This window comes from Niveispirillum sp. FG156, from assembly GCF_057809555.1.
Genome location: NZ_JBMDKE010000007.1, coordinates 112658 through 168497, shown reverse-complemented (window position 1 = coordinate 168497; position 55840 = coordinate 112658). Strand labels below are relative to the sequence as shown.

54 protein-coding genes (2 of these 54 cut by a window edge) are annotated in these 55840 nt (G+C 66.4%); 33 read left to right on the top strand and 21 right to left on the bottom strand.

Annotated elements, in window-relative coordinates; all coding sequences use genetic code 11:
* The 17 genes from ggt to ACODSP_RS06410 form a co-directional block, all read left to right on the top strand.
* On the top strand, positions 1-835 hold the end of the coding sequence (gene ggt, locus ACODSP_RS06490; RefSeq protein WP_488964802.1) for a gamma-glutamyltransferase. Its footprint begins 947 nt before the window's first position; only the last 835 of its 1782 coding nucleotides appear in the window; the start codon falls outside the window, past its left edge; its stop codon occupies positions 833-835.
* Positions 836-1022: 187 nt separating this feature from the next.
* The gene (dapE, locus tag ACODSP_RS06485; RefSeq protein ID WP_488964801.1) at positions 1023-2177 is read left to right on the top strand and encodes a succinyl-diaminopimelate desuccinylase; all 1155 of its coding nucleotides are present in this window, start codon (positions 1023-1025) and stop codon (positions 2175-2177) included.
* A complete protein-coding gene (locus ACODSP_RS06480; RefSeq protein WP_488964800.1) occupies positions 2174-2722 on the top strand; it encodes a hypothetical protein in 549 nt (182 codons plus the stop codon). Before dapE ends, ACODSP_RS06480 begins: the two co-directional genes overlap by 4 nt.
* A gap of 137 nt (positions 2723-2859) precedes the next feature.
* The gene (locus ACODSP_RS06475; RefSeq protein ID WP_488964799.1) at positions 2860-4023 is read left to right on the top strand and encodes an ATP phosphoribosyltransferase regulatory subunit; all 1164 of its coding nucleotides are present in this window, start codon (positions 2860-2862) and stop codon (positions 4021-4023) included.
* 79 nt (positions 4024-4102) lie between these two features.
* Positions 4103-5395, top strand: coding sequence for an adenylosuccinate synthase (locus ACODSP_RS06470; protein ID WP_488964798.1), 1293 nt, complete (start codon positions 4103-4105; stop codon positions 5393-5395).
* 153 nt (positions 5396-5548) lie between these two features.
* On the top strand, positions 5549-5749 hold the full coding sequence (gene rpmI, locus ACODSP_RS06465) for a 50S ribosomal protein L35 (protein WP_488964797.1): 201 nt from the start codon (positions 5549-5551) through the stop codon (positions 5747-5749).
* Between the two features lie 12 nt (positions 5750-5761).
* Positions 5762-6124 carry a 50S ribosomal protein L20 gene (gene rplT, locus ACODSP_RS06460; RefSeq protein WP_054167896.1) on the top strand — a complete coding sequence of 121 codons (363 nt, stop codon included), beginning with the start codon at positions 5762-5764 and terminating at the stop codon, positions 6122-6124.
* A gap of 141 nt (positions 6125-6265) precedes the next feature.
* Positions 6266-6514 (top strand): FitA-like ribbon-helix-helix domain-containing protein, encoded by a 249-nt coding sequence (locus ACODSP_RS06455; protein ID WP_488964796.1) that lies wholly within the window; start codon positions 6266-6268, stop codon positions 6512-6514.
* Positions 6511-6963: a type II toxin-antitoxin system VapC family toxin gene (locus ACODSP_RS06450; RefSeq protein WP_488964795.1), complete on the top strand. Its 453-nt coding sequence runs from the start codon at positions 6511-6513 to the stop codon at positions 6961-6963. The genes ACODSP_RS06455 and ACODSP_RS06450 overlap by 4 nt, the downstream gene beginning before the upstream one ends.
* A gap of 12 nt (positions 6964-6975) precedes the next feature.
* A complete protein-coding gene (pheS, locus tag ACODSP_RS06445) occupies positions 6976-8052 on the top strand; it encodes a phenylalanine--tRNA ligase subunit alpha (protein WP_488964794.1) in 1077 nt (358 codons plus the stop codon).
* Positions 8053-8119: 67 nt separating this feature from the next.
* Positions 8120-8389, top strand: a complete 270-nt coding sequence (locus ACODSP_RS06440) for a type II toxin-antitoxin system Phd/YefM family antitoxin (RefSeq protein ID WP_488964793.1) — start codon at positions 8120-8122, stop codon at positions 8387-8389.
* Between the two features lie 2 nt (positions 8390-8391).
* Positions 8392-8847 carry a PIN domain-containing protein gene (locus tag ACODSP_RS06435; RefSeq protein ID WP_488964792.1) on the top strand — a complete coding sequence of 152 codons (456 nt, stop codon included), beginning with the start codon at positions 8392-8394 and terminating at the stop codon, positions 8845-8847.
* A gap of 86 nt (positions 8848-8933) precedes the next feature.
* Complete coding sequence (locus tag ACODSP_RS06430) at positions 8934-9311, top strand: spore germination protein GerW family protein (protein WP_488964791.1); 378 nt, start codon at positions 8934-8936, stop codon at positions 9309-9311.
* Positions 9312-9435: 124 nt separating this feature from the next.
* Positions 9436-10440, top strand: coding sequence for a cupin-like domain-containing protein (locus ACODSP_RS06425; RefSeq protein WP_488964790.1), 1005 nt, complete (start codon positions 9436-9438; stop codon positions 10438-10440).
* 182 nt (positions 10441-10622) lie between these two features.
* Complete coding sequence (gene pheT / locus ACODSP_RS06420; RefSeq protein ID WP_488964789.1) at positions 10623-13016, top strand: phenylalanine--tRNA ligase subunit beta; 2394 nt, start codon at positions 10623-10625, stop codon at positions 13014-13016.
* 501 nt (positions 13017-13517) lie between these two features.
* Positions 13518-15203, top strand: a complete 1686-nt coding sequence (locus ACODSP_RS06415) for a methyl-accepting chemotaxis protein (RefSeq protein WP_488964788.1) — start codon at positions 13518-13520, stop codon at positions 15201-15203.
* A gap of 266 nt (positions 15204-15469) precedes the next feature.
* Positions 15470-16024 (top strand): YceI family protein, encoded by a 555-nt coding sequence (locus ACODSP_RS06410; RefSeq protein WP_488964787.1) that lies wholly within the window; start codon positions 15470-15472, stop codon positions 16022-16024.
* 6 nt (positions 16025-16030) lie between these two features.
* On the opposite strand, the gene mltA is transcribed toward ACODSP_RS06410, so the two are convergent.
* Both mltA and ACODSP_RS06400 read right to left on the bottom strand, forming a co-directional pair.
* On the bottom strand, positions 16031-17242 hold the full coding sequence (gene mltA / locus ACODSP_RS06405) for a murein transglycosylase A (protein WP_488964786.1): 1212 nt from the start codon (positions 17240-17242) through the stop codon (positions 16031-16033).
* 74 nt (positions 17243-17316) lie between these two features.
* Positions 17317-18027 (bottom strand): Tim44/TimA family putative adaptor protein, encoded by a 711-nt coding sequence (locus ACODSP_RS06400; protein WP_488964785.1) that lies wholly within the window; start codon positions 18025-18027, stop codon positions 17317-17319.
* Positions 18028-18164: 137 nt separating this feature from the next.
* Between ACODSP_RS06400 and ACODSP_RS06395 the strand changes: the two genes are divergently transcribed.
* On the top strand, positions 18165-18671 hold the full coding sequence (locus ACODSP_RS06395) for an FxsA family protein (protein ID WP_488964784.1): 507 nt from the start codon (positions 18165-18167) through the stop codon (positions 18669-18671).
* Here ACODSP_RS06395 and ACODSP_RS06390 read toward each other — a convergent pair.
* On the bottom strand, positions 18611-19627 hold the full coding sequence (locus ACODSP_RS06390) for an NAD-dependent epimerase/dehydratase family protein (protein WP_488964783.1): 1017 nt from the start codon (positions 19625-19627) through the stop codon (positions 18611-18613). The two genes, ACODSP_RS06395 and ACODSP_RS06390, sit on opposite strands and share 61 nt — an antisense overlap.
* Positions 19628-19718: 91 nt before the next feature.
* Between ACODSP_RS06390 and ACODSP_RS06385 the strand changes: the two genes are divergently transcribed.
* A complete protein-coding gene (locus tag ACODSP_RS06385) occupies positions 19719-20621 on the top strand; it encodes a LysR family transcriptional regulator (RefSeq protein WP_488964782.1) in 903 nt (300 codons plus the stop codon).
* On the opposite strand, the gene upp is transcribed toward ACODSP_RS06385, so the two are convergent.
* Positions 20622-21266: a uracil phosphoribosyltransferase gene (upp, locus tag ACODSP_RS06380; RefSeq protein ID WP_488964781.1), complete on the bottom strand. Its 645-nt coding sequence runs from the start codon at positions 21264-21266 to the stop codon at positions 20622-20624. It lies immediately after the preceding gene.
* Between the two features lie 150 nt (positions 21267-21416).
* Between upp and ACODSP_RS06375 the strand changes: the two genes are divergently transcribed.
* Complete coding sequence (locus ACODSP_RS06375; RefSeq protein WP_488964780.1) at positions 21417-23249, top strand: ABCB family ABC transporter ATP-binding protein/permease; 1833 nt, start codon at positions 21417-21419, stop codon at positions 23247-23249.
* On the opposite strand, the gene ACODSP_RS06370 is transcribed toward ACODSP_RS06375, so the two are convergent.
* Positions 23246-23623, bottom strand: a complete 378-nt coding sequence (locus tag ACODSP_RS06370; protein ID WP_488964779.1) for a hypothetical protein — start codon at positions 23621-23623, stop codon at positions 23246-23248. The two genes, ACODSP_RS06375 and ACODSP_RS06370, sit on opposite strands and share 4 nt — an antisense overlap.
* Before the next feature lie 239 nt (positions 23624-23862).
* On the opposite strand from ACODSP_RS06370, the gene meaB reads away from it, so the two are divergent.
* From meaB to ACODSP_RS06350, 4 genes are all read left to right on the top strand, one after another.
* Positions 23863-24849, top strand: a complete 987-nt coding sequence (meaB, locus tag ACODSP_RS06365; RefSeq protein WP_488964778.1) for a methylmalonyl Co-A mutase-associated GTPase MeaB — start codon at positions 23863-23865, stop codon at positions 24847-24849.
* Between the two features lie 45 nt (positions 24850-24894).
* Positions 24895-25662, top strand: coding sequence for a CDP-alcohol phosphatidyltransferase family protein (locus ACODSP_RS06360; RefSeq protein ID WP_488964777.1), 768 nt, complete (start codon positions 24895-24897; stop codon positions 25660-25662).
* Between the two features lies 1 nt (position 25663).
* Positions 25664-26809 (top strand): GTP cyclohydrolase II, encoded by a 1146-nt coding sequence (gene ribA / locus ACODSP_RS06355; protein WP_488964813.1) that lies wholly within the window; start codon positions 25664-25666, stop codon positions 26807-26809.
* Between the two features lie 214 nt (positions 26810-27023).
* Positions 27024-28319 carry a hypothetical protein gene (locus ACODSP_RS06350; RefSeq protein WP_488964776.1) on the top strand — a complete coding sequence of 432 codons (1296 nt, stop codon included), beginning with the start codon at positions 27024-27026 and terminating at the stop codon, positions 28317-28319.
* A gap of 73 nt (positions 28320-28392) precedes the next feature.
* Here the strand turns inward: ACODSP_RS06350 and ACODSP_RS06345 are convergent, their stop codons facing one another.
* Complete coding sequence (locus ACODSP_RS06345; protein ID WP_488964775.1) at positions 28393-28737, bottom strand: hypothetical protein; 345 nt, start codon at positions 28735-28737, stop codon at positions 28393-28395.
* A 5-nt stretch (positions 28738-28742) separates the two neighbouring features.
* Entirely contained in the window at positions 28743-29090 is a 348-nt protein-coding gene (locus tag ACODSP_RS06340) for a hypothetical protein (RefSeq protein ID WP_488964774.1), read from the bottom strand.
* Between the two features lie 143 nt (positions 29091-29233).
* Between ACODSP_RS06340 and ACODSP_RS06335 the strand changes: the two genes are divergently transcribed.
* On the top strand, positions 29234-29722 hold the full coding sequence (locus ACODSP_RS06335) for an Lrp/AsnC family transcriptional regulator (RefSeq protein WP_488964773.1): 489 nt from the start codon (positions 29234-29236) through the stop codon (positions 29720-29722).
* A 260-nt stretch (positions 29723-29982) separates the two neighbouring features.
* Here the strand turns inward: ACODSP_RS06335 and ACODSP_RS06330 are convergent, their stop codons facing one another.
* From ACODSP_RS06330 to ACODSP_RS06300, 7 genes are all read right to left on the bottom strand, one after another.
* Complete coding sequence (locus ACODSP_RS06330) at positions 29983-30189, bottom strand: hypothetical protein (protein ID WP_488964772.1); 207 nt, start codon at positions 30187-30189, stop codon at positions 29983-29985.
* Between the two features lie 337 nt (positions 30190-30526).
* A complete protein-coding gene (locus ACODSP_RS06325; protein ID WP_488964771.1) occupies positions 30527-32107 on the bottom strand; it encodes a lysine--tRNA ligase in 1581 nt (526 codons plus the stop codon).
* 99 nt (positions 32108-32206) lie between these two features.
* Entirely contained in the window at positions 32207-33061 is an 855-nt protein-coding gene (locus ACODSP_RS06320; protein ID WP_488964770.1) for a sterol desaturase family protein, read from the bottom strand.
* A gap of 183 nt (positions 33062-33244) precedes the next feature.
* A complete protein-coding gene (locus ACODSP_RS06315) occupies positions 33245-33658 on the bottom strand; it encodes a DUF4167 domain-containing protein (RefSeq protein ID WP_488964769.1) in 414 nt (137 codons plus the stop codon).
* Positions 33659-34039: 381 nt separating this feature from the next.
* Positions 34040-34423, bottom strand: coding sequence for a VOC family protein (locus ACODSP_RS06310; protein ID WP_488964768.1), 384 nt, complete (start codon positions 34421-34423; stop codon positions 34040-34042).
* Positions 34424-34508: 85 nt separating this feature from the next.
* Entirely contained in the window at positions 34509-35366 is an 858-nt protein-coding gene (gene prmC, locus ACODSP_RS06305) for a peptide chain release factor N(5)-glutamine methyltransferase (protein WP_488964767.1), read from the bottom strand.
* Positions 35363-37969, bottom strand: a complete 2607-nt coding sequence (locus tag ACODSP_RS06300; RefSeq protein ID WP_488964766.1) for a helicase-related protein — start codon at positions 37967-37969, stop codon at positions 35363-35365. Before ACODSP_RS06300 ends, prmC begins: the two co-directional genes overlap by 4 nt.
* 81 nt (positions 37970-38050) lie before the next feature.
* On the opposite strand from ACODSP_RS06300, the gene ACODSP_RS06295 reads away from it, so the two are divergent.
* From ACODSP_RS06295 to nadC, 5 genes are all read left to right on the top strand, one after another.
* Positions 38051-39400, top strand: a complete 1350-nt coding sequence (locus ACODSP_RS06295; RefSeq protein ID WP_488964765.1) for a hypothetical protein — start codon at positions 38051-38053, stop codon at positions 39398-39400.
* A 278-nt stretch (positions 39401-39678) separates the two neighbouring features.
* Positions 39679-40761 carry a hypothetical protein gene (locus ACODSP_RS06290; RefSeq protein ID WP_488964764.1) on the top strand — a complete coding sequence of 361 codons (1083 nt, stop codon included), beginning with the start codon at positions 39679-39681 and terminating at the stop codon, positions 40759-40761.
* A gap of 373 nt (positions 40762-41134) precedes the next feature.
* Positions 41135-42148 carry a quinolinate synthase NadA gene (nadA, locus tag ACODSP_RS06285; protein ID WP_054167955.1) on the top strand — a complete coding sequence of 338 codons (1014 nt, stop codon included), beginning with the start codon at positions 41135-41137 and terminating at the stop codon, positions 42146-42148.
* A gap of 147 nt (positions 42149-42295) precedes the next feature.
* Positions 42296-43906 (top strand): L-aspartate oxidase, encoded by a 1611-nt coding sequence (locus ACODSP_RS06280; RefSeq protein WP_488964763.1) that lies wholly within the window; start codon positions 42296-42298, stop codon positions 43904-43906.
* Positions 43906-44757, top strand: a complete 852-nt coding sequence (gene nadC / locus ACODSP_RS06275) for a carboxylating nicotinate-nucleotide diphosphorylase (protein WP_488964762.1) — start codon at positions 43906-43908, stop codon at positions 44755-44757. Before ACODSP_RS06280 ends, nadC begins: the two co-directional genes overlap by 1 nt.
* A gap of 160 nt (positions 44758-44917) precedes the next feature.
* Here nadC and ACODSP_RS06270 read toward each other — a convergent pair whose 3' ends face one another.
* Positions 44918-45976, bottom strand: coding sequence for a lysine-2,3-aminomutase-like protein (locus ACODSP_RS06270; RefSeq protein ID WP_488964761.1), 1059 nt, complete (start codon positions 45974-45976; stop codon positions 44918-44920).
* A 234-nt stretch (positions 45977-46210) separates the two neighbouring features.
* Between ACODSP_RS06270 and ACODSP_RS06265 the strand changes: the two genes are divergently transcribed.
* Positions 46211-46561, top strand: a complete 351-nt coding sequence (locus tag ACODSP_RS06265) for an iron chaperone (protein WP_488964760.1) — start codon at positions 46211-46213, stop codon at positions 46559-46561.
* 144 nt (positions 46562-46705) lie between these two features.
* Here the strand turns inward: ACODSP_RS06265 and ACODSP_RS06260 are convergent, their stop codons facing one another.
* From ACODSP_RS06260 to ACODSP_RS06250, 3 genes are all read right to left on the bottom strand, one after another.
* Positions 46706-47203: a methylated-DNA--[protein]-cysteine S-methyltransferase gene (locus ACODSP_RS06260; protein ID WP_488964759.1), complete on the bottom strand. Its 498-nt coding sequence runs from the start codon at positions 47201-47203 to the stop codon at positions 46706-46708.
* Positions 47204-47362: 159 nt separating this feature from the next.
* On the bottom strand, positions 47363-49180 hold the full coding sequence (locus ACODSP_RS06255) for a DUF885 domain-containing protein (RefSeq protein ID WP_488964758.1): 1818 nt from the start codon (positions 49178-49180) through the stop codon (positions 47363-47365).
* 126 nt (positions 49181-49306) lie between these two features.
* On the bottom strand, positions 49307-51118 hold the full coding sequence (locus tag ACODSP_RS06250; RefSeq protein WP_082372318.1) for a potassium/proton antiporter: 1812 nt from the start codon (positions 51116-51118) through the stop codon (positions 49307-49309).
* Between the two features lie 467 nt (positions 51119-51585).
* Here ACODSP_RS06250 and ACODSP_RS06245 point away from each other — a divergent pair, with 467 nt between their 5' ends.
* On the top strand, positions 51586-52056 hold the full coding sequence (locus tag ACODSP_RS06245; protein WP_488964757.1) for an Hsp20 family protein: 471 nt from the start codon (positions 51586-51588) through the stop codon (positions 52054-52056).
* A 271-nt stretch (positions 52057-52327) separates the two neighbouring features.
* A complete protein-coding gene (locus ACODSP_RS06240) occupies positions 52328-52546 on the top strand; it encodes a DUF1150 family protein (RefSeq protein ID WP_054167962.1) in 219 nt (72 codons plus the stop codon).
* A 159-nt stretch (positions 52547-52705) separates the two neighbouring features.
* Here the strand turns inward: ACODSP_RS06240 and rfaE1 are convergent, their stop codons facing one another.
* The 3 genes from rfaE1 to ACODSP_RS06225 form a co-directional block, all read right to left on the bottom strand.
* Positions 52706-54157 (bottom strand): D-glycero-beta-D-manno-heptose-7-phosphate kinase, encoded by a 1452-nt coding sequence (gene rfaE1, locus ACODSP_RS06235; RefSeq protein WP_488964756.1) that lies wholly within the window; start codon positions 54155-54157, stop codon positions 52706-52708.
* A gap of 81 nt (positions 54158-54238) precedes the next feature.
* Positions 54239-54820: an ActR/PrrA/RegA family redox response regulator transcription factor gene (locus tag ACODSP_RS06230; protein WP_082372285.1), complete on the bottom strand. Its 582-nt coding sequence runs from the start codon at positions 54818-54820 to the stop codon at positions 54239-54241.
* A 51-nt stretch (positions 54821-54871) separates the two neighbouring features.
* Positions 54872-55840, bottom strand: partial view of an ActS/PrrB/RegB family redox-sensitive histidine kinase gene (locus tag ACODSP_RS06225; protein ID WP_488964755.1) — the 3' portion only. It continues 372 nt past the right edge of the window; the window shows 969 of its 1341 coding nt (coding positions 373-1341); the start codon falls outside the window, past its right edge; its stop codon occupies positions 54872-54874.

The following is a 55840-nucleotide window of genomic DNA, read 5'->3' as shown; positions in this document are numbered from 1 at the left end:
GCTCCAGATGCTGAACATCCTGGAAGGTTACGATCTCAAGGCCATGGGCCATAACAGCGCCGATTTCATCCATGTCTCGGTGGAGGCTAAGAAGCTGGCCTTTGCCGACCGCTCGCGCTGGTATGCTGATCAGGAGTTCGTGAAGCTGCCGATCAGCACCCTGATCTCCAAGGACTATGCCGCCAAGCGCCGCGCGCAGATCGACATGAAGAAGGCCGGCACGCCCGAAACCGGCATCATGCCGGAAAGCCATGACACGATCTTCCTGTCCACCGCCGACAAGGATGGGCTGATGGTTGCACTGATCCAGTCCAACTATCGCGGCATGGGTTCCGGTCTGGTGCCCGACGGTCTGGGCTTCATGTTGCAGGACCGCGGCGAACAATTCGCCCTCGATCCTAAGCACCCCAATGTCTATGCGCCGGGCAAGCGCCCCTTCCACACCATCATCCCCGGCTTCGTGACCAAGGATAACCAGCCCTTCGCCGCCTATGGCGTAATGGGTGGCGGCATGCAGCCGCAGGGCCATACCCAGGTCCTGGTCAACATGATCGATTTCGGCATGAATGTGCAGGAAGCCGGCGACGCCGCCCGCTGGCAGCATGAAGGCTCGCCTGAACCCACCGGTGAGGCCGGTGACGGTGTGGGCATCGTCTATGTCGAACAGGGCGTGTCGCCGGCGGTGATCGAGGAGTTGCGCAAACGCGGCCACAAGGTGGAGGTGAAGCCCGGCCTGCATTATGGCAGCTATGAAGCCATCGTCCGCGACCATGTGAACGGCGTCTACCGCGCCGGCACCGAAATGCGCGTCGACGGCCACGCGGCGGGGTATTGATCCTGCCCCACCTGTCGTCATCCCGGCGAAAGCCGGGACCCAGGAGCCAAGCGCCCGACCTTCCCGCAGCGCCACTCCGCGTAGCGTCAAGGTTCTATCCCGTGGCCCCTGGGTCCCGGCTTTCGCCGGGATGACGACAGGTGCTTTCTGTTAGACCTAATCATCTTTCCTGCCAGAGCCCGTCCCCATGACCATCGACCCCGTCGCCCTGACCCAGGACCTGATCCGGTGCCCCAGCGTCACCCCAGCCGATGCCGGCGCGCTGGGTGTGTTGCAGCGGCTGCTGGAGGGCATGGGCTTTGCTTGCAAACGGCTGGTGTTTGAAGAGGCGGGAACCGACCCGGTCGATAATCTCTATGCCCGCCTGGGCACTGGCAGCCCCAATTTCTGCTTCGCCGGACACACGGATGTGGTGCCGGCGGGTGATGCCGCCGCCTGGACCGTTGATCCTTTCGGTGCCGAAATCATCAACGGCAAACTTTACGGTCGCGGTACGTCCGACATGAAGGGCGCCATCGCCGCCTTCACATCCGCCGTAAAGTCGTTTCTGGACCGGAATGGTACGCCTGACGGCTCCATCTCCCTGCTGATCACGGGGGATGAGGAAGGGCCCAGCATCAATGGCACCCGCAAGGTGCTGGACTGGATGCAGGCGAACGGAGAGGTGATCGACGCCTGTCTGGTGGGCGAGCCCACCAACCCCCGCGCTATGGGTGACATGATGAAGATCGGGCGGCGCGGGTCGGTGACGGCCACGCTGACCGCCTATGGTGCGCAGGGCCATGTCGCCTATCCGCATCTGGCCGACAATCCCCTGCCGCGCCTGACCAAGGCCCTGTCCATGCTGGCCGACAGCCCGCTGGACGAAGGCACCCCGCATTTCCAGCCCAGCACGCTGGCCATCACCACCATCGATGTCGGCAACCCAGCCAGCAACGTGATCCCGGCCAAGGGCACGGCCAAGTTCAACATCCGCTTCAACGACCTGCACACGCCCAAAAGCCTGGAGGCCCATATCAGGGACGTGTTGGAGGAAGTGGGTGGGGCCTGGGACCTGAAGATGGCGGTATCGGGGGAGGCGTTCCTGACCCCGCCCGGCGCCCTGGTCGCCACCGTCGCCGGGGCCGTTACCGCCGTGACGGGCAAGACGCCGGAACTGTCCACGTCGGGCGGCACGTCCGATGCCCGCTTCATCAAGAATTTCTGCCCCGTGGTGGAATTCGGGCTGGTCGGCCAGACCATGCACAAGGTCGATGAACATGTGGATGTCGCCGATATCCGCACCCTGGCCGCCATCTATGACCGTGTCCTGGCCGATTTCTTCGGCAAGGCGGCGGCATGATCCCCCTGGTCGGGGCCATCCGGCTGGCCGCGCTTGATGGGCGCGGCATCGGCTTTTTCGATCCGTCACCGGCGGCGGCCTGGCGCAATCTGGTGCTGCTGGTGCCGCTGCTGCTGGCACAGGGCGTGTCCGACCTGATGGCACTGCCCGATGGGGTGGAGGTCACGACATATCTGCTGCTGTCGGCGTCGGTGTCGGCGGCGCAGATGACGGGCTATATGCTGGCCGTGTCGCAGATCCTGGCCGGCACGGGGCGCGGCGACCGCTTCCCCCTGTTCGTCTCCACCTACCTCTGGTGCAGCATCGTCAGTACGGCGGCGGGTCTGCTGGCCCTGGCCGTGGCCCTGGAATCCACCCTGCCCGTCGCCAATGGCATCGGCATCGGTCTGGTCCTGTGGAGCCTGGCCTATAGCTGGTTCAGCGTTCGGGCAGCCGTCGGCTGCCCCGGTGCCGTCGCCGCCGGTCTGGTCGTGCTGGAAATCCTGACCGTGCTGGCCACCAACAGCCTGCCGCTGCAACTGGCACAGGCGGCGGCGAAGGGTTGATGTGCCACGCAAGGCTGCCCGCCCGCCCGTGCGGGGTGTTTGCATTTGCGTGAAACCGGTCCCTGGGCTAAGACCGGTTACCGGTGTTGGGGTTCCTCCCTTCGCTTGACGGCACTCACCATCGGTAAGCTCAAGACATGACCGATACGCCCACCAAGGCCCTGGCGGCCAAGGCGCTGCTGCCCACCGGACTGCGCGACCTGCTTCCCCCGGATGCAGAGCATGAGGCGCAGGTCACAGGCCGTCTGCTGAAGGAATTCCATCGCCACGGCTATGAGCGGGTGAAGCCGCCGCTGGTGGAGTTCGAGGAAGGGCTGCTGTCCGGCTCCGCCGCCGGCCTTGCCAACCAGACATTCCGCATCATGGACCCCGTGTCGCAGCGGATGATGGGCGTGCGTTCCGACATGACGCCGCAGGTTGCCCGCATCGCCACCACCCGCCTGCGCAAGGCACCGCGCCCGCTGCGCCTGTCCTATGCAGGGCAGGTTCTGCGCGTGAAGGGCAGCAGCCTGCGCCAGGAACGGCAGTTCGGGCAGGTCGGTGTGGAACTGATCGGCCCCGACCGGGCCGAGGCGGATGCAGAGATCATCCTGCTGGCGGCCAGCGCCCTGTCATCGGTGGGTGCCAAGGGCATTTCCATCGACCTGACGGTGCCGACGCTGGTGCCGGCTGTGGCCCGCGCCCTGTCCCTGTCGGACGATGATTATGCCCGCCTGCGCGCGGCCCTGGACCATCGTGACGCCGCCGTTGTCGCCGATGCCGCCGGCCCGCATGCCCCCCTGTTCCTGTCCATCCTGAATGCCAGCGGCCCGGCGCCTGCGGCGGTGGAACGGCTGTCGGCGGTGGACCTGCCCGATGTGGCCAAGGCCGCACGTCAGGAACTGGCTGATGTCGTGCGCCTGATCGCGGCGGCGGCACCGGGCCTGTCCGTCACCATCGATCCCGTGGAAATGCGCGGGTTTGAGTATCAGACGGGCGTCAGCTTCACGATCTTCGCGCGCGGTGTGCGGGGCGAACTGGGCCGCGGTGGCCGGTATCGCACCGGCGGGGCCGACCCGGTGGGCGAACCCGCCACGGGCTTCACGCTCTATACCGACACCGTCCTGCGCGCCCTGCCCGGCCCCACGCCGGTCAAACGGGTTCTGCTGCCGCTGGGCACCGATTATGCCGAGGCGCAGGCCCTGCGCGCCCAGGGCTGGCACACGGTTGCCGGCATGGAGGCGACTACCGATCTGGTCGCGGAGGCCAAACGCCTGTCCTGTTCACATCTTCTGACAGCGGACGGGCCCACGCCCGTCTGACCCTTTGACCGAAACCAACCAAGGGTACGGGCCCAACCGGGCCACGGAACCCGGACGTCTCACGCAAGCGAGGAATATCATGGCCAATGTGGCGGTCGTCGGGTCCCAATGGGGCGACGAAGGCAAGGGCAAGATCGTCGACTGGCTGTCCAGCCGGGCCGATGTCGTGGTCCGCTTCCAGGGCGGTCACAATGCCGGCCATACGCTGGTGATCAACGGCGTCGTCTATAAGCTGTCGCTGCTGCCCAGCGGCGTGGTCCGCCCCGGCAAGCTGTCGGTGATCGGCAATGGCGTCGTCGTCGACCCCTGGGCCCTGCTGAAGGAAATTGCCGCCATTCAGGAAAAGGGCGTGACGATCACACCCGAAACCCTGCTGGTCGCCGAAAACTGCGCCCTGATCCTGCCGCTGCACAGCGCCGTGGACAAGGCGCGTGAGGAAGCGCGCGGCGTCAACAAGATCGGCACCACGGGCCGCGGCATTGGCCCGGCTTACGAGGACAAGGTCGCCCGCCGCGCCATCCGCGTTTGCGATCTGGCCGACGAGGCGGTGCTGGAGCACAAGGTCGAACAGCTGCTGTTCCACCACAATGCCCTGCTGCGCGGCCTGGGCGCGGAAGAACTGAGCAAGGATGAAGTCCTGGGTCAGCTCCGTGAGGTGGCGCCCAAGCTGCTGCCCTACAGCGCCGTTGTCTGGAAGCGCCTGGACGAGGCCCGCCGCCAGGGCAAGCGTATCCTGTTCGAAGGCGCCCAGGGCGCCATGCTGGACGTGGATCACGGCACCTACCCGTTCGTGACCTCGTCCAACACAGTGGCCGGCAATGCCGCCGCCGGGTCGGGCATGGGGCCGGGTGCGGTCGGCCATGTGCTGGGCATCACCAAGGCCTATACGACGCGCGTCGGCTCCGGCCCCTTCCCCACCGAACTGCATGATGAGATTGGCGACAAGATCGGCCAGCGCGGGCATGAGTTCGGTACCGTCACGGGCCGCAAGCGCCGCTGCGGCTGGTTTGATGCCGTCATGGTGCGTCAGGCCATCAAGACTGGCGGCATCACCGGCATCGCCCTGACCAAGCTGGACGTGCTGGACGGGTTTGACGAGCTGAAGGTCTGCACAGGCTACAAGCTGAACGGCGAAGTGATCCAGCATCTGCCCGCCGGCCAGACGGCCCAGGCGCAGGTGGAGCCGATCTACGAAGTGTTCGAAGGCTGGAGCGAAAGCACCCAGGGTGCCCGCTCCTGGGCCCAGCTTCCCGCCGCCGCCATCAAATATGTGCGCCGGATCGAGGAACTGATCGAGGCGCCGGTGACCCTGCTCTCCACCAGCCCGGAGCGCGACGACACCATCCTGATGCGCGATCCGTTTGAGGATTGAGGAGGATTCGCCGGGTGCCTATGTGGACTCCGCTTACCTTGGCACCTTGCCAAGTTCCGGCACCTCCTCTATAAGCACCCGCTCCATCGGACGGTGCGGCCGGGCGAGAAGCCCGGGGCATGCCCACCGTCCACATGTGAAGAAGGACCGAAAATGCCCAAGTTGAAGAACCATTCGGGCGCCAAGAAGCGGTTTAAGTTCACCGCTTCGGGCAAGGTGAAGGCCCAGGCCGCCGGCAAGCGCCACGGCATGAGCAAGCGCACCCTGAAGATGAAGCGTAACGCACGTGGTACGTTCGTTATGTTCAAGGCCGACGGCGAGAAGATCGCCGAGAATTTCCTGCGGGTTAAGTGAGAGGACTGACCTATGGCACGCGTTAAGCGGGGCGTCACCACTCACGCCCGTCACAAGAAGATCCTGAAGCTCGCCAAGGGCTATCGTGGTCGCGGTTCCAAGTGCTATCGCGTTGCGATTGAAAAGGTCGAAAAGGCGCTTCGTTACGCCTATCGCGACCGTCGCAACAAGAAGCGCGATTTCCGCGGCCTGTGGATTCAGCGTATCAACGCCGGTGCGCGTCTGCACGGGCTGAAGTACAGCACCCTGATCCACGGCCTGAAGCGCGCTGGCATCGAACTGGACCGTAAGGTTCTGTCCGACATCGCCGCCCGCGAGCCGGAGAGCTTTAAGAGCCTGTGCGCACAGGCTGAGGCTGCTCTCAAGGCCGCCTGATTTCCGGTAACGGATCTCAGAACGGTTGCAAGTTGAAAGGGGGAGCAGGCCCGGCGGGCCCGCTCCCCCTTTTGCTTGTGCGCGGCAGGCAAACGGTTTTTTGTGCTAATCTCATCCGGTCATGCGTGACGGGAGGTTTCCATGGGTTCACTGATGATCCGCAACCTTGATGACAGCTTGATCAAGGGACTGGAGGACCAAGCGCTACGGTCGGGACGAACCCTGGACCAGGAGGTCGCGCTCATCCTGAAGGGCGCGATTCGGCCCGCTCCCGTTGATCGCGCCGAGCTGTTTGCGCGCATGGATGCCTTCCGGGCATTGACCGCTGGCAGGTGCACTGTCCCGTCGGAGGTCTTGCTGCGCGAAGATCGCGACCGCGACGACAGATGAGCTACGTAGTGGACGCCAGTGTTGCGATCAAACTGGTGATCGACGAACCAGGATCGGAACAGGCTTTACCCCTGCGTGATCATGATCTTTTCGCACCCGACCTGATGTTTGCGGAGATTACCAATATCCTTTGGAAAAAGGTCCGGCGCGGCGATCTGACAGCCGAGATGCTGGCAACGGCGACAGCCTTGTTCCAGCAGGCACCGATCAAGTCGATCCCTTGTCAGAGCTTGGCTGATGAAGCGCTTGATCTGGCATTGAGTCTGGATCACCCAGCCTACGATATGTTCTATGTTGCGCTGGCCCGCCTTTTGGGCGTGCCCTTGATTACAGCCGACATGAAACTGGTGCAGCGATTGCGGTCCGGTACACGGGATCGAGATCCCGCGTGCCGCGTCGTCAGTCTCACCGAATTCCAACCGGGCGCTTCCGCCCCCTCCCTTTCCTGATCCGGACCCCTCATGGACACGCTCGATACGCTCAAGGCCGAAACCCTGGCCACCATCGCCTCTGCCAATGACAGCGCCGCCCTGGAAGAGGTGCGGGTTGCCGTCATGGGCAAGAAGGGTTCCATCACGGCCCTGATGGGCGACATGCGGTCCCTGACCCCGGAGGAGCGCAAGGCAAGGGGTGCGGCACTGAACGCCGTCAAGACTGCCGTGGAGGCCGCGATCGAGGGCCGCCGGGGCGAGCTAAAGGGTATCGAGTTGGAGCGCCGTCTGGCGTCGGAACGGATCGACGTCACCCTGGCCGCCCGCCCCGAAACCCAGGGCCGCATCCACCCGATCAGCCAGACGGTGGACGAGATGGTGGCCATCTTCGCCGCTATGGGCTTCACCGTCGCCGAAGGTCCGGATATCGAGACGGACTTCAACAATTTCACGGCGCTGAACATCCCGCCGGAGCATCCGGCCCGTCAGATGCACGACACCTTCTATCTGCCGCCGTCCGCAGAAGGTGCTGCACGTGTGCTGCGCACCCATACCAGCCCGGTGCAGATCCGCACCATGCTGAAGAACAAACCGCCGATCCGCATCATCGCGCCGGGCCGCACCTATCGCTCCGACTATGATCAGACACACACGCCCGTCTTCCATCAGATCGAAGGTCTGGTGATCGGCGAGGATATCCATATGGGCCATCTCAAGGGCTGCATCCTGGAGTTCTGCCGCGCCTTCTTCCAGATCGACGACCTGCCCATCCGCTTCCGCCCCAGCTTCTTCCCCTTCACCGAACCGTCGGCAGAGGTGGATATCGGCTGCTCGCGCAAGGGCGGAGAGCTGAAGCTGGGCAACCATGGCGACTGGCTGGAAATCATGGGGTCGGGCATGGTCCACCCCAAGGTGCTGGAAAATTGCGGCATCGACAGCACCAAGTATCAGGGCTTTGCCTTCGGCATGGGGATCGAGCGCGTGGCGATGCTGAAATACGGCATCCCCGACCTGCGCTCCTTCTTCGACGCCGACCTGCGCTGGCTGCGCCATTACGGCTTCGTACCGCTGGACCAGCCGAACCTGGCGCAGGGTCTGTCGCGGTAAGGTCTTGCCAAGCTGGCAGACCGGTCCCAATGTAGTGATATCCACTATATTGGGACCGGAGGGTGCCATGACCGCGTATCGCCAACCGCAAGGTGAGCGGTCCGTCACAGCAGCGGAGGCGAACCGCCACTTCTCCCACATTCTCCGGGATGTGCGGCAGGATGGTGCCCGCTTCCTGGTAACATCCCATGGCACGCCCGTTGCCCGCATCGTTCCCACAGATGGGGCCGACGATGCAGCCACAGCGGAACAGGCAAAGGCAGCACTCCTGCAACGGCTGTCACAGCAGCCCGTGGTGGTGGGCGAGCCGTGGACCCGTGACGAGCTTTACGACTGATCATGCGTGTCGCCATCGACACCAATATCCTGGTCTACGCCGAAGGCTTCGTGGGTAGCGGCGCTGATCGGGATAAACCCGCGATGGCCCGCAGGGTGCTTGCCGCCCTACCGGTCGGGAGGGTCATCGTTCCGGTACAGTGCCTTGGCGAGCTGTTCCGCGTCCTGGTCTCCAAAAAGCGGTTGAACGCCGCCGACGCGCGCGACAGGGTCCTGGAATATCGGACCCTTGGAGGGAGCGCCCCCACCAGTGACATGGTGCTGATCCGTGCGACCGATCTTGCCGTGGATCATCAGGTGCCGTTATGGGACGCTATCATCCTGTCCGCAGCCTCCGAGCAGGGGTGCCTACTGCTTTTGTCGGAAGATTATCAGGATGGCTTCACCTGGGGTGGCGTCACAGTGGTTAACCCCTTCACCACCGCCCCCCACCGCCTGCTTGCCGGCCTGTTCGCCTGAGTCGCAGCCCAGAGCTCTTTCGCACTTGCGAAATGTTTTTGATGGCATAGCATCACCCGTACGCAACCCATAAGGAGGTTCGGGTGATGCTTCCCTCCCTGTTATCTGCCAATCCGCTGTTGACCCCCTTCGTCACCGACCCGGCACAGTTGATGATGACCGCCACCATGACGGCATTCGAACAGTTGCTGGGTAAGGGTGTGCTGGGCACGCCCGTGACCGTGGGCGATACGACCATTGTCCCGGTCACCATCACCACCTTCGGCGTCGGAACGGGCGGCGGTTCGCTGTTCGGGGAGCCGGTGGGCGGCGGCGGGGGCGGCGGTGTCATTCCAGTGGCACTGATCATCGTCACGCCCGACGGCACCCGGATCGAGCAGTTGCCGAAGGAAACCACGGCCGTTGCCCTGGAAAAGCTGACCGACATGGCCAAGGAGATGGGGGGCCGCCGCGAAAAGCGCTGAGCGGACCTTGCCAGGAAGGTCCGCGCGCTTCATTGTGCCGCCGGCCACCGGTTTTCGGGGAGTGCGGCCTTGCTATTCGCGCGCAATCCCCCGTCACCCAGGGCAGGTGTAGCGGGAGCAAGCGATGGAAACGGGCCTGGATGAATATCACGGCGTTGACGCCGCGCGGTTCCAGATGGAAATCCAGCCGCGTTATCGCCCCGCCGTGCTGCGCGGTCTGGTCGCCCATTGGCCCGTGGTGAAGGAGGGGCGGACCTCTCCCCAGGCACTGGCGCAGTATCTGAAAAGCTTCGACCGTGGCGAACTGACCGAAAGCATGCTGGGGCCGCCCGCCATCAAGGGCCGGTTCTTCTATCGCGATGACATGCGCGGCTTCAATTTCGAACGGCGGCAGGAAACGCTGACCGCCGCCATCGACCGGCTGCTGGCCCATCTGGACCATCCCGCCCCGCCCGCCTTCTATACCGGTTCCGTGCCCACGGATGTGAACCTGCCGGATTTCGGGCGCGATAATACGATGGACCTGATCCCCCGCTCCACCGGCGCGCGCATCTGGATCGGCAATTCCGCCACCATCTCCACCCATTACGATCAGTCGGACAATATCGCCTGCGTTGTGGCCGGCCATCGCCGCTTCACCCTTTTCCCGCCCGAACAGCTGCCCAACCTCTATGTCGGGCCGCTGGATTACACGATGGCGGGGCAGCCCAGCAGCATGGTCGATCTGGCCAATCCGGATTTCACCCGCTATCCCCGCTTCCGCGCGGCGCTGGATGCCGCCATTACCGTCGATTTGGAACCCGGCGACGCGATCTATATCCCCTCCATGTGGTGGCACAATGTCGTCTCCACCGGCCCGTTCAATGTGCTGGTGAATTACTGGTGGAACGATGCCAAGCCCTGGGCCGGCAACCCGTTCCAAGCCCTGGTCCATTCCATCATGGCCATGGGGGAGATGCCGGCGGAGCGGCGGGAGGTGTGGCGCGACGTCTTTGACCATTACGTCTTCCATCGCAATGGCGACCCGATGGCCCACATGGCGCCCGAACACCGCTCCGTCACCGGGCCCCTGACACCACGTCTGGCCCAATATATAAGGGGCTGGCTGCTGCGCTGCCTGGGCGGCTGACCCCGCCCCCATCGGCATCCCCGCAGCGGTGGCGGATCAGGGTTGCCGGCGCTGACTGCCTGCCCGGCGGCAGGACGGTCTTACCTGCGGCCCTTGGCCCGTGTTACACCCGTGGACGATATCGCCCCCCGCTGCCCGCCGGCCCGCCCGGCGGCAGGGACGTTTGCATCAGGACCATTCCCATGAAGTTCACGCTTTCCTGGCTGAAGACGCATCTCGACACCGACGCCACGCTGGATCAGATCACCGACGCGCTGACGGCCTTGGGCCTGGAGGTGGAAGGGGTTGAGGATCGGGGTGCCGCCCTGTCGGCCTTCCGCATCGCCCATGTCGTCTCCGCCGAAAAGCACCCGAACGCTGACAAGCTGCGCTTGTGCATGGTCGATACCGGTGCCGGCGACCCGGTGCAGGTGGTCTGTGGCGCGCCCAATGCGCGGGCCGGCATCAAGGTGGTCTTCGCCGCTCCCGGCACCAAGATCCCCGTCTCTGGCGACACCCTGTCCATCGGCACCATCCGTGGCGTGGAAAGCCGGGGCATGATGTGTTCGGAGCGGGAGCTGCTGCTGTCCGACGAACATAATGGCATCATCGAGTTGCCGGAGGATGCGCCCGTGGGCGGCTCCTTCGCCGATTGGCGCGGCCTGTCCGATCCGGTGATCGAGATCGCCCTGACGCCCGACCGCGTCGATTGCGCCGGCGTGCGCGGCGTGGCCCGTGACCTCGCCGCCGCCGGCCTGGGCACACTGAAGCCGCTCGCCGCCACGCCCGTGACGCCCGCCTTCGACAACCCGCTGAAGGTCAATCTCTCTCACCCCGGCTGCCCGCAAATCGCCTTCCGCCTGATCCGGGGTGTGAAGAACGGCCCCAGCCCGAAATGGCTGGCCGACCGGTTGCTGGCCGTGGGTCTGCGCCCGATCAGCGCCCTGGTCGATATCACCAATTATTTCAGCCTGGACCTGTGCCGCCCGCTGCACGTCTTCGACGCGGCCAAGCTGACCGGCGGCATCACCCTGCGCGCCACGGCGGACGGCGACAAGCTGCTGGCCCTGAATGGCAAGGAATATGCCCCGCCCGCCGGCCTGATCGGCATCTATGACGACACGCACATGATCTCCATGGCTGGCGTTATGGGCGGGGAAACCACGGGCGTCACCGCCGATACGACCGATGTCGTGCTGGAAGTGGCGACGTTTGAGCCGGTGCGCATTGCCGAGGCGGGCCGCGCCCTGCAACTGGACAGCGACGCCCGTTACCGGTTCGAGCGTGGCGTGGACCCGGCCAACATCCTGGAAAAGGTCGAGCTGGCCACCGCCCTGATCCTGGACCTGTGCGGCGGTTCCGCCGGCGCCGTCAGCCTGACCGGCACCGAACCCGCCTGGCAGCGTACCCTGACCCTGCGCCCGGCCCGCGTGGCGGCATTGGGCGGGGTGGATGTGCCGGTCGATGAACAGGTCCGCATCCTGTCCGTCCTGGGCTTCACCGTCACCCGCCGGGATGATGGCGTGCTGGTGGCCGAGGTCCCGTCCTGGCGCCGCGATGTGGAGGGTGAGGCCGATCTGGTGGAGGAGGTGTTGCGCGTCAACGGCTTCGACAAGATCCCGGCCACGCCGCTGCCGCGTGAGGTGGGCACCCCCGCCCCGGCGCTCACCCATGATCAGCGCCGCCGCTTCAACGCCCGCCGGGCCGCCGCGGAGCGCGGATTGCTCGAGTCGGTGACATGGTCCTTCGTCGATCCCAAGGTCGCGGCCCTGTTCGATGGCGACAAGGATGAGCTGCGCCTGCTGAACCCGATCAGCGCCGATCTGGCCGTCATGCGCCCGTCGCTGCTGGGTACCCTGGTCCCCGCCGCTGGCCGCAACGCCGCCAAGGGCTTCAAGGATGTCGGCCTGTTCGAGGTTGGCCCCGCCTTCCGCGACGGGTCCGAAAAGGGCCAGGATCTGGTGGTGGCCGGCGTGCGCGCCGGTGCCGCGGTGCCCCGCAACTGGTCCAAGGGCGAACGCCCCGTCGACGCCTTTGATGCCAAGGGCGACGCCATGGCCATTCTGGAGGCTGCCGGCGCCCCCGTCGCCAACCTGCAGGTCACGCGCGATGCGCCCGGCTGGTACCATCCGGGCCGTTCCGGCACCCTGCGCCTGGGCCCCACGGTCCTGGGCCGCTTCGGCGAGTTGCATCCCGCCCTGCTGGAGGCGCTGGACGTGACCGGTCCCGTGGTGGCGTTCGAACTGTTCCTGGATGCCGTGCCGGCACCCAAGAAGAAGGCTGGCACTGCCAAGCCGCTGCTGGCTCTGTCGCCGTTCCAGCCCGTGGACCGTGACTTCGCCTTCCTGGTCGCCAACAGCACCGACAGCGACAAGCTGCTGAAGGCTGCCAAGGGTGCCGACAAGCTGCTGATCAGCGATGTCACCATCTTCGATATCTATGAAGGCAAGGGTGTGGAGCCCGGCTTCAAGTCGGTGGCCCTGTCGGTCACCTTGCAGCCGGTCGACAAGACCCTGACCGACAAGGAAATCGAGGATGTGGCCACCAAGGTGGTGGCCGCCGTCGCCAAGGCCACGGGCGCCAGCTTGCGCGGCTAACCCGCGTTCGGTTGCAATCGGCTTGATCAAGAAAGGGGTACCACGCAGTGGTACCCCTTTTTTCATGCCTATTATGCCGTGATCGCATGTCAAACACGCCGGCTTACGCAGATGACAGCCTTACATAACGTTTACGGAAGGTAGGGTAAAAGCCGCCTTTCCTATCGGTAATTTCATGACTTCATTACAGGCAGGAAAGGAATTTCTTAGAGAAATGATGATTTCACCCTGCACGCACCCCCATTTCACTTGCGCTTGCACAATAAATAATCACCATAGATAAAATTCCATTCAAATACACATTGCACTTTTTCCAAGTCACCATCAACAAAACACCGTCACACCTCTGTCACATCCCTTAGCAAACATAGGAAAAGTGCCCCTTCCCATCTGTTGCCCTCTTGGCTTGACTGTCCAAACACCGTTACAGTGCAAGAAAACAAAAATGGCGCCCCAAGCCAGTTCAGGGCGGGCAAGCCGAAAAAAGTATCGGGAGGGAACATGCGTGCGCTTAAGAATCTTCCCATCGTGTGGAAGCTGGTTCTGCCATTGCTGCTGATGGGCGTGCTGACCATCGGTACGTCGCTCTATGCCCTGTCTCAGATGGAGGCGGTGGGCGATGAATATCGCGGCATGCTGGACCGGTCGGAAAATGCCAAGGCCATCCTGAACGCGCGGGAGACCGCGACCGACCTGGGCCGCCTGGGCTACACGATGGTGGCGGAGACGGACAGCTTCATCCTGGAAAGCATGCAGGACGAGATCGCCCTGAAGCGGGATGAGCTGACGGGCCATCTGGACCGCGTGGAGAAGATCCTGCCTGAGCGCAAGGCCGACATCGACGCCATCCGCGAGGATACGCGCCGCATGCTGGAAATCGTCGAGCAGGCGCGCAAGCTGGCGATGGACGGCAAGGGTTCCCAGGCCGCCGCCATCCTGGTCGACCGGTTCGACATCAAGCTGACCGACGTTCTGGACAAGCTGGAAGTGACGACGGGCGATGTGCAGGCCAAGCTGGATGCCGGCAAGGAAGCCGCGCAGAGCCGGTTCGACCGCGCCCTGGCCGTCACCCTGATCGTGGGCCTGTCGGGCACGGCCATCGTGCTGGCCCTGGGTATCGCGCTGGGCATGGTCGGCATTTCCCGGCCCCTGCGCCGCATCGTCACCACCATGACCAAGCTGGCCGACGGCGACCTGTCGGTGAAGGTGTCGGGCGGCGACCGCCGGGACGAAATCGGGTCCACGGCCCGCGCGCTCGCCGTGTTCCAGAAGGGCATGCGTGAGGCGGAGACCATGCGGAATGAGCAGGCGGCCATGGAGGAACGGGTGGAGGCGGAGAAGCGCCAGGCCATGGTTCGTCTGGCCGATGATTTCGAAGGCAGCATGAAGGCGGTCGTCAGCGCCGTCGGCGGTGCCGCCGACCGCATGCGCGGCACCGCCCAGGGCCTGAACAGCGTGGCCGATGAAACCAACCGGCAGTCCGAGGCGGTGGCCAGCGCCGCTGAACAGGCGGCGGAGAATGTGAACACGGTGGCCGCCGCCGCCGAACAGCTGACGGCGTCGATCAACGAAATCTCCCGCCGCGTGGCCGAAAGCGCCACCATCGCCCATGATGCCGTGGCGGAAGCAGAGCGTTCGAACAGCACCGTTACCGGTCTGGTCGATGCCGCACAGCGCATCGGGGAGATCGTGCGCCTGATCGGCGACATCGCCAGCCAGACCAACCTGCTGGCGCTCAACGCCACCATCGAGGCGGCGCGCGCCGGAGAGGCGGGCAAGGGCTTCGCCGTCGTCGCGTCGGAGGTGAAGGCGCTGGCCACACAGACCGCCAAGGCGACGGAGGAGATCGGCAGTCAGATTTCCGCCATGCAGTCCGCCGCCGGCAATGCCGCCAATGCCATCCGGGGCGTGGGCGGCACCATCGACAAGATCAGCGATATCGTCTCCACCATCGCCACCGCCGTGGAGGAACAGGGCGCCGCGACGCGCGAGATCGCCAGCTCCGTGGCCCAGGCCGCCACCGGCACCCAGAATGTCAGCTCCACCATCGGCGAGGTGACGCGCGCCGCCGCCGAAACCGGCAGCATGGCCGGCGATGTCCTGAACGCCGCCAACGATCTGGTCGGCGAAAGCGCCGCCCTGAACCGTCAGGTGGCGCAGTTCGTGGCGAAGGTACGGGCGGGGTAAGAGCGGGCGGGGGTTACCCTCACCCTCCCAAGCCTTCCGGCTTGGGCCCCTCCCTCTCCCACCTTCGTGGGCGAGGGAAGAAGTTTCAGCCCCTCACCCACAAACGTTGGAGAGGGAAGAAATTAGCCCCTCGCCCACGAAGGTGGGAGAGGGAGGGGCCCGTCGGCGCCAGCCGACGGGAGGGTGAGGGAACCACGAAAGAAGTCCCACCTGCGGTCACGCCACCCCGGCGACGTCATCACTTCGGACCCCACCGGAGTATCCCCATGATCCGCCGCCTGCTGCTGGCCGCCACCCTGTTCCTGACCCACCCCGCCCTGGCGTCACCACAGACGCAGACGGTCAATGCCGCCAATACCCAGGTCGGCTTTTCCATCCGCTACCTGCTGCTGGCCAAGGCGACGGGCCGTTTCACCGATATTGGCGGCAGTTTCAGCTTTGATCCCGACACGGATGAGCTGGGCGGCATCGATGTCACCATCGCCACGGGCAGCGTCGATACCGGCAGTGCGGGGCGCGACCGCGATCTGCGGGGCGAGGATTTTTTCGCCACCGCGCAATATCCGGCCATGCGCTTCATCGGCCATCACGCCGTCCGCACCGGCCCGCATTCGGGCCGCGTCTCCGGTGAACTGACATTGCGCGGGGTGACAAAGCCCATCGACCTGGACGTCACCCTGGCCAATCACCGCGCCACGGCCACCACCAGCATCAAACGCAGCGATTTCGGCATGCGCCCCGGCCTGGCCAGCCTGTTCATCGCCGACCGGGTGGATATAAGGATCGAGATCGGCGACCTGCCCGGTGGGGTCGTGCCATAAAGACCCTCAAGACACCGCCGGCACCACACCCTTGGGCAGCAGCAGCCAGTAACGGCCCGGACTTTTCATCAGGCCGGCGCGCTGTTCGGCCTCGGCCCCATGGCCCCAGAACACATCGCCGCGCACGGCGCCGCGGATGGCCCCGCCCGTATCTTGGGCCACCATCAGGCGGCGGATGCGGGTCTTGGCATCCAGCGGGTCCTGCGCGTCCAGCCACAGCGGCACGCCATAGGCGATGAAGGTCCGGTCCACCGCCAGGGAACGGCCCGGCGTCAGGGCCACGCCCTGCGCGCCCAGCGGCCCCTCCCCCTCCAGCCGGCGGAAGAAGACATAGGATGGGTTGGTGTTCATCACGGCGGCGGCCTGGGCCGGGTTCGCCTCCAGCCAGACGCGGATCGACTGCATCGACACGTCTTCCTTGACCAGGGCGCCGCGCGCCACCAGTTCGCGCCCGATAGCGAAATAGGGCTGGCCGTTCTGCCCGTCATAGCCGATGCGGATCTGGCTGCCATCGGGCAGGGTCACGCGGCCCGACCCCTGGATTTGCAGGAAGAAGGCATCGACCGGGTCATCGACATAGAGCAGTTCCAGCCCCTTGCCGTTCAGGGCGCCCGCCTCGATCGCCTTGCGGTCGGCATAGGGTTTCAGCTGCCCATCGACCACCCTGCCCGCAATGCGCTCGCCCTTCAGGTTGGGGCGGAACTCGCCCAGTTCCACCATCACCAGATCGGCGGGGCGCTTGTAAAGCGGGGTCTGGTACTTGCCCTGGCGCTTGAACGATCCGCGCAGCGAGCTTTCGTAATAGCCGGTGAACAGGCCCTCGGCCTCGCCATTGTCGGTCGCGGCCCAGGGCTGGAACAGGCTTTCGACGGCACGGCGCAGGGCCACATGGTCGCCCGCCGGCAGCTTGGCGATGGCGGTACAGGGGCCGATCCAGTCGCTGATCCGGCCCATCATGCCATCGGGACCCAGCGCCCGGTCGCCCGGCTGCTTCACCAGCCGGTCACAGCTTTTCAGCAGGGCGGGCAGCGCGTCGGCCGTGCGGTCCACGGACCAGCCGGACAGGTCGCTGAAACTGGCGGGACGCAGGGTCAGGCGGGCGGGCGGCCTCTCCGCCTCTGCCGGGGCGGCCGGGGCGCCGGGCACCTTGGCCGGTTGCGAGGCACAGCCGGCCAGCAGGCCGAGGGCGAAAAGGGCGGCGAGGGAGCGAAGGTGCATCGGTAATCCATGGGGCGGACATGGAAAGGGCGCCCGGTAAGGGGCGCCCCGGAAGGACGGGCGGCGGAACGGCATCAACCGCCGCTGCGGGTTTCGGACAGGTGCCAGTTCGGGTCGCTGGCGCGGGTATTGCGGCTGAAGGTCCAGATATCGACCACTTCCTCGGGCCGCGCCTCGTCCCCATCGACGATATTGCCATCGGCGTCGCGCGTGACATGGGTCTGGCGGGTCGTGAAGGTGATGGTGCAACGCGCTGTCCGGCCATCCAGCTGCGCCGCCGACAAATCCACCGCCTCGAACGAATGGATACGGCTGTCCAGCGTCTCACCCGCCGCCTGCCGGTCGCGGATGGCGGCGGCGAAGCGGTCATAGACATCATCGGCCAGCAGCGGGCGCAGCGTGGGCGTGTCACCCTCGGCATAGGCCTTGACGATCATCTCGAACGCGGCCTTGGCACCCTGCAGGAAGGTGCGCTCGTTGAAATTGGGATCGGCGGCGCGGATCAGGCGCAACCCATCTTCCAGCGAGACGGGGCCGGACGGGTCCGGCAGGTCGGGCATATCGGCGGCGGGGCCGCGACCCGGCAACTGGATGACATTGTCACCCTCCACCGTGGGGCCGGTGGCGCCATTATTGTCGCGCGGGGTGAAGGGGTTGGGGCGTTCCCGCTCCTCCCCATGCTTGCGGCCAAGCACGTTGCGCAGGCGATAGATGAAGAACGCCGCCACCATCGCGAAAATCAGAATTTCCAGCCAGACGGAGCCGCCGCCCATCGCATCACCCATTTCTGCCCTTGCGCCCGACCGGGTATGAACACCATCTGATGCGGGTGGCACCCTCTCGCCATCCGCCCGCCGGGGCGTTAATTTATGAAAGCCTGTCCGTTAGATAGGCTCTCAATCGTGAAAGAGCAAGGACAGCCATGCGTTTCCTCCTTCCGTTGCTGCTGCTTCCGCTGCTGGAAATTGCCGGTTTCGCCTGGGTCGGGTCCCAATTGGGGGCAATTACCACCGTGTTGCTGGTGGTTCTGTCGGGCGTGATCGGCGTTCTGCTGCTGCAACGCACGGGCCTGGAAAGCGTGCGCCGCGCCCAGGTGGGCCTGCGCACCGGCGAGACGGAGCCGATGCGGCAGATGTTCGGCGGGCTGTGCACGGCCTTTTCCGCCATCCTGTTCCTGATCCCCGGCTTCATCACCGATATCCTGGCCCTGATCCTGTTCCTGCCCCCGGTGCGCAATGCCCTGCTGGCCCGCATGACCATCTTCATGCAGGTGAACGGCCAGAGTGTCCGTTCGCGCCCGTCACCGCGCGGCGGCAATCCCGTCATCGATGTCGAGTATGAGGACGTGTCCCGGCCCGGCAGCGGCGATCAGGCAGGCGACCTGCCCCCGCCCGACAGCAAATGGCGCCCGCCCGCCGACAATCCCTGATCCAGACAGCCCAGGCCCGTCAGGGTATCGGCCACCGCCCGGTCCAGCTTCGTATGCGGAACGGTCCCCAGAAAGGCCGAAAGCCTGTCACCGGGCATGCGCAGCGGCTGTTCCCACAGATAGCGCATGCCGGCAATTTCCCGCAGGGTCGGCATGACCATCCCGGCCATGCGGACCAGGGGCCAGTTCAGCCTTTTCACGGGCAGGCCCGGCGTGCCGGTCACGCGCCGGATGGCATCGGCCATGCCCATCCCGTCCGCATCCCAATGCCCCGCGAAATGGAACCGGGCGAAGGATGGAAGGTCGGCCCCCCGGTCCAGCAGGGCCAGCATGGTTTCGGCCAGATCGGGCACATAGGCCCATTGATGGCCGATGCCGGGGCGGCCCGGCAAGGTGATCGACCGCACCGGCGTCCCCGCCTTCACCATGCCCTGCGCGAACCAGCTGTTGCCGGTATGCGGCCCGAAGAAATCACCGGCCCGCAGGATCAGCGCCCGCCCCCCATCATCGGCCAGACGCCGCAGCCGGTCCTCCAGCGCCACACGGATGCGGCCCTTCTCCGTCATCGGGTTCTGCGGCGCATCCTCTGTCAGCAGCGGCCAGGCGTCGGGACCGAAATTATAGATGGTGCCGGGCAGAACCAGCCGCGCGCCCGTGGCCCGCGCCGCCGCGACCGATGCGTCGATCATCGGCAGGACCAGTTCGGCCCAGCGGCGGTAACCGGGCGGGTTGACGGCATGCAGAATGACATCCGCCCCGTCTGCCGCCGCCACAACAGTGTCGGCGCGCAGCGCGTCGCCCCGGCGCCAGTCAAGGCCCGGCGGGCCTTCGGTCAGGCTTTCCGGGTGGCGGTGCAGGGCCCGCACCGTCCAGCCGCGCGCCAGCATCCGCCGCGCCACCTCGCCGCCGATCCCACCCGTAGCGCCCAGGATCAGGGCCGTTCCCTTCGTCTGCATGACAATCTCCATCCGGTTGATGGGCAGACTTTGCGCCGGGCCTGTGTTAAACGGAATTCAACAAAACTCTGGCGATACCATACGAAAATAGATGAACAGCCGGCCCGACCCCGAATGGGACCTGTATCGCAGTTTCGCCACCGTCCTGCGCGAGGGCTCCCTGTCGGCGGCGGCCCGCGCCCTGGGCCTGACACAGCCGACCTTGACCCGGCATATCGACGCGTTGGAGCAGGGGCTGGGCCTGACCCTGTTCACCCGGTCGCAGCGCGGGCTGCTGCCCACGCCGGCGGCACTGGAACTGGCGCCCTATGCCGATCATCTGTCGGCGACGGTGGCGGCCCTGCGCCGGGCGGCGGGCGGACAGGGCGGGGCCGTGCGTGGAACGGTGCGTGTTACAGCCAGCGAGGTCGTAGGCGCGGAGGTGCTGCCCCCCATCCTGTCGGCCCTGCACGACAGGCATCCCGGACTGCTGGTGGAACTGGTCCTGTCCAACCGAGTGCAGGACCTGCTGCGCCGTGACGCCGATATCGCGGTGCGCATGGTGGAGCCGGCACAAGACAGTCTGCTGGTCCGCCGCCTGGGTTTCATCCGCCTGGGCCTGTTCGCCCATCGCCGTTACGTTGACCGGCATGGCGTACCGACGGATGTGCCGGACCTGTCCGCCCATGCCCTGATCGGCCCGGATCAGGAGACGCCCCTGCTGCGCACGGCCCGTCAGGCCCTGCCCTGGCTGGATCAGGTGCGGTTCAGTCTGAAAACCGACAGCGATCTGGCCGCCCTGGCCGCCATCCGCACCGGCTATGGCATCGGCATCTGTCAGACAGGCGTGGCGGCCCGCGATCCGGACCTGATCCCCGTTCTGCCCGGCCTTCTGGACCCGCTGCCCCTGCCGGTTTTCGTCACCATGCATGAGGATCTGAAGGCCACACCCCGCTGCCGCACCGTGTTCGACATGCTGGCGGCGGGGTTGGCGGATTATATCAGCACCTGCTGATCACTTGGTCCCGAACAGCCGGTCGCCGGCATCGCCCAGGCCCGGCACGATATAGGCGTTTTCGTTCAGGTGACTGTCCAGCGCCGCCGTATAGACCGGCACATCGGGATGGGCGGCATGGAAGGTGCGCACGCCTTCCGGTGCCGACACCAGCGCCATGAAGCGGATCTGGCTGTCCTTCACGCCATGGCGGTTCAGGACATCGACGGCATGCACCGCCGAATGGCCCGTGGCCAGCATGGGATCGACCAGGATGAACAGGCGTCCCTCCGCATCCGGCAGCTTCACAAGATATTCCACGGGCCGCTTGGTCTCATGATCGCGGTAAAGCCCGATATGCCCCTCCCGCGCGGCGGGAACCAGTTCCATCAGCCCCTCGGCCATGACCAGACCGGCGCGCAGGATGGGCACCACGGCCAGCTTCTTGCCCTCGATCACGGGTGCATCCATGGGGCAGAGCGGGGTTTCGATGGTCTGCGTGGTCAACGGCAGATCGCGCGTGATCTCGTACCCCATCAGCAGGGCAATCTCGCGCAGCAACTGCCGGAACCCCATGGTCGACCGCGTCTTGTCCCGCATGCAGGACAGCTTGTGCTGGATCAGCGGGTGATCGAAGACGAACAGGTTGGGAAATTCGCTGCGCATGGGGGTATCCGGGTCTGGGATCGGGTATGCGGGGCAGAATAGCCAAGGCGAGACGGCAAATACCAGCCATGCCGAAGCCCCGCGCTGTCATTTACCGCGTTGCGTCCATATGATCGCTTCCCGCCTTGCCCCCATCATTCCCGGACCATCATGCGCCGTCACGACCGCCCCACCGGCAACCACGACCCGTCACAGCGGCCAAAGCGCCTGACCGACGGGCAGGTGCTGCGCCAGTTGCTGCCCTATCTCTGGCCGGTCGGGCAGACGGGGATCAAGGTGCGGGTGGTCACGGCACTTTTGTTCCTGGCGGCGGCCAAGGCGGCCAATGTCTCGGTCCCCATCTGGTACAAAGGTGCCGTCGATGCCCTGACGGCGGGCGGCAATCTGGCCACCAGCCCGGCTGTGGCCATCCCGGTCGGCTTCATCCTGGCCTATGGCCTGGCCCGCGTGCTCAGCCTGGCATTCGGGGAGTTGCGCGACGCCATTTTCGAACGGGTCAGCCAGCGGGCCATGCGGGTGGCCGCCCTGAACGTCTTCCGGCATCTGCATGCCCTGTCCCTGCGCTTCCATCTGGAGCGGCAGACAGGTGGCCTCAGCCGGGTGGTGGAGCGCGGGACCAAGGCCATCGACAGCCTGCTGGGCACGTCGCTGTTCAACGTGCTGCCCACCCTGCTGGAAATCCTGCTGGTGACGGGCATCCTCTGGCACCTGTTCGATATCCGCTTTGCCGCCGTCACCTTTGCCACGGTCGCGGGGTACATCTGGTACACGATCACCGTCACCAACTGGCGCACCCGCATCCGCCGCGACATGCTGGACGCCGATACCCGCGCCAGCGCCAAGGCCATCGACAGCCTGCTGAATTACGAGACGGTCAAATATTTCGGCAATGAAGGGTTCGAGGCCAGCCGCTATGACAAGGCGCTGCGTGCCTACGAGGATGCGGCGGTACGCACCCAATCCTCGCTGTCGCTGCTGAATGTCGGGCAGGGCGTGATCATCGCCGCCGGCGTGGTCAGCGTCATGTGGATGGCGGCGGGCGGCATCATCAGCGGCGAGCTGACCATCGGCGATTTCGTGCTGGTGAACACCTACCTTTTGCAGCTCTACCAGCCGCTGAACATTTTCGGCTTCGTCTATCGCGGCATCAAGGAATCGCTGAACGAGATGGAGCGGATGTTCGAACTGCTGGCCGTGAACCGGGAGGTGGAGGATGCACCCGATGCCCAGCCACTCACGGCCAAGGGCGGCGAGATCCGCTTCGAAGGGGTGGATTTCGCCTATGACGCCCGCCGGCCCATCCTGAAGGGCCTGGATTTCACCGTCCCGGCGGGCCACACGGTGGCCGTGGTCGGGCCGACGGGGGCCGGGAAATCCACCCTGTCCCGCCTGCTCTACCGGTTTTACGACGTCACGGGCGGGGCCGTGCGGGTCGACGGACAGGATGTGCGGGCCGTGACGCAGGACAGTCTGCGCGCCGCCATCGGCATCGTCCCGCAGGATACGGTGCTGTTCAACGACACCATCCGCTACAACATCGCCTATGGCCGCCCCGGCGCCACCCAGGATGACCTGGACCGCGTGGCCGACGCCGCCCAGATCGGCGATTTCATCAAGGCCCTGCCCGATGGCTGGGACACGATGGTGGGCGAACGCGGGTTGAAACTGTCAGGCGGGGAAAAGCAGCGCGTGGCCATCGCCCGCACCCTGCTGAAAAACCCGCCCATCCTGATCCTGGACGAGGCGACGTCGGCCCTGGACACCCATACCGAACGTGAAATCCAGGCGGCCTTGGGCCTGGCCGCGCGCGGCCGCACCACCCTGGTCATCGCCCACCGCCTGTCCACGGTCGTGGACGCGGACGAGATCATCGTGCTGGAGGCCGGCCGCATCGCGGAGCGCGGCAGCCATGCGGCCCTGCTGGCCCAGGACGGGGCCTATGCGGCGCTGTGGGCAAAGCAGCAGGAGGGGGTGGCGGTTTAATCCCCCCGTCCCACCAACCACTCCCCCAACCGCTCCCGCTCCACCCCCGACAGGTCGTAGAACGCCACGCCCAGCCCGCCATGTCGGCGCCACGCAACAACCGCGTCGCCGGCAATGTCGAAATCGCCCAGGGTCAGGACAAAGCTGAACCGGTCCTGCGGGTTCAGAAGGCCGCGATAGCCGACCACGCACATGCCCGCACCATTGACCTCCGTCACGGCCAGCACCTGTTCATTGACCAGCGCCGACACACCGGCCAGCGGCGGATATGTAAGCGGACGGCGGCGGAACAGCCGGGTCAGCCAGCGGCGCAGCGGCGGCAATGCCGCGATGGGGCGGGCCGGGCTGTGGCTGGTCTGGACGGTGGCGGTCATGGGCGCGGTCCTGGGGATAAGCCTGGGGATGGCCAGGGGGATTTCATGTGGGCTGGCTGTGGGCAAGTTGTGGGCGGATCGGTGGATAAATCCAGAATCACATGGATTCCCGCCGCTTGCAAAGCACTGCCGATGGTCACACACCAAAGAAGTAGGAACAGGCCCGCACCCCTGGCGATTTGACTAGACCGCCCGCCTGTTCCAAAGTGCCGCCCCCGTTGCCGCCTGGAGCCACGCCCATGCCCATCGCCGACCTTGCCGAGCGTATCCGCAGCGGTGACCGGCGTGCCCTGGCGCAGGCCATCACGCTGGTGGAAAGCACCCGGCCCGATCACCGCGAGCAGGCGGAGGCCTTGCTGGCGGCCCTGCTGCCCCATACCGGCAAGGGCGTGCGCATCGGCATTTCCGGCGTGCCCGGCGTCGGCAAATCCACCTTTATCGAGGCGTTCGGCCTGCATGTCATCGGCCAGGGGCACAAGGTGGCCGTGCTGGCCATCGACCCGACCAGCCAGCGTACCGGCGGTTCCATCCTGGGTGACAAGACCCGCATGGAGTTGCTGTCCCGCGATATCAGCGCCTTCATCCGCCCGTCGCCCGCCGGCGCCACCCTGGGCGGTGTCGCACGGCGCACGCGCGAGGCCATGCTGCTGGTGGAGGCTGCGGGCTTCGAGGTGGTGATCGTGGAGACGGTGGGGGTGGGACAGTCGGAAACGGCGGTGGCCGACATGGTCGACCTGTTCTTGCTGCTGCTGCCGCCGGCGGGCGGGGATGAATTGCAGGGCATCAAGAAGGGCATTGTCGAACTGGCCGACATGATCGTGGTCAACAAGGCCGATGGCGATCTGGCCAATGCCGCCCGCCATGCCGTGGCCGAATATCGCCACGCTTTGTCGCTGCTGCGGCCCGCCAATGCCAATTGGCGGGTGCCGATCCTGTCCTGTTCGGCGCTAAACAATCGGGGCATCGATACTGTCTGGGACGGGATCGGCGATTACCGCCGCATCCTGGGCGATGACGGGTCCATCGCACGGCGGCGGGCCGAACAGGCGCAGGCCTGGATGTGGAATGAAATCCGCGAAAGCCTGATCACCGCCTTCCAGGCCGACCCGGCGGTGCGCGCCGAACTGTCGGGCCTGGAACGCGCCGCCGCCGACAGCAGCGTCACGCCGGGGGCCGCCGCCCGCCGGTTGCTGGACCTGTTCCGGCATCGCAATGGTGCGGAATAAACATCCGCCCCTTGCCAATCCGGTCATTCCGCCAAACTATCTTGCATGGAATTGACCGCCGCCTCTCCCCCTCCCTCCCCCTGGCATCTGCGCCGGCCTGTGCTGACGCACCTGCTGGCGGCTTCCTGCCTGCTGCTGGCGGTGACGGTGGGGCTGGGGCCAGCGCTGGGCCTGCCGGGAACCTATGCGGTCTTCTGCCTGTTGGCCTTTCTGCCAGCCGCCTGGTTCGCCCTGACGCGGCTGGATCTGCACCGGGCCCCGGAATGGGGGCACGCCAACCGGGTGACGCTGCTGCGGTCGGTCCTGCTGGCGCTGGTCGGGGGCAGCCTGCCCTTCGTCCATGATCTGGACGCAATGCCGGCCTGGGTCCTGTCGGTGATTGCCGTCACGGCGCTGGTGCTGGACGGGGTGGATGGTTGGCTGGCGCGCCGGCAGGGAATGTGCAGCCCCTATGGCGCCCGCTTCGACATGGAAATGGATAGTGTCGCCATCCTCTATCTCTGCTTACTGCTCTGGCTGTCGGGGGAGGTGGGGGGATGGGTGCTGCTGGCGGGGCTGCTGCGGCCCCTGTTCGTGGCGGCGGGACGGGTCTGGCCCTGGCTGGATAATCCCCTGCCCTTCAGCCAGCGGCGGCGCCTGATCTGCATGGTGCAGGTGGGCGTGCTGGCGCTGTGTGCCACACCGCTGCTGGGGCCGCCGCTGACCGGCTTTGCGGTGGGCGCAGCCCTTGCGCTTTTGCTTTTCTCTTTTACCGTCGATACGGTTTGGCTGCACAGCCACCGTCATGACGGTGGTGGGACGAATAATGGATAGCATGGTTCTGGAATACGCCTCCGCCGATCACGCCACCCCGCCGGACCATGCGGCCCAGCGCGCGGTGGACCGTGCCTTGTCCGAACTGCGGCGGGGCGAGGCGGTGGTGATCACGACAGAGGCAGGGACAGCCCTGCTGGCCTTCGCCGCCGAAGCCGTGACGACGCAAACCCTGAACCATCTGGCCCAACTGGCCGGCACGGCCCCGTCCCTGGTCCTGACGGGACAGCGCGCCGCCGCCCTGGGCCTGGATGTGCCGCTGGACCGACCGGTGCGCCTGTCCCCGCCCGCCGGCCTGACCGCCGATCTGGTGCGCGACCTGTCCGACCCGACCCGGCCCGCCCGCGCCGCCACGCCCACCGGTGCCGTCAGCCTGGATGGCGGGGCGGAGGGGGCGGCCACCATCCTGGCCAAGATCGCCCGCCTGCTGCCCGCCGCCATCGTGGCCGACCTGCCCGCCGGGCGCGGCGGCATGGTCGATGCCGCCGGCTTTGCCCGCCGCCATGACCTGCTGCTGGTGCGGGCCGCCGACATTGTCGATTACCGCCGCCGCTCCGCCCGCAGCCTGGCCCGCGTGGCAGAGGCTGCGGTGCCGCTGGAGGATGCGGAACGCACCCGTATCGTGGCCTTCCGGCCCAGCGATGGCGGGCCCGAGCATCTGGCCATCGTCATCGGCGATCCCGCACCCGGACAGCCGGTCCTGGCCCGCCTGCATTCGGAATGTTTCACGGGCGACCTGCTGGGCTCGCTGCGCTGCGATTGCGGGCCGCAGCTGCGCGGGGCCATCAAGGAGATCGCCGAGGCAGGGCAGGGCATCGTGCTCTATCTGGCGCAGGAGGGGCGCGGCATCGGCCTGATGAACAAGCTGCGCGCCTACCGGCTTCAGGATGGCGGACTGGACACGGTCGACGCCAATACCGTCCTGGGCTTCGACGCCGATGAACGCGTCTATCTGCCGGCGTCCAGCATGCTGCGCCAGCTGGGCTTCACCCAGGTCCGGCTGATGACCAACAATCCCGACAAGATGGCGCAGCTGGCCGCCAGCGGCGTGGAGGTGGTGGAACGCGTCCCCCACATCTTCCCCGCCAACGGCCATAACGAGGCCTATCTGCGCACCAAGGCGGAAAAGTCGGGGCATTTGTTTTAAGGCGCGTCGGGATTGATCGCTTTCCGGTTTAGTGCGGATTTCTTTTGACAGGAAACGGGCTTTCTTCGTCATCCCGGCGACAAGCCGGGATGACGATAAGGTGTGCTTCCAGTCAACGTAAACCCGATCCGGGGCCTCCCCCCACCCGGCAAAATCCGCCGCCCCGCACTTGGCACGCGGCCTGCATTGATCTTTTCGAACCGGGAGGATCACCATGCCGCCAAGCACCATCCATATGGACCATGTCCGCGCCAAGACGCAGCACCTGCATGCCGCGTCGACGGATAGCGCCAAGGATGGGGCGAAGTCCGAAAAGGCCGCTGGCAAGGGCGAGGGCATGTCCTTCTGGGATGTGCTGGATGTGGTGAACCCGTTGCAGCACATCCCCGTCGTCAACAAGATCTATCAGGCCGTCACCGGCGACACGATCCGCACCCCGGCCAAGGTGGCGGGTGCGGCCCTGTTCTTCGGCCCCGTGGGTCTGGCCGTGGCCAGCGCCGATGCCATCCTGGAGAAGGAAACGGGCAAGGACGCCATGGACCATGTGGCCAGCGCCCTGGGCCTGGAGAAGGACGCCGCCCCGGCGGAGGATGATCCCTTCACCGTCACCGCCCCCCGCCCCGCCCAGACCGCCGACGCCACCCCGGCCCCGACCCCGCAGGCTGCTTCTGCTGCCCCCACCGCCGGCGCTGCAACCGCCGCACCGGCCCCCGGCGGCCCCGTGGAACTGTCCAGCGGTCAGGCAGCATTGCTGGAAAGCCTGATGGGTGGTGGGCAATCCCTGCCCAGCGCGCCCGGCACCACGGCAGCCCTTGCCGCCAGCGCCCCGGCTGCTGTTGCCGCCCCGGCCCCCGCGTCCCTGCCCATGGCCGCCCTGACCACCAGGGCGCCGGCCACGGTCCCCACCTCCATCAGCGCGCATGCGCCCGCCGCCGGTGGCATCGCCACGGCACAGCAGCTGAAGGACCTGGAAAGCACGCCCGGCGCGTCCGCCGCCCTGACCGCCGCGCGCGGCATGGGCACCGCCGCCGTGCTGGCCAGCCTGCCGGCCCCCGGTGCCGCCGGGTCGGGTGACAATCTGCTGACGGCGATGAGCCAGGAGCAGGCCGCCCCCGCCCGCGCCGGCAAGGGTCTGGCCGAATACCGCGCCGCCGCCATCTCCGCCGGTTCCATGGGGGTGAAGCCGATCGTGGCGTCCCGCGCCAACCAGATGGCCCGCAATGTCGGTGGTAACATGCCGGGCGCCGCCGTCCCCGCCATGCCGAAGCAGACCACGCAGCCGCAGGCCCCGACGGTCACCAATGCTCAGCCCGTTGCCACCCAGCCGCAGGCCACCCCGGCCCCGACCTACAGCCCGGCACAGGTCCAGGCACAGCAGCCAGCATCCTGGCCCCCGGGTGGTGCGGCGCCGCTGCCCAAGGAACTGATCGCCGATATGATGGGCCGCGCCATGGACAAGTATGACAGCCGCCCCCGCACCGGCGGCACCAATACCGACACGGTGCATTGAGGGGCCGTACCGGGCAATCGCGTTTCAGGCCGCAAAAGGGGCCAACGCATTTAAACTCCGAAATCGCCTCCCCTTACGCCGACAGGGCATCCGGCTCCACCACGCGGTGGCGTTCGGATGTCAGTACCTGACGGACCAGCGGTTGGGCGCGCAGGCAGCGGGCGATATAATCGCTTTCATCGCGGGTCAGGGTGCGGACCTGCACATCGACATGCAGGCATTCATCCGCCTCGAAATGCCGGGCCTGGACCGAGGCGGGCACCAGCCCGCGCTTGGCAAAGAATTCCAGTACACGCGGCAAGGCGCCCGGATCGGGATCGGCCAGCACCGCGAAACAGGCAGTACGGTTGGGGTCGGTGGGACGGGCCTCGGCCGGGGGCGGGGCCAGGACGGGCATGGCGGCGGCGACATTGTTCATGACCGTCACTCCGCCGCAACGGAAGCGGGGGCCTGCTTGCTGGCGCCACGCATTTCGGGGCCAACCGACAGCCGGTCCAGATCCGCCCGCTGGAAACAGCGCGACAGCACACCGACCGGATCGGCCATCGACCCGCCATCATCGGCGGGCACCAGCATGGCGAAAGCGCGCGTAGAGCGTGCCGCGCGCATCGCCGCCTCCACCGCCTCATCCAGCCCCACACCGGGTAGTTTCTGCCACGGCACCGGGGTAATCACACCGCCCGCCGCACGATGCACCGCCAGCGCGATCTGGGCGCCGGTGGTGGGATCGCGATAAACGGTCAGGCTGGCGGGGTGTTCCTGGGTGCTCATCTCCGGCTCCAAAATCCATGGGTTCCCGCTTGTGCGGTGCAATAACCATAGGGCAAGCGCCGGGGCATTTCTTTGCAAGTTTCGTTCAGATGACATAGTTTGTGCAAATGTAATGCGCCAAATGGCAAACATGGGGATAGATCATGCAAGCACCGCAAAAGCCGCTGGACGGTCTGGACTGGCGCATCCTGGATCATTTGCAGCGTGACGGGTCCGCCACGGCGGCGGAGGTGGCGGAGAAGGTGGGGTTGAGCCAGAGCCCCTGCTGGCGCCGCATTCAGCGGCTGGAGGAAGATGGGATCATCAAGCGCCGCGTGGCCCTGCTGGACCGCAAGGCCATCGGGCTGAACGTGCTGATCTTCAGCCATGTGAAGCTGGAGGCGCATAGCGGCGACCTGCTGACCGATTTCCGCGAGGCCATCCGCCGCATTGCCGAGGTTCAGGAATGTTTCGTGCTGATGGGGCAGGTCGATTTCATGCTGCGCATCGTGACCAAGGATATCGAGGCCTATGAGGCGCTGTTCTTTGAGAAACTGTCAAAGCTGCCGGGCGTGCGCGAAATCAACAGCATGATCGCCGTGTCCACCGTGAAGGAAACAACGGAACTGCCCTTGCCCGGTCTGGCCGGGTAATACCATCGGCATAAATGACAGACCGTTGATGTCACTACCGAGACTTCATCGTAGCGCGGATTAGCGAAGCGTAATCCGCGGAGCGACGCCGGGGAAGCCCGCGGATTACGGCTGCGCCTAATCCGCGCTACGTAGCCACCCCAGACCATCGGTCATGATTTTGTGCCCCTGGTATAACTGGCCGGGTAATCGAACCTGCTCGCGGTCAATCACAAACAGGTCCGGCGGCAACTTCCGCCGCTCGGTGCTTGAGGGAACACCTACCGCGACGCGACGAGGGTGCGTTCCAGCATCTCGGCCTTGACGGTGCCGGTATCGGTGCGGGCCGTCTGATCTCCCCGGCTGGCATTGCCGGCGGCGACGCCCGCCATGACCAACAGCAGGGCCGTGGTCAACACCAGACCCATGGCCGACAGCTTCTGACGGTCAACGCGGGAAAGGGTGCGGTCCAGGGTGCGATTGGTCATGGCGGTCATCCTTCCATCAGGAAGCCGACAGACCGGTTCGGGGCGGGAAGCCGGCGCTGTCGACCCCCGCAGAACAACAGCCGCTCTGGGCAGGTTCAGGACGGGATTAGGGCCATTTGGCGGCAGGCTTGGCAAAAAATTCGGGCGGGCCATTTGCGACGGCCCGCCCGGTATAATGTTGCCCATTCAATCGTCATCCCGGCGAAAGCCGGGACCCAGCGAGAGCAGCGGTAGCTGCGACATGACTCATACCGGCGCTAACCGCGCCTTATCCTGGGTCCCGGCTTGTCGCCGGGATGACGAAGAGAGCGAGCAAAGCAAACGGAGAACCGCCCCCTTACCGCGCCAGCGCCGCATCGATCATGGCCACCGTCTCCTTCACGCCGTAGAGCGCGATGAAGCTGCCCATGCGCGGGCCGGTGGTCTGGCCCAGCAGCACCTCGTACAGCGCCTGGAACCAGGCGCGCAATTCGGTGAAGCCATGCTTCTTGCCAACCTCGAACACCTGATTCTGCAACTGGTCGGCGGGCGTGTCGGTAGCGATATCGGCCAGGACGGCGCGCAGCTCGGTGATGGCCGCCCGCTCCTGCTCGCTGGGTGCGCGGTACTGTTTCGTGGGCTTCACGAAATCCTGGTAATAGGTGACGGCATAGCCGACCAGCTTGTCCAGGAACGGTGCCGTCTCCGGCGACGCGCCCGGCGCATAGCGACGGATGAAGCCCCACATCACATCGGCACTTTCGGCGTTCGCCGCCCCCGCGAGGTTCAGCAGCAGGCCGAAGGTCAGGCCCGCCGTGCCCCGCACATCATCCGGCACCACGCCGTCATGGATGTGGTGGACGGCGGTCTCCAGCTTCTGTGCCGGCTCCAGCGCGTCGAACTTCTCCACAAACGTCAGATATTCATCCACGGCGCGCGGGATCACGTCGAAATACAGCTTCTTGGCCGCGCGCGGCTTGTTGAACATATACAGCGCCAGACTTTCCGGCGGGGCATAGCGCAGCCATTCCTCCATCGTCAGGCCATTGCCCTTCGACTTGGAGATCTTCTGCCCCTTCTCGTCCAGGAACAGTTCGTAGTTGAAGCCGTCGGGCGGGGTGCCGCCCAGGATCTTCACGATCTTGCCGGCCAGTTCGACCGACGGGATCAAATCCTTGCCGGCCATTTCATAATCGACACCCAGCGCCAGCCAGCGCATGGCCCAGTCCGGCTTCCATTGCAGCTTGACGGCCCCGCCGGTGACCGGCGTCTCCACCTTCCTGCCGTCCTCATCCTCATAGACGATGGTGCCAGCATCGACATTGCGTTCCAGCAGCGGCACCTGCAGCACCCGGCCCGTGGACGGGCTGACGGGCAGGAACGGGCTGTAGGTCGCCTGACGCTCGGCCCCCAAGGTGGGCAGCATCACGGCCATCACCTCGTCGTAATGGCGCAGGACGGCCAGCAATGCCGCATCGAAACGACCGGACGTATACCAGTCGGTGGCCGACTGGAACTCGTATTCGAAACCGAAACGATCCAGGAAATCCCGCAGCATCGCATTGTTGTGATGGCCGAAGCTTTCGAACTTGCCGAACGGGTCGGGCACCTTGGTCAGCGGCTTGCCCAGATGCTGGGCCAGCAACTCGCGGTTGGGCACATTGTCGGGGACCTTGCGCAGCCCATCCATATCGTCGGAAAAGGCGAACAGGCGCGTGGGCACGCCCGGCAGCAGCCGTTCAAAGGCGCGGCGCACCATGGTGGTGCGCGCCACCTCGCCAAAGGTGCCGATATGCGGCAGGCCCGACGGACCATAGCCGGTTTCGAACAGGACATAGCCTTTGGGCGGGGCTTTGCCACCAAGACGCGCCACCAGCTTGCGCGCCTCCTCAAACGGCCAAGCCTTCGCCCCAAGCGCCAGTTCCTGTTCGCTGCTCATCACATGTCACCGAAGAAAGAAAAACAAGGCGGCAACCCTATGGAAAAGCCCGGAAAGGGTCAATGCGCGCCCAGGCCGGGGCGGGCATGCGAGGGGGTATCAGCCCCCAGCCCCAAACCGGAACCGCTCCCCCTTTTCCGGCAGCGCATAGGTCCCGAACATCCGGTCCCAGAGGGCGAGCGCGGTACCGAAATTCCGGTCCCGGTGCTGGTTCGCCATGGAATGATGCAACTGATGCATATGGGGGGAGATCAGCCAGCCCGACAGCGCGCGCGGGAACGGCATCGGTACGGGGCTGTGGCGCAGATGCGCGAAGGCCAGACCCCATCCCAGCATGAAGATATTGACGCCCAGCACCGTCAGGGCCGGCACCTGCGTCCCCGCCAGTCCGGCCACGAACCCCAGCCCCACCCCCTGGCCGATCATATTGCCCGACAGATGCACCACCTGCTCCCACGGCCAGAAGCGGAAGGCGGTCAGCGGCGTCAGGACAGGCGGGGCATGGTGCAGCCGGTGGCTGCGCCACAGCAGCGGTACCGCATGGAAAAGCCGGTGGGTCCAGTAAAGCGCGAAATCGCCCGCCACAAAGGCGGCAAGAGCGGCCAGCAACAGCAGCGGCCAATCCGGAATGTCCGTGGCCCCGCCGCCGATCAACACCCCGGCAAAGGCCGCCGCCCCCTGGCTGGCGATCAGCGACAGGGTGAACAGCAAGGGCGACAGCAGAAATGGCAGGGCCGAATTGGCGATGAAGCATCCGGCATCGATGGGCAGCTCGCGCCAATAATCGGCGGCCCGCCCCCACAGCGCGCGGTCACGCCCGAACCAGACGGCCCCGATCAGACCGACGGCCAGGCCCGGCCACCACAGCACCGATTCCGGTGCCGTCAGCAGGCCCGGAAGCGATGAAATCCAGTCATCGACAGCCTGATCCCAGGCCGACCGCGTCTGCGCCATGCCGGATGCGTCCCTTCCGCGCTCCCCTCGTCATCCCGGCGACAAGCCGGGACCCAGGGGGTGCAGGATCGCACGTTGGCGCTGCCATGGTCAAAGCACAGCACAGCGGTCGGGCGCGTGGCCCCTGGGTCCCGGCTTATCGCCGGGATGACGAAGAGGGGCCGTCCCAGGGGCCGACAAGTCTTACGCCGCCGGCTGGTCGCTTTCGCCCGGATCGCCATCACCCATGCCGTCATCGCCGCCTTCGCCCTCATCGCCGTCATAGCGCGGCACATGCTGGCGGGCGCGGCCTTCCTGTTCGTTGATCTGGCAGATGATGCGGTAATAATGCTCGGCATGCTGGAGATAATTCTCCGCCGCCACCCGGTCGCCGGACGTATGGGCATCACGCGCCAGGGCCTGATACTTTTCATAGACCTGGAAGGCGTTGCCGCGGATGCGCACATCCGGACCGCTGCTGTCGAAATTCTGGTGACGCAGCGGCATGTTCTGACGGCGATTACCGCCGCCACCATTATTGCCACCGCCGTTACCACCACCGCCATTGCCACCGCGGCCACGACGCCGCTGCTGCTGATTATTGGGTCCCTGTCTCATTCGCTATATGCTCGGCCCCTGGTTATCGAAGCCCCCGGACACCATGCCGTCCCGTCTTATCCGTTTTTATCGGCCTTGACCTGTTCGGGCGGCGTTTGATCGCCTTGGCCCTGGGACGCATAAGCCCCGGTCCGAGGGCTTTGCCACGGCAGGCGCCCCACGCGCTGCTGCCGTCCGAAGCGGACCCTAGCGATAGTCGCCTTGCATTCCAAGGGTTTTTTACGGATGCGTAACAGGTGGAAGACGAATTTATCTGTTCCCTCAGGCGCCGGGCGCCGCCATCCGGCGGCTTGGGCTTGCGCGGCATGGGCCGCGCGGCGGCAGTCGCCGCCGTACCAACGGTCAGCCGTGCTGACCGTTGGTATCGCAGACCCACGCCGGTCAGGCCGGAACGCGGTACAGGCCACACAGCTTGTTGCCTGCCGGATCGCGCAGATAGGCCAGGTACAGCTTCATCTCGCCCATGCTGCGCAGGCCGGGCGGGTCCTCACAGGTGGTGCCGCCATTGGCAATGCCGGCGGCGTGCCAGGCATCCACCTCTTCCGGCGACTTGGCGCCGAACCCGATGGTGCCGCCATTGGCACAGGTGGCCGGCTGGCCATTGATGGGCTTGGTGATGCCCAGCGTCCCCGTGGGCGTGCGATAGAAGACCCGGCCCTTGGGGTCGTAATAGCCAGGCGCAATGCCCAGCGCCGCCAGGGTCGCATCATAGAAAGCCTTCGATGCCTCGATATCATTGGCACCGAGAATGACATGGCTGAACATTTCCTCCCCCTCCTTCACCGATCCGCCGCGCGCATCCGCCGGCCTGTTTGGGGAGGGGGAGGATAGGGAGCGTCCGACACCGCCGTCAATCGCGGCCAGAACCCCGCCCCATGGCCACCCGGTCGCGTCCACCCAGGTCGCGCAAAGTGACGACATCCCCAAACCCGGCCCCGCGCATCAGGTCCGCCACCGCCGGCCCTTGATCCGCCCCATGTTCGAACCCGACCAGCCCGCCGGGCGACAGCAGCGGCGGCAACTCGCGCACCAGATGGCGATAGGGGTCAAGACCATCCGCCCCCCCGGCCAGCGCCCGCCACGGCTCAAACCGCGCCACCTCCGGCGCCAGCCCCGCAATCTCGGCATCGGGGATATAAGGCGGGTTGGAGACAATAATGTCGAACCCGCCGCCCAGCGCCTCCACCCACGACCCCGCCACAAACGCCGCCCGCGCCGACAGGCCCAGCGACACCGCGTTCGCCTGCGCCACCATCGCCGCGTCGGGCGAGAGGTCCACCCCCACCCCGAACGCCGCCGGATATTCCGACAGCAGCGCCAGCAGGATGGCCCCCGTGCCCGTGCCCAGATCCAGGATACGCCAGGGTCGCGCCCGGTCGGGGCAGGCCTTCAACACCCCCTCCACCAGCGTTTCCGTATCCGGCCTGGGGATCAGGGTTTCCGGACCCAGCGCCAGGGTCAGGCCCCAGAATTCCCAATCGCCCAGGATGCGCTGCACCGGCTCGCGCGCCGCCCGCCGGTCGACCAGCGCGTTGAACGAAGCCACCTGTTCTGCCGTGCCCGTCAACCCGTCGGGCCGGCGCAGGCGGGAAACGGGAATGCCAAAGGCCCGTTCGGCCAGATATAGCAGGTCCAGCCGCGCCTCTTCCACGCCCCGCGCCGTCAGGCGCTGTTCGGCATCGCGCAGCAGGATGGACAGATCGATCATGGCGTTGCCCCCTTCCCCCCGCGTCGTCGCCGCCGTCCGGCCCGTACCGGGGCCGGCACCGCCAGCATCTTTTCCTTCAGACCGGCCAGGGCGGCAAAGGGATTATCGGCATCCACGCGTACCCTCTCCACCGCTGCAACCACCGGCATGTCGGGCTTCCGCCGAACCCAGATATCGGGCGGCACCTCCTGCCCTTCCACCAAGGGCGGCTTTTTCCGCAAGCGCCAGCCCAGGGCCGTCAGGATGGCCGGAACCTCGGCGTTGGAACAGGCGGCCAGCGGCGCCAGACCCGACAGGTCGGTCAGCCTGCCATCACCCGACCGGTCGGTAATCACCTGCATCAACCGGTCCGCCATATCCACCCGCACGGCCCGCGGCCCCAGCGGCAGGTAACCGGCAGCGCGCAGCAACCCATCGTCCGTCCCCTCCCGCGCCACCGAAATCCGCCCCGGCGGCGGCAACGACACCGGCAGGGACAGTCCCTGCCGCACCGCCCAGAGCAGGCCCAGCATCGCGGCGGCACGCGGCTTGATCAGGCCCGGCAGGAAGATCTGCCCCACCCCGAACCGCACGCCCAGCCGTTCCAGCGCCACCCGCTGCGGCTTGTCGATCCCCGGCAGCAATCCCGCCACCGCCTCACGCGGCAATATCCCGGCCGCTTCCGACAGCTGAAACACCACCCCGCGCGCCGCCCCCTTGATCTCCGCCGTCTCCAGCCGGACCAGCGGGGCCAGATCGGCGCGCACGCGGGCCTGAACGAACCCCAGCAACCGCCCCCTCACCCGCTCCCGCTGCACCCCTTCCAGCAGATCATCGCGCAGCAGCCGCACCCCCGGCGACAGCAGCCGCTCCCCCGGTATCAGCCGCCCGACCTCCACCTGGTCCCAGCGCAGCACCCCGTCGGGACCCAGAGCAAAGGCATCGTCCCCCGCCGCCTCAACCGCTGCCACCCTGCGCGCAATCTCCTCACGCAGGGCCCGGCGCGCGGCGGTCATCAGGGTGGGGGCATCATCCTCCCCCACATCGGCCTGCATCTCAAAGCCAAGGCCCCGCAGCGCCCCCACCGCATGGCCTTCCACCACCACCGTCCCGTCGGCGGTGACAAACCCCGTCAGGTCGCGCCCGTCGCGCAGCGATTTCACCAGCCCCGCCGAGCGCTTATCAACAAAGCGCTGCGTCAGCCGTTCATGCAGCGCGTCCGACAGCCGATCCTCAATCCCGCGCGTCAAGCCCTGCCAATGCTTGGGATCGGCCACCCAATCGGCGCGGTGGCTGATATAGGTCCAGGTGCGGATATGGGCGATGCGCGACACCAGCGTGTCGATATCGCCGTTCAGATTATCCAGCCGCTGCACCTGTCCGGCCACGAAATCATTGGGCAACCGCCCGCCCGGCGCCATCAGATGCCGGTACAGCTGACCCAGCAGCCTCGTATGCGCGTCCGTCATGGTCTTGCGGAAGTCTGGCACCTGACAGACCTCCCACAGCATCTTCACCCCGCGCGGACGCCGCGTCAGGCCCATGACCTCCGCGTCACCGGCCAGCGCCTTCAACGCCTCCACATCATCGGCAGACCGGCCACGGATCAGCAGCGGCGATGGCGACGGCGCCTCCAGGCTGCGCAGCAAGCCCTCCACCGACCGCGTATCCAGCTCGCTGTTGCGCCAGCTCAGCTGTTGCAGCGGCGGGAACGTATGGTTCTCCACCGCCTGCACGATATCATCATCCAGGGGGGAGCAGTCCCAGGTAGTGCCGAAGGTGCCATCCGTCTGGTGCCGCCCGGCCCGCCCGCCGATCTGCGCCACCTCCGGTGCCGTCAGGCGGCGCGGGCGCTGCCCATCGAACTTGTTCATGCGGGCGAACCAGACATGGTCCACATCCATGTTCAGGCCCATGCCGATGGCATCGGTCGCCACCAGATAATCGACATCGCCCGCCTGATACATGGCCACCTGGGCATTGCGGGTACGGGGGGACAGCGCCCCCATCACCACCGCCGTGCCACCGCGCGACCGCCGCACCATCTCGGCCAGCTGATAGACCTCCGTCACGGAAAAGGCGGTGACGGCGCTGCGCGGCGGCAGCTTGGTCAGCTTCTTGTGCCCCCCGAAACTCAGCTTGGAAAAGCGCGGGCGGGTGATGATCTCCACCTTGGGGATCAGCTTCTGGATCAGGGGCCGGATCATGTCCGAGCCTAAAAACATCGTCTCCTCCCCGCCGCGCGCATGCAGCAGCCGGTCGGTGAAGATGTGCCCGCGTTCGCCATCGGCGCAAAGCTGGATCTCATCCACGCACAGGAACGCCACCTGCCGTTCCAGCGGCATGCTTTCCACCGTACAGACCCAGTAGCGCGGGGCCGGCGGGATGATCTTCTCCTCCCCCGTCACCAGGGCCACGTGATTGGCCCCTTTCATCCGCACCAGCTTGTCATAATTCTCGCGCGCCAGCAGACGCAGCGGAAAGCCGATCATGCCGGTGGCATGGGCCGCCATGCGTTCCATGGCCAGATAGGTCTTGCCGGTATTGGTGGGTCCAAGGACCGCCAGCACCCGGCCAGTCCCAACCGTGGCCAGTCCCGCCGCAGAGGATGAATGAGCATTCATGGTTTTTATCCATGGGCGGACGCCTGTGATAATGCAAGCCCGGCCATGGAAAAGCCATCTGTGCGGGTCAGATCATCAGGCATGAAGAAAGCGCTGCTCCTCCTCGCCATCCTCGCCTTCTCCCTCGCCGCCCCCGCCGGGGCCAGCCCGGAACAGGCGGCGTCCCTGAAGGATATGCTGACCCGCCGCCTGTCGGAATCGGCCAGCAGCCGTGACCGGCTGCATGTGGAGCGTGTGCCCGATGTGGCGGTGACGGAAAAGGCCGGCCTGTATCAGCTGCGCATCCCCATCCTGCGGCTGGCCGCCAATGATGGCTGGATGGTGGAGGCGCCGCTGGTGGAGGGTGACGCCACCCCCCGCCCCGACGGGTCGTGGCAATTGAAACTGCGCCTGCCGCAGGGTCTGACGCTGTATGGCGGCAATGGCTTCCGCCTGGGCGACATTGCGCTGGCCCGGCAGAACCTGACCCTTGCCATCAGCGGCGATGGCCGCTCCCTGCTCTCCGCCGATCTCGACATCGGCAATGCGACCTTCAAGCCGGCCCTGGGCGCTGGTACCGGCAGCCTGTCGGCCCTGCGCCTGATCCTGACGCCCAAATCCATGAAGGATGGGTTGTGGAGCGGGCGTGTGTCGCTGGCGCTGGATGCCCTGTCGTTAAAGGACCCGATGGGCATCGACCGGCTGTCGGTGCAGCGTCTGCGCCTGGATGGCGGGGCCGATGGTCTGGACATGCGCCGCATGGGCGATCTGCTGGCCAGCGGCGACCGCGCCCATCTGGACCGCATTGCCCGCAATGCCGACCTTTCCGCCGACATCGCCGGCTTTCGTCAGGTGCGCGACGATGGCACGCGCAGCGCGCTGGAAACGGGCAAAGGCAAGCTGACCCTGTCCGGCCTGTCATCGGCCAAGGCATCCCTGGCCCTGGACTGGACCCATGCCGGGTTGAGCCATACCGGACCCGGCCTGGATCAGGGCCTGTTGCCCGTGCGCGCCGCCATCAACCTGACCGGCACATCCCTGCCCAAGGCGCTTTTGACGGGGGCCAAGCCGGCGGATGGCTGGACCCCGGCCCTGGCGGCGGCGGGCAGTGCCATCAAACTGTCCAAACTCAATCTCTGGAACCCCAATTCCACCATCCTGGGCCAGGGCGATTTCCGCTTCGGCCCCGGCAATGCCAGCGGCGTGACGGGCAATGCCGCCCTGTCGCTGCGCGGCGTGGACAAGATCATCACCGGCATCAACCGGTCCATGGGCGCCAACGGCGCCACGCTGGCCATCGGCCTTTACGCGCTACAGGGCCTGGGCCGCCCCGAACCGGGACCCGAAGGCACCACCCACCAATATGCCCTGACCATCACGCCCACAGGTCAGGTCACCCTGAACGGCACCGACGCCACCAGCCTGTTCCGGGGCCTGATGGCGGTGAATTAGGGGGGATCGCCCCTGCCAACGTCCGGTCCCCGTCATCATCACTGTTTTCCTGGGTATCACTGCCTTCTTCGTCATCCCGGCGACAAGCCGGGACCCAGGGGCCAAGCGCCCGACCGCCGAACAATCTTTCGCGTGTCTGCGGCAAACTTTGATCTTGTGGCTCCTGGGTCCCGGCTTTCGCCGGGATGACGAGAAAGGGCGTATGCCCAACCCCATCTATGGAATATTTTCCTAAATTATGCCAGGATCACGCTCCCACCCCCTCACGGAGCGCCCCCATGCAACCCAACCTCTCCGGCCTTTCCCTGCGCCAGCGCCAGGACGCCATCCGCGCCGAAATAGCCGCCAACGGGGGCGAACCGGGGGCGTCCCGCCCGGCCCCCAACGATGACGCCGCCAGCAGCCCCCGCCTGATGGCAGGATATAATTCCCGCGCGGCGGATGAACCCACCTGGGCCAAGATCGCCTTTCACCTGGCTGCCGGCGTGCCGATCATCAAGATCGCGGAACATTACAAACTGTCGCGCACCACCATCTGGCGCGCCATCAACGGTTCCCACAATCTGCGCCGCCGCGTGGCCGAAGAACGCGCCCTGATGCGGCGGGAGGCGGACAGCCGGTTCATGGCCATGCGCGAACTGGTGGTGGACACGATCTACCGCGCGGTGGCCGACGGCAATATGCGCGCCACGCTCTGGGCCGCCGAACGGCTGGGCCTTGGCGAATCCCTGCTGCAACAGGCCGAAAAGCCGCCCAAGCCCGGCTATGCCCGCGTCCCCCAGGGCTGGTGGCCTGCCGACACCAAGGAAGGCGCCATCCTGGCCGACCTCGCCACCCCGCCCGGCCCCGACACACCCCTGCCCCTCATGGAGGAAAGCCCCGCGCCGGAGCCCCCCACCGGCCTGCGCCCGCCAGGACCGATCCGACCGTCACCCGTCGCCCACCCCAATCCCCTTCCCTCGTCATCCCGGCGAAAGCCGGGACCCAGGGGCCAAGCGCGCGACCTCTCCTCCCCACCCCCGACCCACGCCCCGGAAAACGCCCCGGAAAACGATGGCGCCCCTGCCCCCTGGGACCCGGCTTCCGCCGGGATGACGAAGGGGGAGGCAACAAGGACCGCCGGGCCATCTCCCAAAACCCCCTACCGCGCCCACCCCCGCCCCATCCCCACCCCACCCCACAGCCCCCGCCGCCCCGGCCCAACCCGCCACCCGCAAAGCTCCGTCCGCCTGCTGGCCTGGCTTCTGCACAATAGCCGCCCTGACGCCGACGGCCCCGACGGCATCCCCGGCCTCACCGCCGCCCGCCTCATCGCCCACGCCAACTGGCTCGCCATGAAGGGCAAGCATCACGACGACTGAAACCAGATACTGGTGAGAAGAACTCACCAGTATCTGGTTCGGCGGCGACTGCCGCCGCGCGCCCCATGGCGCGTAAGCCAAGCCGACGGATGTCGGCGCCGGTGACTGAGGCCGGGGATCGGTCACGATCACCGGAACATGAACTGAAACCCGCAAGAATCCCGTTCCACATGTTTCACAGGGTTAACGCCATCGAACCCATCCCGCGCCCCACGCAACGATGTTGCGCCGCACACATGCGAATCCCACCGGTCCGAACTGTGACGGATGCGTGACGCCATGCCGACGCGGGCTTGACACCCCTTATACTCTGCGCGAGCATAAGGGAGAGTAATGCTCAAATCGAGCATAAGTCCTTGCCGGAGCCGCCGCCATGTCCGCCCCCCTCGACCTGTCCTACAGCCCTGAAGTGGCCGAGGCCACCAAGCCGATCTATGACCGGGTCAAGGGCGTGATCCCGGAGGTGGAATGGCCCTTCCATGCGCCGCTGGTGGCCGCCATCAACCGGCTGAAGAAGGAACGTAACGCCGTCATCCTGGCCCATAACTATCAGGCGCCGGAGATTTTCCACACCGTGGCCGATATCGTGGGCGACAGCCTGCTGCTGGCGCGCAAGGCCGCCGAAACCGATGCCGATGTCATCGTCCTGGCCGGCGTGCATTTCATGGCGGAGACGGCGAAGATCCTGTCGCCGGAAAAGACCGTGCTGATGCCCGCCATGGATGCCGGCTGCTCGCTGGCCGACAGCATCACGGCGGCGGATGTGCGCCTGCTGCGCGAACGCTATCCGGGCGTGCCGATCGCCACCTATGTCAACACATCCGCCGCCGTGAAGGCGGAAAGCGATGTCTGCATTACGTCGGGCAACGCGGTGGAGGTGATCAACTCCCTGCCCGGTGACGAGGTGCTGTGCATTCCCGATGAGTATCTGGCCAAATGGGTGGCGACCCAGACGACGAAGAAGGTCATCGCCTGGAAGGGCCATTGCGAGGTGCATGAGCGCTTCACGGGCGAGCAGCTTCGGGCATACCGGACCCAGTTCAAGGGCGACATCACCATCATCGCCCACCCGGAATGCCCGCCCGATGTCCTGGCGGAGGCGGATTTCGTCGGCTCCACCGCCAAGATGCAGGATTATGTGGAGGGCCAGCAGCCCAAGCGCGTGCTGCTGATCACCGAATGCTCCATGGCCGACAATCTGGCAGCCACCAACCCGGCGGTGGAATTCGTCCGCCCCTGCAATCTCTGCCCCCATATGCGCCGCATCACCCTGTCGAACATCCTGGAAAGCCTGCAAACCATGCAGCCCCAGGTCCATGTCGACCCCGCCATCGCCGGTCGTGCGCGGCAGGCGGTGGAGCGGATGCTGGAAGTGGGCAAGAAGTGACGCGCCCGACCAACATCCGGGCGAAGAGCGCAGTACCGTCGGGCATTGCCCATGCCCGACGGAGGCCGGCGACTGCCGGCCCGGCGCACGTGCGCCGTAAGCCAAGCCGCCGGATGGCGGCGCCCGGCGCCTGAGGGAGCAAAGAAAATGCAGCTTCGTGACAGCGACGTGATCGTCATCGGGTCCGGCATGGCCGGGCTGGTGGGTGCCCTGTCGCTGGCCCCGCTGCGCGTGACCGTGCTGACCAAGACCGATGATCTGCCCGGCGGCTCCTCCAACTGGGCGCAGGGCGGGATTGCCGCCGCCATCGACCCCGCCGATGATCCCGCCGAACATGCCGCCGACACGGTGGCCGCCGGGGCCGGTCTGACCGACCCGGAAATGGCGGCGCTGTTGACCGATGAGGGGGCCAAGCGCCTGACCCGGTGGATCAACCAGGGCCTGCCCTTTGACCGGGAGGCCAGCGGGCGGCTGTGCCTGGGCCGGGAGGCCGCCCATGGGGCGGCCCGCGTGCTGCATGCCGGTGGCGATGCCACGGGCCGGACCCTGATGGCCGATCTGTCGGCCCGTGTCCGCGCCGCCGCCCATATCAGTATCCAGGCAAAATCCTTCGTCTGGGATCTGGTCATGGGCCGCCATGGTGTGGCCGGTGTCCTGGCCCATCATGCCGAACAGGGTTGGGTCTTCCACCGCGCCGGAGCCGTGCTGCTGGCCTGCGGCGGCATCGGACAGTTGTACCGCCACACCACCAACCCGGCAGAGGCGACGGGCGACGGCATTGCGTTGGCCGCCCGCGCCGGGGCCGACCTGGCCGATCTGGAATTCGTGCAGTTCCACCCCACCGCGCTCGCCGGGACCCGCACCGGTCAGGTGCCGCTGCTGACGGAGGCGCTGCGCGGGGCCGGTGCCCATCTTCTGGATGAACATGGCGGGCGCTTCATGGTGAAGGCCCATCCGCTGGCCGAACTGGCGCCGCGCGATGTGGTGGCCAAGGCCATTGGCGGGCGTATCGCCAATGGCCTGCCCGTCTATCTGGATTTGCGCGCCCTGTGGGCCGATGGCGGGGCCGTGAAGTTCCCGACCGTGGCCGGCATCTGTGCCGCCGCCCGCCTGGACCCCGCCCGCCTGCCCATCCCCGTGGCGCCCGCCGCCCATTATCACATGGGTGGCGTGGTCACCGATCAGGATGGGCGGACCAGCATCCAAGGCCTCTATGCCGCCGGTGAGGTCGCCTGCACCGGTGTGCATGGGGCCAACCGTCTGGCCAGCAATTCGCTGCTGGAGGCGCTGGTCTTTGCCGAACGCGCGGCGGATGCCATCCTGGCCTCCCCCCCCCCGCGCCCCGGCCCCATCGCCCTGCCCGACCTGCCCGCCACCATGACGCCCAGCGTACAGGCCGCCGCCGTGTCGGTGCAGGCCGCCGACATCATGGCCGAAAGCGTGGGCCTGCTGCGCGATGGTATCGGCCTGTCCTGCGCCCTGGCAGAGCTGGAGGCGCTGGAGGCCGGCCTGGACCTGGAGGTCGGGGTGCAGGACCCCGCCGCCATCCGCCTGTCGGGGGAGCTGCGCAATCGTCTGCTGACCGCCATCCTGATCACGCGCGCCGCCCTGAACCGGCAGGAAAGCCGGGGCGCGCATCAGCGGTCCGACTGGCCGGAATCCCGCGCCGAATGGCGCCACCGTCAACGTTTGACCCTGTCCGGCCCCGCCCCCCGCATCCGCGTGGCCCCGCCCCGTTCCCCCCTGCCGGTGATGTGATGACCCTGCCGCTGTACCCGATCCAGTATGAGACCCTGATCCGCACGGCCCTGGCGGAGGATCTGGGCATGGCGGGCGATCTCACCACCGATGCCTGCGTGCCGCCCGACGCCACGGCCACGGCCCTGTTCAATGCCCGCCATGATGGCGTCTGCGCCGGCCTGGACGCCGCCCTTCACGCCTTCACCCTGCTGGACCCAACCCTATCCATCACCCGGCATGTGAAGGATGGCGACCGCATCGCGCCGGGCACGACGCTGGCCACCGTCGAAGGCGCGGCCCGCCCCATCCTGTCGGGCGAACGGACGGCACTCAACCTGCTGGGCCGGCTCTGCGGTATCGCCAGCGAGACGCGGCGGCTGGCCGACCGGATCGACGGCACGGGCGCGCAGATCGTCTGCACCCGCAAGACCACGCCCGGCCTGCGCGCGCTGGAGAAATATGCCGTGCGCGTCGGCGGCGGCGGCAATCACCGTTTCGCGCTCGATGACGCCGTCCTGATCAAGGACAACCACCTTGTCGCCGCCGGCGGCCTGCGCGCGGCGGTGGAGCGCGCCCGCGCACGCGCCGGCCATATGGTGAAGATCGAGGTGGAGGTGGATGACCTGGATCAGCTGGCGGAGCTGATCGACCTGAAGGTCGATGCCGTGCTGCTGGACAATATGGACCCCGCCACCCTGCGCCGCGCCGTGGAGATGGTGGCGGGCCGCATGGTCACCGAAGCCTCGGGCGGCGTTACACCCGATACCATCCGCGCCATCGCGGAGACGGGCGTCACCCTGATCAGCCTGGGCTGGCTGACCCATTCGGTGAAGAATTTCGATATCGGCCTGGATTTCGTGGTGGAGTGAGAGAGGATGCCCTCACCCTCCCAAACGCTTACGCGTTCGGGCCCCTCCCTCTCCCGCCAAAGCGGGCGAGGGGCAAAGTTTCTCCCCTCGCCCACGAACGTGGGAGAGGGAGGGGCCCATTGACGCCAGTCAATGGGAGGGTGAGGGCAAAACCCACCCATCACCCCTGATAAGGCCGCTTGCCCCCGCGCGGGTCTTCCACGATCCATTCCCCGTCACCCGCCGGGGTCAGATAGCTTTCGGTCAGCGGCACCTTCCCGTGCCCACCGGGGATGTCCAGGATATAGGTGGGCTGGCACAGGCCGGACACATCGCCGCGCAAGCCCTTCATCAAGGCGCGGCCCTCCGCCACGCTGGTGCGGAAATGGCTGGTGCCCTTGGCCAGATCGCCATGGTTCAGGTGATAGGGCTTGATGCGATTGCTGATCATGGTGCGGAAAGTACGGGTCAGCGTCTCGACATCGTCATTGACCCCGCGCATCAGCACGCTTTGCCCCAGCATGGGGATGCCGGCATCGACCAGCCGCGCGATGGCCGCCCGCCCCTCCTCGCCAAACTCCCGCCAATGGTTGGAATGCAGCACCACCCAGGTGGGAATGCGCGGGCCTTTCAAGGCCGCCACCATGTCCCCATCCACCCGCGCCGGGTCCACCACGGGCACGCGGGTATGGATGCGGACCAGGCCCAGATGCGGGATGGTGTTCAGCCGCCCGATAATCTCCGCCATGCGGCGCGGCGACAGGATCATGGGATCGCCACCCGTCAGGATGACTTCCCAGATCTCCGGATTGCCCGCGATATAGGCGATGGCGGCGTCCAGTTCGTCGGCGTTCAGCGCATCCGACCCCGGCCCCACCATTTCCCGACGGAAGCAGAACCGGCAATAGACCGGACAGGCATGGACGGGTTTCAGCAGCACGCGATCCTTGTAGCGATGGACGATGCCCTTCACGGGCGTGAACGGATCATCGCCGATGGGATCGGCCAGCTCTTCGTCCTTGATATCCAGTTCCCGCGCGTCGGGCAGGAACTGTCGCGCCACGGGATCATGGGGGTCCGTCGGGTCGATCAGGTCCACCATGGCCGGCGTCACGGCCACCGCGAACTGCGCCGCCACCTGTTCCAGCACGGGCAGATCGGCAGGGGCCGCCAAGCCATGATCAGCCAGATCGCGGACATGGCGAAGGGTTTTCGGACGGGGGGCGGGATCGCGGGGCATGATGGCCCTATGGGGGCCAAGCACCGGGTCCCTGTCAAGCGGCGGCCCGGCTTTCCTGCCATGCTGCCCATTGACTGGGTCGGCCATTGGCCGTTCCATGGGGGGGGGGGGGTGACCACCAACGGTCAAAGCCTTGACCGTTGGTCCGGCGGCGACTGCCGCCGCGCGGCCCATGCCGCGCAAGCCCAAGCCGCCGGATGGCGGCGCCCGGCGCCTGAGGGAGGAATAGCTATCATGGTGCAGTCAAAGGCCGCCGACGTCGATGCCTTCCTGGCCGATGCCGATCCCGCCCGCCGCCCCTGGCTGGAAAAGCTGCGCCAGATGGTGCGCGCCAACCTGTCCGGCCATGTGGAAGGGGTGCAGTGGGGCATGCCCGTCTATAGCGTGGACGGCAAGGCCATCATCGCCTTCGTCAGCCAGAAACAATACGTGTCCGTCTATCTGACCGGTGTGACGATCCCACCGCAGCATGAGGAGGCCTGGGCAAAGCTGGACCATGGCAAGGGCTGCGTGCGCTTCCGAAAGGCAGAGAAGATTGAATTCGACCTGCTGGCCGCCATCCTGCGCGATGGGGTCAGGGTTTAGCCCTCGATACTCACCCCCCGTAGGTCGTGGGTGAGGCGCATGCCGAACCCCGACATTCAATGGGACCGTCGCTTGGTCGTGGTTCGCTTGGCGGCTCACCCGCGACCTACGGCCATCAGTCATCAGCCGAGGCTCCTGGTTTAATCACCCCTTCTCATGCCGCAGCAGCCATTCCTTGCGGTGCAGCCCGCCGCCATAGCCGGTCAGCGATCCATCGGCCCCGATGACGCGGTGGCAGGGCACGACAATGGCGATGGGGTTGGCCCCATTGGCCAGCCCCATGGCCCGCACGGCGGCGGGCCGGCCGATCCGGGCTGACATTGTGCCATAACTCACGGTCTCACCGGGCCGCAGCCGGCGCAGTTCCGTCCAGACCAGCCGCTGAAAATCGGTCCCGTTTGTGGCTGTGGGCAGCCGGTCCGGCGCCGTCAGGTCGCCATCGAAATAGGCGGTCAGCGCCTGGGCGACCGCGTCCGGCACCGGCCCATCATCCAGGTCCACCACCCCATAATGCCGGCGCAGCAGCCGGTCCATGCGGGGCCGGTAATCCTCGAAATCCAAGGCCCGTAACGCGCCCGCTCCGTCCGTCACGATCAGGGCGGTGCCGATGGGGGTGGCCAGCGTGGAAATGGTCAGGCGCATGGGGGCAGGCTCCGTCAGAAACGAGGCCCACCCCTATCACGCCGCCCCAAGCGGCGCTGGCGGTTATCGGACCTTTGCAGGCTGTCCATTGAGACAAGCCTCAATGGGAAAGGCCCAAATCCGGGCGGGTTATACCCTGTCCCGCCCGGTTTCAGGCTGTCAGGCCTTGGACCAAGCCTCAACCTGTTCCGTCAGCATGGTCAGGGGCATCCGGCCATTCTTGAGGATCGTGTCATGGAAGCCCTTGATGTCGAACTTCGCCCCCATCCGCTTCTTGGCGGCCTCGCGCAGTTCCAGGATCTTCAGCATGCCGATCTTGTAGCTGGTGGCCTGACCGGGCCAGCCGATATAGCGGTCGATCTCCCGCGCGGCGCCACCCGGATCCAGGGCGGAATTGGTGGTGAAATAGTCGATGGCCTGCTGCCGGGTCCATTTCTTGGCATGCAGGCCGCTATCCACCACCAGCCGGATGGCCCGCATCAGTTCCGCTTCCAGGCGGCCATAGTCATTATAGGGGTCCTGGAAGAAGCCCATCTCCTTGGCCAGATACTCGGTATAGAGCGCCCAGCCTTCCCCATAGGCGGAATAGCCGCCGCCGAATTTCTGGAAATCGGGCACGCCCGACAATTCCTGGGAAATGGCCACCTGCATGTGATGGCCGGGAATGCCCTCGTGATAGGACAGGGTCTCCAGCCCGATGCGCGACCGGGCGCGCATGTTGGACAGGTTCACATAATAGATGCCGGGGCGCGACCCATCGGGCGAGGGGCCGTTATAGAAGGCGCCGGGGGAGGATTTCTCCCGGAAGGACTCCACGGCCCGCACTTCCATCGGCGCCTTGGGCTTCAGGTTGAAGACCAGATCCAGCTTGGGCCGGATGGCGTCGACATAATCGGCGGCCTGCTTCAGATAGGCGGCCCGACCCTCGGCGCTGTCGGGATAGTAGAACTGGTCATCCTGGCGCGTGAACTGGAAGAAGGCGGCCAAATCGCCCTTGAAGCCGACCTGCTTCATGATGGCCCGCATCTCGCCATGGATGCGCTTGACCTCGGCCAGACCGGTGGAATGGATGTAGTCCGCCGTCAGCGGCAGCGAGGTCCAGCGCTTCAGGCAAGAGGCGTAGAAGGCCTGACCGTCGGGCAGGCGCCAGGCGCCATGGTCAGGATTGGACCGGGGTGCCGCGCCTTGCAGCCACTTGATCAGCGACAGATAGGCCGGCGCCACGCCGGTGCGCATGGCATCCGCCGCCTGTTCCAGCAAGGCGGCCTTGTCCGCCTCGGGCAGGTCCAGCTTGGCGATCTTGGCCTTGATATCGGTGAAAAGCGGGGCCTCCGCCGTGGATTGCGGCTCCACGGGCTGGCCCTTGATCTGGTTGCGGCAGGTCTGGATCAGATCGGGGAAGAAATAGCGGGGCGGCAGGACGCCGGCAGCATCCGCCGCGCGCAGCCTTTCCTCCACCTGCGCGTAATAGCGCGGGAACTGCCGCAGCCGGGCGATATAGGCCTCGGCGTCGGCCCGGCTTTCCACCTTGTGCTGATTGATCATCTGCACAGGCAGGTTCACATGCGGACCACTGACCAGGGTCAGGGGGTACTGATGGTGACGCCAACGGAAATCATCGATCTCATCCTGCGCCCGTTCCCGGAACAGGTGGGCATAGAGCCTTGCCTGCGGCGACAGCCTGTCATCGGGGAAATCACGGGCCAGACGCGCCAGGTCCTGCCTGTTCTGCTCGATATCGGCGGCGGCCTGCGCATCGCTGACATCATCCAGCTGGTCATACTGGGTCTTGCGGCCCAGTTGCATGGCGCGCAGCGGGCTTTGCGCCACGTCACGTTCGAAGGTTTCGGCAAAGAAGGCGTAGAGCGCCTTATCCGCCGGCCCTTCCTGGGCGAGCGCCGGGGCGAAAACAGACGGCAGCAGGGCCGCCACGGCGGTACCACCGCCCAGCGCCAGCAAATGACGACGAGAGATCATGGAGACATACCCGTTTATTATTCATGTCCGATGGGAACAGGGTGCCTGCATGGCATTCCAGGTCAAGGCCTTGATCAAATTGGCCCCAAAATATCATGGGGCCAATTTACCCCGACCAACGGATGCTCAATCTCCACCCACAGCCTGCCGGCGCATGGGGTTGGCCAGACGGCGGCGGATGCGCTGGCCAGCGGCGCGCAGCTGGTCGCGCAAGCCGGCCCAGCCCGTGGCCGGCGGGGTCAGGTCGATGCCGACCACATCGACCTCGCCACCTTGCAGGCTGACCACGATCAGTTCCATCTCCCCCACCCGCACCCGGTCACCCAGCGAGGGATCATGGCCCAGGCGGCGGCGGATCAGGGTGGACAGGGTCACCGCCGGATCGTCCCCGGCATCAAACCCATACATGCCGCCCACCGCCATGGCCGGCATATCGCCCGCAATCTGAAAATCACCGGCGGGCCGGTCCTCGTCAAAGGCTTCGATGCGGCGCCCGAACATCCGGTCCATGACGGCCAGGGCCGACCCGTCGCCCATGGCCAGAACGGTGTCGCCGGGCTGCAACCGGTTGGCATCTTCGGGCCGCACGGGGCGGCCATTCTGGATCAGGGCCAGAAGCTGGACCGTTTCCGGGATGATCAGCTTGCCCTTGCCGCGCCGCGCCGCCTCGCTGTCGCGCGCCACGGTGAACACGGCCAATTGTCCCGCCCCGTCGGGCAGGTCGACATCGGCGCGCGACGGGGCCTCCGGCTGCGGCGGGGCCAGCAAGCCCAGAAGGCGGGCCGCCGGCCCGACCGTCCAGCCCTGGATCAGCAGCGACAGCAGCACGACGACAAAGGCCACCGCGAAATAGGCCTGCGCCCCCGGCACCCCGGCCAGGATCGGCATGGCGGCCAGCACGATGGGCACCGCCCCGCGCAGGCCCACCCAGGAAATATAGGTCCGTTCCGCCAGGGTGAACCGGAACGGCACCAGACAGGCAAACACGGCCAGCGGCCGGGCGATCAGCATCAGGCCAAAGGCGATCAGCGTTCCCGGCACGATATAAGGGCCCAGCGTGGAGGGCGTGACCAGCAGGCCCAGCATCACGAACAGCCCGATCTGCGCCAGCCAGGCCAGACCATCATGGAAACGGCGGATCAGACGGTCGGCCTTATGTGGCCGGTTGCCCAGGATGAAGCCCGCCAGATAGACGGCCATGAAGCCCGAGGTGCCCGCCGCCTGTGCCCCGCCAAACACGAACAGGGCAAAGGACAAGGCCAGGATCGGGTACAGACCGTCGGCCAGATCCAGCCGGTTGACCAGCCAGACCAGCGCGAAGCCGGCCCCCAGCCCGAACAGCACGCCGCCGACAATATGCCGGACCAGTTCCAGCAGCAGATGCACCGGCTCCAGCTCCCCCGGCGTCGTCAAGGCCGTCACGCAGAGCAGGGTCAGCAGCACCGCCATCGGATCATTCAGACCCGACTCCACCTCCAGCGTCGCCGAAATACGCCCGCGCAGGGCCAGACCGCGCAGGTTCAGCAGGAAGAACACCGCCGCCGCATCGGTAGAGGCAATGATGGCCCCCACCAGCATCCCTTCCTTCCAGCCCACACCCATGACCAGACAGACCAGCCCGCCTGTCACCAGCGTGGTGATCAGCACCCCTGCCGTGGATAGGCTGAAGGCCGGCCAGCGGGCCAGCCGGAAGGTCTCGGCATGGGTGCGCAGCCCGCCATCGAACAGAATGACGGCCAGGGCCGTGGACCCCATCAGATAGGCCAGCTTGAAATCGCCGAAATGGATGCGGCCCGGCCCATCCTCCCCCGCCAGCATGCCAAGGCCCAAAAAGACCAGCAGCAGCGGCGCGCCCAGCCGCGAGGAGACGCGGCCGGCCAGGATGGACAGCAACAGCATCAGCCCCGCCAGGAAGATCATCTCATTGATGGCTTCCACGCCCGTTCCTTTCCGGCCTCCGGTCCGCCATGACCGGTTCCTGGCAATATAGGTCATTCATCAAGGCACAATGACCAATTCGCAACGATAGTGACGGGAAAGGCACAGGGGCGAAAGCAGAGCGAAAGGATAGGGTCAGACCCGTTCCTGCCCCTTTCGGTCTAGGCATAGGCACCTTCACCCGGCATGGCTGGACATGGCACCCGGCACCTGAAAAGTCTTGTCCCGAATCTGCCCAATTTTTAATCACCCCCGGAACCATGCGCGCAAACAGAGGGGCGACTCCGGCGCCGTTCACAGACTTATCCACAGATTCTGGGGATTGGCTGGGGCGGTGTGGGGACTTGTCTTGACCGTTTGGGCGCAATACCCATTTATACGTAACTACACCATCGGCGGTGCCTATCTGGGCCGCCGGGGTGACGGGGCAGCGACCCCGGCCCAGCTCGATCATGAGGGGACCCGAATTGACCACCCGCCTTTCCTTGTTCAACAGTCCGTTTCTTCTGGGCTTTGACCAGTTTGAACGCACGCTGGACCGTATCGCCAAGAACGCGAACGAAGGCTATCCGCCCTACAATATCGAACAGACCGGCCCTGACGGGCTGCGCATCACCCTGGCCGTGGCCGGCTTCACGCCCGAGGATCTGCAGGTGCAGATGGAGGACAACCAGCTTGTCATCCGGGGCAAGCAGGCCGACGACAAGAACCGCACCTATCTGCATCGCGGCATCGCCGCCCGGCAGTTCCAGCGCAGTTTCGTCCTGGCCGAAGGGATCGAGGTCGTGGGCTGCAATATGGATAACGGCCTGCTGAACGTTGATCTGCGCCGCCCCATTCCGGAGCCGAAGGTGCGCACCATCAAGATCGGCAAGGGCGACAATGGCAATGGCGACGCCCCGCACACGATCGACGTCTCCCCCGACCGCCGGGGTTGAGGCCCCGTTGGCCAAGGTAATGCCAAGGGGCATGACCCATGACCCTTGGAGGCCGCCGACCGGCGGCCCGGTGTATGAGGGAAAATGCAAAGACCAAGAGTCATATCCCATGGCTCTTGGTCTGACATCGCCCATCCGCCACTGTGCGGAAAATGGACGATGTCACAATCCGTAAACCATATTTCAACGGTTGGTCGCCTAAATGAAGGGGCGCCCATCCTTTTGGCCCTGCCATACGCAAGCAGGGAAATGACGTGGAGTTTGCGGGGACATGAATCCGACCATTCAGTATCTGCGCCGGTTGAGCCCCAAGGATTTCGCCGCCTTCGGCGTGAACGACCTGGCCTATGTCAAGCCGACCCAGAATGAGGGCAAGCCCGGTTACGCGATCCATGCCGCCGACGGCACCATCCTGACCTTTGTCGAACGCCAGGACGTGGCCTTCGCCACCGTGCGCCAGCACGATATGGAGCCGCTGAGTTTGCAGTGACCTGAGAGAACCTGTTGCGTAGCGCGGATTAGCGAAGCGTAATCCGCGGGAACCCGGTCCACGGTGTTGCTCCGCGGATTACGCTTCGCTAATCCGCGCTACGATGAAACCACCGGGGTGATATGACCGGTCAGGAATTCTTGCCCTTGGTATAGTTTTTTACTTCATGCGGGCGATGGTGCCGGTGGTGCTCTGTCCCTCGGTCAGTTCCGCCAGGACCACACGCCCGCCCCAGCCCTGTACTTCCCCGGCCCCGACCACCGTATCCACGGTATAATCGGCCCCCTTGATCAGCACATCCGGGCGCAGCGCGCGGATCAGGTCCAGCGGCGTATCCTCCCCGAACAATACCACCAGATCGACATCGCCCAGCGCCGACAGGACGGTAGCGCGCGAGGCCTCGTTCTGCACGGGCCGTGTCGGGCCCTTCAGGCGGCGCACGCTTTCATCGCTGTTCAGGCCCAGCACCAGCCGGTCACAGGCGGCACGCGCCTGAGCGATCAGGCTGACATGGCCCGGATGCAGCAGGTCGAAACAACCATTGGTGAAGCCGACGCGCAGGCCCTGCCGGCGCCAGCGTTCCGCCTGTTCGACGGCACGGTCCAGCGTCACCCGCTTGCCCCCCTGCCCCGTGGCCAGGGTCAGGCCGGCCCCATCGCGCAGTTCGGAGGGGCGTACCGTTGCCGTGCCCACCTTGGCCACCACGATGCCGGCGGCGATATTGGCCAGCATGGCGGCATCGGCCAGACCGGCCCCCGACGCGATGGCGGCGGCCAGCACAGCGACGACCGTATCGCCCGCGCCTGAGACATCGAACACCTCGCGCGCCTGGGCGCGCAGATGGATGACGGGCCCGTCGGCGGGCACCACGCTCATCCCCTGTTCACTGCGGGTCGCGATGACGGCCCCGATACCGCAATCGGACAGCAGAGCGCGGCTGGCCGCGATGACGCCAGCATCGTCGCGCACCGGCATCCCCGTCGCCTCGGCCAACTCGCCGGCATTGGGGGTGATGCAGAAGGCCCCGCGATAGCGGCGATAGTCGCGCCCCTTGGGATCGACCAGCACCCGCACACCGGCGGCATGGGCCAGTTCGATCATGGAGGCCGCGAGATCGGGCGTCAGCACGCCCTTGCCATAATCGGACAGGACTAGGATACCGGCATCGGGCAGCCGTTCAGCCACCAGGGCCAGCAGGCGGGCGCCATCGGCATCGGCCATCGGCGCATCGGTTTCGGCATCGGCGCGCAGCAATTGCTGCCCGCCCGCGATGAAACGGGTCTTGGTGGTGGTGGGCCGGCCCGCCACGGTCAGGATGCCATCGGCAGAGCCCAGCAGACCCGCGACCAGGGCCAACAGTTCGCGGCCCGCCGCATCATCCCCGACCACCGATACAAGCTGTGTCCTGGCCCCCAGGGCCGCCAGATTGGCCGCGACATTGCCGGCACCGCCCGGCATCGTGGCCTCATTCAGCACGCGCAGAACGGGGATGGGCGCTTCCGGCGACACACGCTCCACCCGGCCCCGGGTGAACCGGTCCAGCATGATATCCCCCACCACCAGGATGCGGGAACCGGCAAGCGCGTCGATCAGGCTGTGAAGGTCGGTCATGAAGCACATGGGGCGGCGGGAACGGGACCGGCAGGATAGCGCGTGACCCGTCCCCGCCGCCAGTGCTTCGGCCTTTGCCGGTCAGGCCTTGGGTGCGTGCTTGTTCAGGATGCGCTGCAAGGTGCGGCGATGCATCTTCAGCCGGCGGGCGGTTTCGGAGACATTGCGGTCACACTGTTCAAACACGCGCTGGATATGCTCCCAACGTACCCGGTCGGCGGACATCGGGCTTTCCGGCGGCGGCGGCAGGGGGCCATCGGTCAGCAGGGCTGCTTCCACGGCATCGGCATCGGCAGGCTTGGGCAGGTAATCGACGGCGCCGAACTTCACGGCGGCGACGGCGGTGGCGATATTGCCGTACCCGGTCAGCACAACCACGCGGGCCTCCGGCCGCGCATCGCGCAGCGCCTTGACCACATCCAGGCCCGACCCGTCGCCCAGGCGCAGATCGACCACGGCGAAGCGCGGCGCGCTTTCATGCGCCACCTCGATCCCCAGATTGACGCTGTCGACAGCGACCACATCGAAGCCGCGCCGTTCCATGGCACGGGCCAGCCGGGTGCGGAAGGGCGCATCATCATCCACGATCAGCAGCGAGCGCGAGGCATCGCCCGTGAAGGTCAGTTTCGGCTGTTCGCCGGCTTCCAGCGCCGCATCCGTCATGGTCCGGGGTCCCTTCTTCGATTGGGCGTTCTTTTTAGATCACAAAGCTTTCTACACGGTGAATGTAGGATGTTTCCAGCGAATGACCACCACGGCGCCGCCAGCCCTGCCATTCATATAGCGAACGGACGCGCCGGACCGTTCCAGCAGGGTCTGCGCGATGAACAGGCCCAGGCCCATATTGCCCGCCGCCTCCCGCGCTGCCGGGTTGCGCCCGCTGACATAGGGTTCGCCCAGACGCCCCACGACGGTGGCGGGATATCCCGGCCCGTCATCCTGCACCGTCAGGGTCAGGCCGGGGGCGGTCCAGTCCGCCGTCACCGTCACCTGTTCGCTGGCGAACTGCATGGCGTTCTGAAGGATATTGGCCAGCCCATGCACCATTTCCGGCACCGACTGCACCTGCGGCGCGCCATCCTCCGGCTCTGCCACGGTTTCGATCTTCAGTTCGATGCCGTGGCGAACATAGGGTGCCGCCGTCGTCTCGATCAAGGCGGCCAGGGGCACGATCGGTTCCGCCCCGCCCGTATCGCCGGGCCGGCGCGACAGTTCGGCCAGGATGTCGCGGCAGCGCGCCACCTGGCTTTGCAGCAGGGCCACATCCTCGGCAATCGGGCTGTCGGGCGGAATGTCGCGGGCCAGTTCCTTGGCCACCACGGCAATGGTGCCCAGCGGACTACCCAGCTCATGCGCCGCCGCCGCCGCCAGGGCGCCAACGGCAGAGGCCCGCTGTGCCCGTGCCAGGGCATCCTGGCTGGCATTGAGCGCCCCTGACAGGCGTCGCGCCCCGTCCGCCACCTGATAGAGATATGCGGCGATGAAGCCCGCCGACAGGGTCAGCGCCGCCCAGACCCCGAACCGATAGAGCGGCGGCAGGCCCGCCGGCTCCACCCCCGGCCAGGGCAGCGGCATGGCGACCAGGGCCAGACCGGTGAAGCAGCAGACGGCCAATACCGCCAGCAGGATCACCGCCGCCCGGCCCAGCGTGCTGGCCGCCACCGTCAGCGGCGCCAGCATCAG

Excerpts from the sequence above, each read along its gene's own strand:
- ACODSP_RS06425 (WP_488964790.1), top strand. The coding sequence starts at position 9,436 with ATGGAAACGGGCCTGGATGAATATCACGGCGTTGACGCCGCGCGGTTC.
- ACODSP_RS06440 (WP_488964793.1), top strand. The coding sequence starts at position 8,120 with ATGACCGCGTATCGCCAACCGCAAGGTGAGCGGTCCGTCACAGCAGCG.
- ACODSP_RS06255 (WP_488964758.1), bottom strand. The coding sequence starts at position 49,180 with ATGATCTCTCGTCGTCATTTGCTGGCGCTGGGCGGTGGTACCGCCGTG.
- ACODSP_RS06375 (WP_488964780.1), top strand. The coding sequence starts at position 21,417 with ATGCGCCGTCACGACCGCCCCACCGGCAACCACGACCCGTCACAGCGG.
- mltA (WP_488964786.1), bottom strand. The coding sequence starts at position 17,242 with ATGCACCTTCGCTCCCTCGCCGCCCTTTTCGCCCTCGGCCTGCTGGCC.
- ribA (WP_488964813.1), top strand. The coding sequence starts at position 25,664 with ATGGTTCTGGAATACGCCTCCGCCGATCACGCCACCCCGCCGGACCAT.
- ACODSP_RS06455 (WP_488964796.1), top strand. The coding sequence starts at position 6,266 with ATGGGTTCACTGATGATCCGCAACCTTGATGACAGCTTGATCAAGGGA.
- ACODSP_RS06230 (WP_082372285.1), bottom strand. The coding sequence starts at position 54,820 with ATGACGGATGCGGCGCTGGAAGCCGGCGAACAGCCGAAACTGACCTTC.
- ACODSP_RS06410 (WP_488964787.1), top strand. The coding sequence starts at position 15,470 with ATGATCCGCCGCCTGCTGCTGGCCGCCACCCTGTTCCTGACCCACCCC.
- ACODSP_RS06335 (WP_488964773.1), top strand. The coding sequence starts at position 29,234 with ATGCAAGCACCGCAAAAGCCGCTGGACGGTCTGGACTGGCGCATCCTG.
- ACODSP_RS06475 (WP_488964799.1), top strand. The coding sequence starts at position 2,860 with ATGACCGATACGCCCACCAAGGCCCTGGCGGCCAAGGCGCTGCTGCCC.
- upp (WP_488964781.1), bottom strand. The coding sequence starts at position 21,266 with ATGCGCAGCGAATTTCCCAACCTGTTCGTCTTCGATCACCCGCTGATC.
- ACODSP_RS06310 (WP_488964768.1), bottom strand. The coding sequence starts at position 34,423 with ATGTTCAGCCATGTCATTCTCGGTGCCAATGATATCGAGGCATCGAAG.
- ACODSP_RS06260 (WP_488964759.1), bottom strand. The coding sequence starts at position 47,203 with ATGCGCCTGACCATTTCCACGCTGGCCACCCCCATCGGCACCGCCCTG.
- ACODSP_RS06450 (WP_488964795.1), top strand. The coding sequence starts at position 6,511 with ATGAGCTACGTAGTGGACGCCAGTGTTGCGATCAAACTGGTGATCGAC.
- ACODSP_RS06415 (WP_488964788.1), top strand. The coding sequence starts at position 13,518 with ATGCGTGCGCTTAAGAATCTTCCCATCGTGTGGAAGCTGGTTCTGCCA.
- ACODSP_RS06290 (WP_488964764.1), top strand. The coding sequence starts at position 39,679 with ATGCAACCCAACCTCTCCGGCCTTTCCCTGCGCCAGCGCCAGGACGCC.
- ACODSP_RS06435 (WP_488964792.1), top strand. The coding sequence starts at position 8,392 with ATGCGTGTCGCCATCGACACCAATATCCTGGTCTACGCCGAAGGCTTC.
- ACODSP_RS06385 (WP_488964782.1), top strand. The coding sequence starts at position 19,719 with ATGAACAGCCGGCCCGACCCCGAATGGGACCTGTATCGCAGTTTCGCC.
- ACODSP_RS06330 (WP_488964772.1), bottom strand. The coding sequence starts at position 30,189 with ATGACCAATCGCACCCTGGACCGCACCCTTTCCCGCGTTGACCGTCAG.
- ACODSP_RS06370 (WP_488964779.1), bottom strand. The coding sequence starts at position 23,623 with ATGACCGCCACCGTCCAGACCAGCCACAGCCCGGCCCGCCCCATCGCG.
- ACODSP_RS06270 (WP_488964761.1), bottom strand. The coding sequence starts at position 45,976 with ATGCCCCGCGATCCCGCCCCCCGTCCGAAAACCCTTCGCCATGTCCGC.
- prmC (WP_488964767.1), bottom strand. The coding sequence starts at position 35,366 with ATGATCGATCTGTCCATCCTGCTGCGCGATGCCGAACAGCGCCTGACG.
- ACODSP_RS06315 (WP_488964769.1), bottom strand. The coding sequence starts at position 33,658 with ATGAGACAGGGACCCAATAATCAGCAGCAGCGGCGTCGTGGCCGCGGT.
- dapE (WP_488964801.1), top strand. The coding sequence starts at position 1,023 with ATGACCATCGACCCCGTCGCCCTGACCCAGGACCTGATCCGGTGCCCC.
- ACODSP_RS06265 (WP_488964760.1), top strand. The coding sequence starts at position 46,211 with ATGGTGCAGTCAAAGGCCGCCGACGTCGATGCCTTCCTGGCCGATGCC.
- nadC (WP_488964762.1), top strand. The coding sequence starts at position 43,906 with ATGACCCTGCCGCTGTACCCGATCCAGTATGAGACCCTGATCCGCACG.
- nadA (WP_054167955.1), top strand. The coding sequence starts at position 41,135 with ATGTCCGCCCCCCTCGACCTGTCCTACAGCCCTGAAGTGGCCGAGGCC.
- ACODSP_RS06360 (WP_488964777.1), top strand. The coding sequence starts at position 24,895 with ATGGAATTGACCGCCGCCTCTCCCCCTCCCTCCCCCTGGCATCTGCGC.
- ACODSP_RS06300 (WP_488964766.1), bottom strand. The coding sequence starts at position 37,969 with ATGAATGCTCATTCATCCTCTGCGGCGGGACTGGCCACGGTTGGGACT.
- ACODSP_RS06470 (WP_488964798.1), top strand. The coding sequence starts at position 4,103 with ATGGCCAATGTGGCGGTCGTCGGGTCCCAATGGGGCGACGAAGGCAAG.
- ACODSP_RS06350 (WP_488964776.1), top strand. The coding sequence starts at position 27,024 with ATGCCGCCAAGCACCATCCATATGGACCATGTCCGCGCCAAGACGCAG.
- ACODSP_RS06280 (WP_488964763.1), top strand. The coding sequence starts at position 42,296 with ATGCAGCTTCGTGACAGCGACGTGATCGTCATCGGGTCCGGCATGGCC.
- ACODSP_RS06340 (WP_488964774.1), bottom strand. The coding sequence starts at position 29,090 with ATGAGCACCCAGGAACACCCCGCCAGCCTGACCGTTTATCGCGATCCC.
- rpmI (WP_488964797.1), top strand. The coding sequence starts at position 5,549 with ATGCCCAAGTTGAAGAACCATTCGGGCGCCAAGAAGCGGTTTAAGTTC.
- rplT (WP_054167896.1), top strand. The coding sequence starts at position 5,762 with ATGGCACGCGTTAAGCGGGGCGTCACCACTCACGCCCGTCACAAGAAG.
- ACODSP_RS06345 (WP_488964775.1), bottom strand. The coding sequence starts at position 28,737 with ATGAACAATGTCGCCGCCGCCATGCCCGTCCTGGCCCCGCCCCCGGCC.
- meaB (WP_488964778.1), top strand. The coding sequence starts at position 23,863 with ATGCCCATCGCCGACCTTGCCGAGCGTATCCGCAGCGGTGACCGGCGT.
- ACODSP_RS06390 (WP_488964783.1), bottom strand. The coding sequence starts at position 19,627 with ATGCAGACGAAGGGAACGGCCCTGATCCTGGGCGCTACGGGTGGGATC.
- rfaE1 (WP_488964756.1), bottom strand. The coding sequence starts at position 54,157 with ATGACCGACCTTCACAGCCTGATCGACGCGCTTGCCGGTTCCCGCATC.
- ACODSP_RS06325 (WP_488964771.1), bottom strand. The coding sequence starts at position 32,107 with ATGAGCAGCGAACAGGAACTGGCGCTTGGGGCGAAGGCTTGGCCGTTT.
- ACODSP_RS06430 (WP_488964791.1), top strand. The coding sequence starts at position 8,934 with ATGCTTCCCTCCCTGTTATCTGCCAATCCGCTGTTGACCCCCTTCGTC.
- ACODSP_RS06320 (WP_488964770.1), bottom strand. The coding sequence starts at position 33,061 with ATGGCGCAGACGCGGTCGGCCTGGGATCAGGCTGTCGATGACTGGATT.
- pheS (WP_488964794.1), top strand. The coding sequence starts at position 6,976 with ATGGACACGCTCGATACGCTCAAGGCCGAAACCCTGGCCACCATCGCC.
- ACODSP_RS06480 (WP_488964800.1), top strand. The coding sequence starts at position 2,174 with ATGATCCCCCTGGTCGGGGCCATCCGGCTGGCCGCGCTTGATGGGCGC.
- pheT (WP_488964789.1), top strand. The coding sequence starts at position 10,623 with ATGAAGTTCACGCTTTCCTGGCTGAAGACGCATCTCGACACCGACGCC.
- ACODSP_RS06295 (WP_488964765.1), top strand. The coding sequence starts at position 38,051 with ATGAAGAAAGCGCTGCTCCTCCTCGCCATCCTCGCCTTCTCCCTCGCC.
- ACODSP_RS06395 (WP_488964784.1), top strand. The coding sequence starts at position 18,165 with ATGCGTTTCCTCCTTCCGTTGCTGCTGCTTCCGCTGCTGGAAATTGCC.
- ACODSP_RS06400 (WP_488964785.1), bottom strand. The coding sequence starts at position 18,027 with ATGGGTGATGCGATGGGCGGCGGCTCCGTCTGGCTGGAAATTCTGATT.
- ACODSP_RS06240 (WP_054167962.1), top strand. The coding sequence starts at position 52,328 with ATGAATCCGACCATTCAGTATCTGCGCCGGTTGAGCCCCAAGGATTTC.